The organism is Aeromonas sp. s2 (assembly GCF_040907935.1).
GTDB classification, from domain to species: domain Bacteria; phylum Pseudomonadota; class Gammaproteobacteria; order Enterobacterales; family Aeromonadaceae; genus Aeromonas; species Aeromonas dhakensis.
Genome location: NZ_JBFOCR010000023.1, coordinates 1 through 57,375, shown reverse-complemented (window position 1 = coordinate 57,375; position 57,375 = coordinate 1). Strand labels below are relative to the sequence as shown.

49 protein-coding genes, 1 tRNA gene and 1 pseudogene (1 of these 51 only partly in view) are annotated in these 57,375 nt (G+C 62.6%); 27 read left to right on the top strand and 24 right to left on the bottom strand.

Annotated features, from left to right (window positions below; genetic code table 11):
• A protein-coding gene (locus tag AB5Y81_RS18465) for an AAA family ATPase (RefSeq protein ID WP_005306480.1) crosses the window boundary here: on the top strand, window positions 1-480 show its 3' portion. Its footprint begins 168 nt before the window's first position; only the last 480 of its 648 coding nucleotides appear in the window; its start codon lies off the left edge, out of view; the stop codon is at window positions 478-480.
• A gap of 1 nt (window position 481) precedes the next feature.
• On the top strand, window positions 482-850 hold the full coding sequence (locus tag AB5Y81_RS18460) for a CopG family transcriptional regulator (RefSeq protein ID WP_368146763.1): 369 nt from the start codon (window positions 482-484) through the stop codon (window positions 848-850).
• 601 nt (window positions 851-1,451) lie between these two features.
• Here the strand turns inward: AB5Y81_RS18460 and AB5Y81_RS18455 are convergent.
• The 6 genes from AB5Y81_RS18455 to AB5Y81_RS18430 form a co-directional block, all read right to left on the bottom strand.
• Window positions 1,452-3,185: a methyl-accepting chemotaxis protein gene (locus AB5Y81_RS18455; RefSeq protein WP_279485163.1), complete on the bottom strand. Its 1,734-nt coding sequence runs from the start codon at window positions 3,183-3,185 to the stop codon at window positions 1,452-1,454.
• Between the two features lie 51 nt (window positions 3,186-3,236).
• Window positions 3,237-4,247: a galactose/methyl galactoside ABC transporter permease MglC gene (gene mglC / locus AB5Y81_RS18450; protein ID WP_005306488.1), complete on the bottom strand. Its 1,011-nt coding sequence runs from the start codon at window positions 4,245-4,247 to the stop codon at window positions 3,237-3,239.
• A gap of 16 nt (window positions 4,248-4,263) precedes the next feature.
• On the bottom strand, window positions 4,264-5,784 hold the full coding sequence (gene mglA, locus AB5Y81_RS18445; protein ID WP_017781206.1) for a galactose/methyl galactoside ABC transporter ATP-binding protein MglA: 1,521 nt from the start codon (window positions 5,782-5,784) through the stop codon (window positions 4,264-4,266).
• A gap of 52 nt (window positions 5,785-5,836) precedes the next feature.
• Window positions 5,837-6,823, bottom strand: coding sequence for a galactose/glucose ABC transporter substrate-binding protein MglB (mglB, locus tag AB5Y81_RS18440; RefSeq protein WP_005306494.1), 987 nt, complete (start codon window positions 6,821-6,823; stop codon window positions 5,837-5,839).
• A 234-nt stretch (window positions 6,824-7,057) separates the two neighbouring features.
• Window positions 7,058-10,135, bottom strand: a complete 3,078-nt coding sequence (locus tag AB5Y81_RS18435; protein WP_279485162.1) for a beta-galactosidase — start codon at window positions 10,133-10,135, stop codon at window positions 7,058-7,060.
• A 218-nt stretch (window positions 10,136-10,353) separates the two neighbouring features.
• Window positions 10,354-11,358, bottom strand: a complete 1,005-nt coding sequence (locus AB5Y81_RS18430) for a substrate-binding domain-containing protein (protein ID WP_010635799.1) — start codon at window positions 11,356-11,358, stop codon at window positions 10,354-10,356.
• 205 nt (window positions 11,359-11,563) lie between these two features.
• Between AB5Y81_RS18430 and galE the strand changes: the two genes are divergently transcribed.
• The 6 genes from galE (at window position 11,564) to bacA (ending at window position 18,049) form a co-directional block, all read left to right on the top strand.
• Window positions 11,564-12,577 carry a UDP-glucose 4-epimerase GalE gene (gene galE, locus AB5Y81_RS18425; protein ID WP_279485161.1) on the top strand — a complete coding sequence of 338 codons (1,014 nt, stop codon included), beginning with the start codon at window positions 11,564-11,566 and terminating at the stop codon, window positions 12,575-12,577.
• Between the two features lie 107 nt (window positions 12,578-12,684).
• Complete coding sequence (locus AB5Y81_RS18420) at window positions 12,685-13,731, top strand: UDP-glucose--hexose-1-phosphate uridylyltransferase (RefSeq protein ID WP_139398014.1); 1,047 nt, start codon at window positions 12,685-12,687, stop codon at window positions 13,729-13,731.
• On the top strand, window positions 13,728-14,876 hold the full coding sequence (galK, locus tag AB5Y81_RS18415; RefSeq protein ID WP_268009835.1) for a galactokinase: 1,149 nt from the start codon (window positions 13,728-13,730) through the stop codon (window positions 14,874-14,876). Before AB5Y81_RS18420 ends, galK begins: the two co-directional genes overlap by 4 nt.
• A gap of 64 nt (window positions 14,877-14,940) precedes the next feature.
• On the top strand, window positions 14,941-15,933 hold the full coding sequence (gene galM, locus AB5Y81_RS18410; protein ID WP_162518707.1) for a galactose-1-epimerase: 993 nt from the start codon (window positions 14,941-14,943) through the stop codon (window positions 15,931-15,933).
• Between the two features lie 98 nt (window positions 15,934-16,031).
• Window positions 16,032-17,042: an aldo/keto reductase gene (locus tag AB5Y81_RS18405; RefSeq protein ID WP_279485159.1), complete on the top strand. Its 1,011-nt coding sequence runs from the start codon at window positions 16,032-16,034 to the stop codon at window positions 17,040-17,042.
• Between the two features lie 191 nt (window positions 17,043-17,233).
• Window positions 17,234-18,049 (top strand): undecaprenyl-diphosphate phosphatase, encoded by an 816-nt coding sequence (bacA, locus tag AB5Y81_RS18400; protein WP_005306519.1) that lies wholly within the window; start codon window positions 17,234-17,236, stop codon window positions 18,047-18,049.
• Between the two features lie 59 nt (window positions 18,050-18,108).
• On the opposite strand, the gene AB5Y81_RS18395 is transcribed toward bacA, so the two are convergent.
• The 3 genes from AB5Y81_RS18395 to AB5Y81_RS18385 form a co-directional block, all read right to left on the bottom strand.
• Window positions 18,109-18,774 (bottom strand): ChrR family anti-sigma-E factor, encoded by a 666-nt coding sequence (locus AB5Y81_RS18395; RefSeq protein ID WP_206220914.1) that lies wholly within the window; start codon window positions 18,772-18,774, stop codon window positions 18,109-18,111.
• Window positions 18,767-19,336 carry a sigma-70 family RNA polymerase sigma factor gene (locus AB5Y81_RS18390; protein ID WP_206866053.1) on the bottom strand — a complete coding sequence of 190 codons (570 nt, stop codon included), beginning with the start codon at window positions 19,334-19,336 and terminating at the stop codon, window positions 18,767-18,769. Before AB5Y81_RS18390 ends, AB5Y81_RS18395 begins: the two co-directional genes overlap by 8 nt.
• 132 nt (window positions 19,337-19,468) lie before the next feature.
• Entirely contained in the window at window positions 19,469-20,035 is a 567-nt protein-coding gene (locus AB5Y81_RS18385) for an LON peptidase substrate-binding domain-containing protein (protein WP_043170600.1), read from the bottom strand.
• Between the two features lie 313 nt (window positions 20,036-20,348).
• On the opposite strand from AB5Y81_RS18385, the gene argS reads away from it, so the two are divergent.
• The 4 genes from argS (at window position 20,349) to hslU (ending at window position 25,078) form a co-directional block, all read left to right on the top strand.
• The gene (gene argS / locus AB5Y81_RS18380) at window positions 20,349-22,094 is read left to right on the top strand and encodes an arginine--tRNA ligase (protein WP_043170599.1); all 1,746 of its coding nucleotides are present in this window, start codon (window positions 20,349-20,351) and stop codon (window positions 22,092-22,094) included.
• A 3-nt stretch (window positions 22,095-22,097) separates the two neighbouring features.
• Entirely contained in the window at window positions 22,098-22,937 is an 840-nt protein-coding gene (locus AB5Y81_RS18375) for an SPOR domain-containing protein (RefSeq protein ID WP_279485156.1), read from the top strand.
• A gap of 186 nt (window positions 22,938-23,123) precedes the next feature.
• Complete coding sequence (hslV, locus tag AB5Y81_RS18370; protein ID WP_005306539.1) at window positions 23,124-23,657, top strand: ATP-dependent protease subunit HslV; 534 nt, start codon at window positions 23,124-23,126, stop codon at window positions 23,655-23,657.
• Between the two features lie 92 nt (window positions 23,658-23,749).
• Window positions 23,750-25,078: an HslU--HslV peptidase ATPase subunit gene (gene hslU, locus AB5Y81_RS18365; RefSeq protein WP_279485155.1), complete on the top strand. Its 1,329-nt coding sequence runs from the start codon at window positions 23,750-23,752 to the stop codon at window positions 25,076-25,078.
• Window positions 25,079-25,166: 88 nt separating this feature from the next.
• Here hslU and AB5Y81_RS18360 read toward each other — a convergent pair whose 3' ends face one another.
• Entirely contained in the window at window positions 25,167-26,591 is a 1,425-nt protein-coding gene (locus tag AB5Y81_RS18360) for an MFS transporter (RefSeq protein WP_279485154.1), read from the bottom strand.
• 168 nt (window positions 26,592-26,759) lie between these two features.
• Between AB5Y81_RS18360 and AB5Y81_RS18355 the strand changes: the two genes are divergently transcribed.
• From AB5Y81_RS18355 to mgtE, 6 genes are all read left to right on the top strand, one after another.
• Window positions 26,760-27,671, top strand: coding sequence for a LysR family transcriptional regulator (locus AB5Y81_RS18355; RefSeq protein WP_279485153.1), 912 nt, complete (start codon window positions 26,760-26,762; stop codon window positions 27,669-27,671).
• Between the two features lie 305 nt (window positions 27,672-27,976).
• Complete coding sequence (gene nirB, locus AB5Y81_RS18350; RefSeq protein WP_279485152.1) at window positions 27,977-30,523, top strand: nitrite reductase large subunit NirB; 2,547 nt, start codon at window positions 27,977-27,979, stop codon at window positions 30,521-30,523.
• Window positions 30,523-30,840 (top strand): nitrite reductase small subunit NirD, encoded by a 318-nt coding sequence (nirD, locus tag AB5Y81_RS18345; RefSeq protein WP_279485523.1) that lies wholly within the window; start codon window positions 30,523-30,525, stop codon window positions 30,838-30,840. The genes nirB and nirD overlap by 1 nt, the downstream gene beginning before the upstream one ends.
• A 137-nt stretch (window positions 30,841-30,977) precedes the next feature.
• Window positions 30,978-31,790 (top strand): nitrite transporter NirC, encoded by an 813-nt coding sequence (gene nirC / locus AB5Y81_RS18340; RefSeq protein ID WP_279485151.1) that lies wholly within the window; start codon window positions 30,978-30,980, stop codon window positions 31,788-31,790.
• 12 nt (window positions 31,791-31,802) lie between these two features.
• Window positions 31,803-33,209: a siroheme synthase CysG gene (gene cysG, locus AB5Y81_RS18335; RefSeq protein ID WP_279485150.1), complete on the top strand. Its 1,407-nt coding sequence runs from the start codon at window positions 31,803-31,805 to the stop codon at window positions 33,207-33,209.
• Window positions 33,210-33,341: 132 nt separating this feature from the next.
• A complete protein-coding gene (mgtE, locus tag AB5Y81_RS18330) occupies window positions 33,342-34,766 on the top strand; it encodes a magnesium transporter (protein WP_041203041.1) in 1,425 nt (474 codons plus the stop codon).
• Between the two features lie 57 nt (window positions 34,767-34,823).
• Here the strand turns inward: mgtE and AB5Y81_RS18325 are convergent, their stop codons facing one another.
• Complete coding sequence (locus AB5Y81_RS18325) at window positions 34,824-36,677, bottom strand: methyl-accepting chemotaxis protein (RefSeq protein ID WP_026139115.1); 1,854 nt, start codon at window positions 36,675-36,677, stop codon at window positions 34,824-34,826.
• Window positions 36,678-36,823: 146 nt separating this feature from the next.
• Between AB5Y81_RS18325 and rraA the strand changes: the two genes are divergently transcribed.
• On the top strand, window positions 36,824-37,309 hold the full coding sequence (gene rraA / locus AB5Y81_RS18320; RefSeq protein ID WP_005306574.1) for a ribonuclease E activity regulator RraA: 486 nt from the start codon (window positions 36,824-36,826) through the stop codon (window positions 37,307-37,309).
• 270 nt (window positions 37,310-37,579) lie between these two features.
• Here the strand turns inward: rraA and AB5Y81_RS18315 are convergent, their stop codons facing one another.
• From AB5Y81_RS18315 to AB5Y81_RS18305, 3 genes are all read right to left on the bottom strand, one after another.
• Window positions 37,580-38,254, bottom strand: a complete 675-nt coding sequence (locus tag AB5Y81_RS18315; RefSeq protein ID WP_010635778.1) for a 7-cyano-7-deazaguanine/7-aminomethyl-7-deazaguanine transporter — start codon at window positions 38,252-38,254, stop codon at window positions 37,580-37,582.
• 132 nt (window positions 38,255-38,386) lie between these two features.
• A complete protein-coding gene (locus tag AB5Y81_RS18310; RefSeq protein ID WP_279485149.1) occupies window positions 38,387-38,674 on the bottom strand; it encodes a DUF3630 family protein in 288 nt (95 codons plus the stop codon).
• Window positions 38,675-38,684: 10 nt separating this feature from the next.
• The gene (locus tag AB5Y81_RS18305; protein WP_279485148.1) at window positions 38,685-40,112 is read right to left on the bottom strand and encodes a protein adenylyltransferase SelO family protein; all 1,428 of its coding nucleotides are present in this window, start codon (window positions 40,110-40,112) and stop codon (window positions 38,685-38,687) included.
• 103 nt (window positions 40,113-40,215) lie between these two features.
• Between AB5Y81_RS18305 and AB5Y81_RS18300 the strand changes: the two genes are divergently transcribed.
• Window positions 40,216-40,515 carry a c-type cytochrome gene (locus tag AB5Y81_RS18300; RefSeq protein WP_005306588.1) on the top strand — a complete coding sequence of 100 codons (300 nt, stop codon included), beginning with the start codon at window positions 40,216-40,218 and terminating at the stop codon, window positions 40,513-40,515.
• A gap of 88 nt (window positions 40,516-40,603) precedes the next feature.
• Here the strand turns inward: AB5Y81_RS18300 and recQ are convergent.
• Window positions 40,604-42,586, bottom strand: a pseudogene (gene recQ / locus AB5Y81_RS18295) (ATP-dependent DNA helicase RecQ).
• Between the two features lie 133 nt (window positions 42,587-42,719).
• Here recQ and AB5Y81_RS18290 point away from each other — a divergent pair.
• Window positions 42,720-43,184, top strand: a complete 465-nt coding sequence (locus AB5Y81_RS18290) for a thioesterase family protein (protein ID WP_029306122.1) — start codon at window positions 42,720-42,722, stop codon at window positions 43,182-43,184.
• A gap of 124 nt (window positions 43,185-43,308) precedes the next feature.
• Window positions 43,309-43,836 (top strand): hypothetical protein, encoded by a 528-nt coding sequence (locus tag AB5Y81_RS18285; protein ID WP_005306599.1) that lies wholly within the window; start codon window positions 43,309-43,311, stop codon window positions 43,834-43,836.
• Window positions 43,837-44,190: 354 nt separating this feature from the next.
• Here AB5Y81_RS18285 and AB5Y81_RS18280 read toward each other — a convergent pair.
• The 9 genes from AB5Y81_RS18280 to AB5Y81_RS18240 all read right to left on the bottom strand — a co-directional run bounded on the left by AB5Y81_RS18280 (window position 44,191) and on the right by AB5Y81_RS18240 (window position 53,373).
• A tRNA-Pro gene (locus AB5Y81_RS18280) sits at window positions 44,191-44,267 on the bottom strand.
• A 155-nt stretch (window positions 44,268-44,422) separates the two neighbouring features.
• Window positions 44,423-45,127 carry an MOSC domain-containing protein gene (locus tag AB5Y81_RS18275; protein WP_139726340.1) on the bottom strand — a complete coding sequence of 235 codons (705 nt, stop codon included), beginning with the start codon at window positions 45,125-45,127 and terminating at the stop codon, window positions 44,423-44,425.
• A 49-nt stretch (window positions 45,128-45,176) separates the two neighbouring features.
• A complete protein-coding gene (locus AB5Y81_RS18270) occupies window positions 45,177-46,019 on the bottom strand; it encodes an ABC transporter permease subunit (RefSeq protein WP_279485522.1) in 843 nt (280 codons plus the stop codon).
• Complete coding sequence (locus tag AB5Y81_RS18265; RefSeq protein WP_010635771.1) at window positions 46,019-46,924, bottom strand: ABC transporter permease subunit; 906 nt, start codon at window positions 46,922-46,924, stop codon at window positions 46,019-46,021. Before AB5Y81_RS18265 ends, AB5Y81_RS18270 begins: the two co-directional genes overlap by 1 nt.
• The gene (gene potA, locus AB5Y81_RS18260) at window positions 46,921-48,075 is read right to left on the bottom strand and encodes a polyamine ABC transporter ATP-binding protein (RefSeq protein WP_005306611.1); all 1,155 of its coding nucleotides are present in this window, start codon (window positions 48,073-48,075) and stop codon (window positions 46,921-46,923) included. The genes AB5Y81_RS18265 and potA overlap by 4 nt, the downstream gene beginning before the upstream one ends.
• Window positions 48,076-48,150: 75 nt before the next feature.
• Window positions 48,151-49,236: a polyamine ABC transporter substrate-binding protein gene (locus AB5Y81_RS18255; RefSeq protein WP_017764857.1), complete on the bottom strand. Its 1,086-nt coding sequence runs from the start codon at window positions 49,234-49,236 to the stop codon at window positions 48,151-48,153.
• A 116-nt stretch (window positions 49,237-49,352) separates the two neighbouring features.
• Window positions 49,353-50,450 (bottom strand): polyamine ABC transporter substrate-binding protein, encoded by a 1,098-nt coding sequence (locus tag AB5Y81_RS18250; RefSeq protein WP_017779519.1) that lies wholly within the window; start codon window positions 50,448-50,450, stop codon window positions 49,353-49,355.
• 54 nt (window positions 50,451-50,504) lie between these two features.
• Window positions 50,505-51,866: an aspartate aminotransferase family protein gene (locus AB5Y81_RS18245; RefSeq protein WP_213344170.1), complete on the bottom strand. Its 1,362-nt coding sequence runs from the start codon at window positions 51,864-51,866 to the stop codon at window positions 50,505-50,507.
• Window positions 51,867-52,041: 175 nt separating this feature from the next.
• The gene (locus AB5Y81_RS18240; RefSeq protein WP_005306624.1) at window positions 52,042-53,373 is read right to left on the bottom strand and encodes a glutamine synthetase family protein; all 1,332 of its coding nucleotides are present in this window, start codon (window positions 53,371-53,373) and stop codon (window positions 52,042-52,044) included.
• 468 nt (window positions 53,374-53,841) lie between these two features.
• Between AB5Y81_RS18240 and AB5Y81_RS18235 the strand changes: the two genes are divergently transcribed.
• From AB5Y81_RS18235 to AB5Y81_RS18215, 5 genes are all read left to right on the top strand, one after another.
• Complete coding sequence (locus AB5Y81_RS18235) at window positions 53,842-54,228, top strand: TraR/DksA C4-type zinc finger protein (RefSeq protein WP_010635769.1); 387 nt, start codon at window positions 53,842-53,844, stop codon at window positions 54,226-54,228.
• A gap of 174 nt (window positions 54,229-54,402) precedes the next feature.
• A complete protein-coding gene (locus tag AB5Y81_RS18230; protein WP_279485147.1) occupies window positions 54,403-55,260 on the top strand; it encodes a hypothetical protein in 858 nt (285 codons plus the stop codon).
• 52 nt (window positions 55,261-55,312) lie between these two features.
• Entirely contained in the window at window positions 55,313-55,759 is a 447-nt protein-coding gene (locus tag AB5Y81_RS18225; RefSeq protein WP_216988882.1) for a DUF962 domain-containing protein, read from the top strand.
• Between the two features lie 21 nt (window positions 55,760-55,780).
• Window positions 55,781-56,260, top strand: a complete 480-nt coding sequence (locus tag AB5Y81_RS18220) for a CreA family protein (protein ID WP_042005633.1) — start codon at window positions 55,781-55,783, stop codon at window positions 56,258-56,260.
• 77 nt (window positions 56,261-56,337) lie between these two features.
• Window positions 56,338-57,327 carry a 2-hydroxyacid dehydrogenase gene (locus AB5Y81_RS18215; RefSeq protein WP_010635765.1) on the top strand — a complete coding sequence of 330 codons (990 nt, stop codon included), beginning with the start codon at window positions 56,338-56,340 and terminating at the stop codon, window positions 57,325-57,327.
• The last annotated feature ends 48 nt before the right edge of the window (window positions 57,328-57,375 follow it).

The window sequence follows — 57,375 nt, the reverse complement described above, 5'->3', positions numbered from 1 at the left end:
CTGCCCCAGATAAACTGCGTCCAGCTCTACGGCAACATCCGCAACGATCTGCTCAGCCTGAAGAACCGCTATGACTACCTGATCGTCGACTGTGGCGGCCAGGACAACCGGGCACTGCGTTCCACCATGGCCGTCGCCACCCATGCCCTGATCCCGCTGCGTCCCAAGCGCCGCGATCTCAAGACTCTGCCGCACATGGAAGACCTCATCACCACCTGCAAGATGGTCAACCCGACCTTGCGGGCTGCCGTGGTACTGACCCAATGCCCCGCCCTACCCAACCAGGCGAAGCGGATACTGGAAGCCAAGGAGGTCTGCTCCTCCTTCGGTGTCGACGTGCTCAATTCCATCACCTATGGCCGCAACGTCTACGACGACAGCGAGGAGAAGGGATTGTCGGTGATGGAGATAGAGCCGGATGGCAAGTCTGCCGAAGAGATCCGCGCCATCGCCAAGGAGTTTCTGGAGCTGGGGGTATGAGATGGGACTTGCCGACCTGAAGAAGAAACACAATCTGCATCACCAGAAGAAGTTCACCATAGACGAGTTCATCGAGGACGCGGATTTCTATGCCAAGGGCAAGCCCAAGGTCGTCAGCCTGGAGCTGACCCTGCATCGAGACGAGGCTCTGACCGCACTCGCCTTCATCGAGAGCGGTGAACATCTCAAACCCAGCTTCAAGAAAGCCACCTTCTCGCTCAGCACCACGGCCATCGATGAGCTTGGCAACCTGACCCAGCAAGACGGCATGAACAAATCTCTGCTGCTGCGGTTGTTTACCCACTACTTCTCCTCCCTGAGCCCGGAAGAACGCCAGACCATCTATGAGCGGCTGCAGGTACACAACTGACGCTATCTTCCTCCAGCCATGCTTCGTTGCCAGCAGGCTCTTATCTGCTCGCCTCCCCCTTTCTGAATCCCAGTTGAACAAGGTGTAAGACATTCGCCATATCGGATGTAGGTAAAGCGCCAAAAAAGATCCCGCGATAGTCGGAAGATAAGATCGTAAAACATGAACAAAAAACACCTATACCAATGAAATTAAAGGATAAATGTTGAAACAAGTTTCCTTCGTAACGAGATACGTAAAAACGTTTTTCACTCTACCGTTGTCCCGCTCCCTGAAATCCTTATAGTTACTCCTGCACGGACGCAATGAAGTCGGTCAGGAAGACTGGCTGCCAGGGTTGGGCAAATGGACTCACCACAGGATGTGGTAAAGGACACCTCCCAGGACGGAGAAAGTGCGACGGGAACGGATGACTCGTCAGGCCATGATGGCTAAAGGACACCCCAAAGGATTGGGAAGGGGAAACCTAAAGGAAGAGGTATAGTCAGGGATTGCAGGGAGCAACTTCGTTCAAGGATATGAGCGATAAGACTATCGGGGGCGACGCAAGTCGCCCCCATCTTTTTTGGCCATTTTTACCTCGACCTACCTTTCTACCGACTCATTCCAGCCGGAAGTGCCCCACAATCTCCCGCAACCTGTCATAGGTCTGCTGCATCGAGTCGGCACTGGCCACCGTCGCCTCGCCGTTGTGGGTCAGCTGGCGGATCACCTCGGCAATGGCGCTCATGTTGCGATTGATCTCCTCGGCTACCGCGCTCTGCTGCTCCGCAGCCGTGGCGATATGGCTGATGAGATCGTTGATCTCCACCACCTCGCCCGCCATCAGATCCAGTGACTCGTTGACCCGAGTGGTGTTCTCGGCGGCGCCCTGACAGCTCTGCTTGGTATTGCTCATGGCATTCACCACGGTCCGGGTCCCCTGCTGCAGGCTGGCCAGCATGGTCTGGATCTCCGCCGTACTCTGCTGGGTACGGGCGGCGAGTGAACGCACCTCGTCAGCCACCACGGCAAAACCACGCCCCTGCTCGCCGGCGCGGGCGGCCTCTATGGCAGCGTTGAGGGCCAGCAGGTTGGTCTGCTCGGCTATGCTGCCGATGACCCCGAGCACCGAGCCAATCTGCTGCACATCCTGCTGCATCGCCTCGATGGAGCGGGCAGTGGCTTCCACCTCATCCACCAGCGCCATCACGCTGGCCATGGCCTGATCGACCACCTGACGGGACTGGCTCGCCAGTTGCTGGCTCTGGCCGGTGAGTTGGGCCGTGCTGGCCGCGCTCTCCGAGACCGAGACCGCGGTGCGGCTCATCTCGTTGATGGCGGTCACCACCTGCTCGGTCTCCCGCACATGATCCGCCAGCAGGGACTGGGCAGCACCGGTCTGGCTGGCCAATCCGGCAATGCCGCTATTGAGCTGGCCGCTGGCCTGGCGTACCTCGTTCATCATCTCCTGCAGCCGCTCGATGAAGCGGTTGATACCGGCCGAGATCTGACCGAGGTCATCCTTGCTGGTCACCGCCACTCGGCGAGTCAGATCGCCGCTGCCGCGAGAGAGCTCCAGCACCAGGTCCCGCAGCGAGAGAATCGGGCGATAGGCCACATTGAGCGCCAGCACGGCGAGCACCATCACCACCACGGCCACCCCGAGCAATGCCATGATGATCTGGCCGTTGAGTGCCCGGGTCATGGCCTGGATGTAGTCGAGGTCAATGTAGCCGGTCAGGGTCCAGCTGTTGCCGCGAATATCCAGCGAATTGGGGCGAGCCTCGTTCTCCCCCTGCGGCTTGCTGCTGTAAAGCTCATTGCCCTGGCCATCGGCCAGCGAGAAGTAGCGCCCCTCGCCACTGACGCTGGCCAGCAGGTTCTTGAACTCGCTCATGTCGAGGTAATAAAGGTAGGCAGAGTCGGCACCGCGCGGCACCAGAATCGAGATAACGGGCTTGCCGTCCACCTGCTGCAGCGGGCTGACGGTGATCTGGTTGTTGGCGGCAGGGATAAGCTTGCGCAGCGCGTCAACCTTGGCCGTATCGTTGATGACACCGCTCACGTCGAACGCCATGTCGCCTATCACCTTGACGATGTTGTGAAAGCCGGTCTCTTCCAGCGTCTTCTTGACGTTGGTCACCCCGAAGTTGAGGTTGGCTGCCAGCAGGATTTTCTGATTGATGTCGCCGGCCAACTTCTCTTTGACCAGGGAGATCTGTTCGTTGATGTTCTTGGTCGCCTGAGTGCGGATGTAGGCGCTGATGAAATGATTGACGCTGAACCAGGCGGTACCGATGGTGACCAGGATGGCCAGCAGCAACAGGACGTAAATCTTGACCTTGAATGGCATGGGATCCCTCCAGAAGAGAGGGCCGGCACTGCCAGCCCTCCCTGCCAATCGTTATTTCTTCTTGGCGTACTTCATGGAGTCCAGTGCCACCGCCAGAATTATGATGCCGCCCTTGATGATGAACTGCCAGTAAGGGCTGACGCCGATATAGGTCAAACCATAGTTGATCAGGGTGAAGATGAGCACGCCGGTGATCACCCCTGCGACCGTACCCACACCACCCGCAAACGAAACCCCGCCCACCACGCAGGCGGCGATGGCATCGAGCTCGTACATGAAGCCCAGGTTGTTGGTGGCGCTGCCGATCCGGCCCGCTTCCAGCATGCCGCCGAAGGCGTAGAAGACCCCCGCCAGCGCATAGATCATCACCAGATTGACCGCCACGTTGACACCGGAGACCTTGGCCGCTTCCGGGTTGCCGCCGATGGCGAAGATGTTCTTGCCAAAGCGGGTCTTGTTCCACAGTACCCAGACGAACACGCTGGCGATGGCGGCGTAGAAGGTCAGATAGGATAGCTTGAAGCCACCCAGCTTGATGAACCCCTGCGCGAAACTGGAGAAACGGGGGTCAAAACCGGCCACCGGCGAAGCCCCTACCGAGTCAAAGTAGAGGGAGTTGATGCCGTAGACGATGATCATGGTGCCCAGGGTGGTAATGAACGGGGTGACGTTCAGATAGGCCACGATGAGGCCGTTGACCAGGCCAATCAGGGCCCCCACTGCGCACACCAGCAGGATCACCACCGGGATGGGCACCTCGCCCAGGCTTGGGAACACCTTGTTGACGTTGGTCAGCGCCTGCAGCATGGTCGCCGCGATAAGCGCCGCCAAGCCGACCTGACGACCGGCCGAGAGATCCGTCCCCTGGGTGATGATGATGCCAGCCACCCCGAGCGCGATAATGACCCGCACCGAAGACTGGGTCAGGATGTTGCTGAAGTTGGTGAGACTCAGGAAGGAGGGTTCCTTGATCACGATGATCATGAGCAGCACCAGCAGCACCACGTAGATGCCGTTCTCCTTGAGTGCCCGCATCAGATTGAAATTTTTAGCCGACTCCATAAATGTCTTCCTGTCTCTAGAGGTACAGAGATGCCAGGCGCAGTATCTCGCTCTGGTCAGTTTCTTTGGTATTGACGATCCCGGCGACCCGGCCATTGCTCATCACCATGATGCGATCCGTGATGCCGAGCAGTTCGGGCATTTCCGACGAGATGATGATGATGCCCTTGTCCTTCTTCGCCAGCTCCAGGATGAGCTGGTAGATCTCGAACTTGGCCCCCACGTCGATGCCGCGGGTGGGCTCGTCCAGCATCAGGATCTCCGGCTGGGTCAGCAGCCAGCGGCCGATGATCACCTTCTGCTGGTTGCCCCCCGAGAGGGAGCCGATCTGGGTCTGCTGGGTCGGCGTCTTGACCCGCATGGAGTCGATGACCCACTGGGTGTCGCTCTTCATCTTGTTGTCGCTGAGCAGTCCCATGGAGCCCTTGTAGTTGTCCATGTTGGCGATCAGGGAGTTGAAGGCGATGTCGAGGCGCGAATAGATGCCGGTGGAGCGCCGCTCCTCGGTCACCAGTGCAAAACCGTTGCGGATCGCCTCGTGGGCGTTGTGGTTGGCCACCTCTTTGCCGTGCAGCTTGATGGAACCCTCGCTGCGGTCACGAATGCCGAACAGGGTCTCGACGATGTCGGTCCGCTTGGCCCCCACCAACCCGGCCACCCCGAGGATCTCCCCCTTGTGCAGGTTGAAGGTGATGTCCTGGATGGAGGGCTGGTTCTTCGCCGTCAGGTGCTCGACCTCGAGGATCACCTCTTTCGGCTGGTTGGTCTTCTCCGGGAAGCGCTGGGTGAGCTCGCGACCGACCATCATGCCGATGATCTGATCCATGGTCATGCCCTTGAGCGGCTGGGTCGCCACCCACTGGCCATCCCGCAATATGGTGATCTCGTCACAGAGCTGGAAGATCTCTTCCATCTTGTGGGAGATGTAGACGATGCCGCACCCCTTCTCCTTGAGCTTGTTGATGATCTTGAAGAGGTGGCTCACCTCTTTCTCGGTCAGCGAGGAGGTGGGTTCGTCCATGATGACGATCTTGGCGTCATAGGAGAACGCCTTGGCGATCTCGATCATCTGCATCTGGGAGACGGAGAGGGTACCGACCTTGACCCGCGGGTCTATGTCGATGTCCAGCTCGTCGAAGATATGCTTGGTGTCCTGATACATCTTGCCATGGTCGACGAACAGCCCCTTGGTGGGATAGCGGCCGAGCCACATGTTGTCCATCACGGAGCGCTGCAATACCAGGTTCAGCTCCTGATGCACCATGGAGACACCGTTCTCCAGCGCCTCCTTGGAGGAGGTGAAGTTGATCTCCTGCCCCTTGAAGAAGATCTTGCCCTCATCCTTTTCGTAAATGCCGAACAAGCACTTGAGCAGCGTCGATTTCCCTGCCCCGTTCTCGCCCATCAACGCATGCACAGAATGAGGACGGACCCGTAAATTGACATTATCGAGTGCCTTGACGCCAGGAAAGCTCTTACTGACGCCAATCATCTCCAACAGCCATTCTGATTGTTGCTGTGTTGTCATATCAGCCATCACATCTGGTTGAAAAAAGGGCAAGGGATCTCCCTTGCCCTGGAGGAGGGAATTATTCGAATTTGGACAGGTTGTCTGCGTCTACGCCAACGTAGGGAACACGCACGACCTTGTTGACGATGTTCCAGCTGGTGCCTTCACCGGCCGGTTTGCCTTCAGCCAGGTTCTTGGTCAGCTCGTAGGTCGCCTTGGCCTGGTTGGCGGCATCGTTCAGCACGGTACCGGCCATGGCACCGCTTTTGACCAGCGCCAGCGCTTCAGGCAGAGCATCCACGCCGAACACCGGGATGGCGGTCTTGCCCTGGGCCTTCAGGGACTCCACGGCCCCCATCGCCATGCCGTCGTTGTTGGCGATGACCACTTCGATCTTGTTGGCGTTCGGGCCGGAGATCCAGGCGTCCATCTTGTCCTTGGCCATGGCGGTATCCCACATACCGGTATCCATGTGCAGCTGCTCGGTCTTGATGCCGCCATCGTTCAGGGTCTTGATGACGTAGGTGGTACGGGCTTCGGCATCCGGGTGACCCGGCTCGCCCTTGAGCAGCACGTACTGGATGACGCCGTCCTTGTTCAGATCCCAGGCCGGGTTGGCCTTCCAGTGCTTGGCGATCAGCTGACCCTGAATGATGCCAGACTCCTTGGAATCGGTACCCACGTAGTAGGCCTTGTCGTAGCTGGCCAGATCGGCGGCATTGGGCTCCTTGTTGTAGAACACCACGGGCACGTCCTCGCCACGGGCTTTCTCGATCACGACCGGGGCCGCTGCCGGGTCAACCAGGTTGATGGCCAGCGCCTTCACCCCCTTGGCCAGCAGCACGTCGACCTGGTCGTTCTGCTTGGACTGGTCATTCTGGGAGTCGTTCATCAGCAGCTCCACCCCCGGGTTGGCCGCCGCTTCCTTCTCGATTGCCTTGCGCACTACCGCCATGAAGTTGTCGTCGTACTTGTAGACGGTCACCCCGATGCGGGTTTCGGCATGGGCGGTGGCTCCTGCCATCAGGCTCATCAGTACGGCGGCAATGGTCGTGATCTTTTTCATTGTTATGCTCCGATCTCTCTATCTGTTTTTGTAGGGAATGCTGTACACCAAGTGAACTGGCGCCAGCCTAATGTAATCAGTTTGTTGTATGTCGTTCTGTGATCATGACAACAAAATGAAAACGTTTACACTCTGTTACATAGCAATAAATCAATTAAAAATCATATAGTTATACTTAACCGGTAACGTTTCGGCTCTGAACGGAGCTCTTTCTTGTTAAGCAATCGCTCAGGTTCAGCGTAGAACACAGTTCCAATAGTAGCTGCCTGGTTGCAGCCAATATTCCGGTCGTACACTCTGGCTCCAGGAGTCATCCCCCCCAATCCCCATATGAAAACCATCCAGACAGAGATGGAGCCCGCCTGCGGCCACCAGGTCGGTCTGGTGGCGAGCCTGGGCCAGCTGCTGCTGGCTGAAACGGCTCAGGCTGAAATGAAACAGTCCCTCGACCTCGATGGAGCCGAATCGCAGCAGACGGGTGTCACAGCGCAGCCCGTTGTCGGTCGGGAACACATACGCGGTGTGCAGCGCATCGAGCGACGACTGCCAGCGACCGAGGTCGGCAGCCAGCAGGCGATCCGGATAGTTCTCGTGCGAACCGCGCCCCAGCCAGCTCACCTCCTCCCCTGCCGCCAGCACCTCGTCGGCCAGCCAGAGCCGGGCGCCGATGCGCGGCAGAGAGGGCATCTCGGCTGCCACCTCCACCTCGATGGCGAGGTGCATGGCACCATCCTGATCGAAGGCGTGACGCCAGAGGGTCAGCAGCTTGAGCGCCTCGCCGACGAAGTAGCCGTGACGCACCGTCACAGTCCCTTGGTCAGGGCTCACTACCAGCTCGAGGCAGCGATGCTGCAACTCATTGAGCCCGGCCGCCTGCCAGCGGGCAATCCAGGCGTTGGGATCGGCGTGGTCCGCCTCGCTGGTGCCGATGTCGTTGTCGAGCGGCGCCCGATAGAAGTGATCGGCGATGGCCTCCTTCAGCTGCTCGCGCCCCAGCTTGTGCCAGCTGTAGATGCGGCCGCTGGTCTTGTCCAGCCGCCACTCGCTGTTGGCCGCCCGGATCTGCCAGCCATCCGCCAGCTCGATGAAGGTGGCCGGCGTGCGGGTAGCGGGCAGTGCAAGCGGTGCAGGCAGCATGCATTGCTGGCGCGCCACCTCGTGACCGGCCGCTGACCAGGGCGTGGCGGCGGGCTGCACGATGGCGAGATCCAGCCAGGCGAGCGCCCCCGGCGCAAAGGCCGGCAACTGCTCCAGCAGGGTCAGCGTCACGCAGCCCTGCGGTGCCAAGTTGAGTGGGCATTCACCCTGGCTCACCACCACGCCGTCTTCGCACAATCGCCACTGCAGCCGCTCGTTGTCCGTCTCGCGAAACAGGTATTCGCTGCGGATCTCGACCGTCAGCGGCTGGCGGTGTTGCAAGGTCAGCACGAAGGGCTGTTGGGCCCGTTTTGCCTCGAACAGCGACGGATGGGGCGTGCGATCGGGGAACAGCAGACCGTTGCAGCAGAACTGGCGATCATTCGGGGTATCGCCGAAATCACCGCCATAGGCCCAGAAGTGGCGGCCGTCATCGGTCAGCTTGTCCAATCCCTGATCGACCCAATCCCAGACGAAGCCACCCTGCAACCGAGGGTGATCGCGAAATGCCTGCCAGTAGTGGGCATAGCCCCCCAGGCTGTTGCCCATGGCGTGGGCGTATTCACACAGGATCAACGGGCGGGTCTCCTCCGGCAGGCCGATCCACTTGGCCAGCGCCCACTTGGGCACCGCCGGGAAGGGCTGCTCCTGATGGGTGCGGGCATACATGGGGCAGATGATGTCGGTGGCCGGCGTATCGGCACCACCCCCTTCGTATTGCACCGGGCGGCTCGGATCCGCCCCCTTGACCCAGCCATACATGGCATCGTGGGCCGGGCCGTAACCCGACTCGTTGCCAAGGGACCAAATGATGATGCTGGGGTGGTTGAAGTCGCGGGCCACCATGCGGGTCACCCGCTCCAGGAAGGCATTGCTCCAGGCGGGATCCCGCGCCAAGCGCCCCATGGGGGTCATCCCGTGGGTCTCCAGGTTCGCCTCGTCCACCACATAGAGGCCGAGCCGGTCGCACAGCCGATAAAGCTCGGGGTGATTGGGGTAGTGGGAACAGCGCACCGCGTTGAAGTTGTGCTGCTTCATCAACAGCAGATCCTGCTCGATAGCGGCGGGCGTCACCACGTGCCCCGTTGCGGGGTGATGCTCGTGCCGGTTGGCGCCACGGATCAGCAGCGGCTGGCCGTTGACCCGCAGCAGACCGCCACGGATCTCCACCGCCCGAAAGCCCACGTCACAGGCTTCGCTCTCGATGGGCTCCCCCCGCTCGTCCAGCAGGGTCAGGGTGAGGCGATAGAGGTGGGGGGTCTCTGCGCTCCACTTGCGCGGGGTCGCCACCTCGAGCCAGCCCTCGGCACGATCGTCATACTCCCCTTTCTCGTCAATGGCTTGCGTGCCGATCGGCTGGCACAGGGTCGCCACCCGCTCGCCGCCGTCATAGAGGTTGAGCTCCACCGACAGGCCGGTCCCATTGGCTACCTGCAATGCGATCTTGAGGCGGGCATCCCGGTAGCAGGCGTCGAGCTCGGGCGTTACCCGTATATCCATCAGATGACGAGCCGGTTTGTGCAGCAGGCTGACGGAGCGGAAGATGCCGCTCATGCGCCACATGTCCTGATCTTCCAGATAGGAGCCGTCGGACCAGTGCAGCACCAGCACTGCCAGCCGGTTGTCACCACGGCAGAGGAAAGAGGTCAGGTCAAATTCGGCAGGCAGCCGGCTGTCCTGGGAGTAACCGACCCAGCGACCGTTGCAGAAGAGGTGAAAAGCGCTATCCACCCCGTCGAAGATGATCCGGGTCTGACCGCTGGCAAGCCAGTCGGCTGGCACATTGAACTCGCGGGAATAGCAGCCGGTGGGATTCTCGGCCGGCACCCGCGGTGGATCGCACGGAAAGGGATACTTGATGTTGGTGTAGATGGGTACATCCGTCGCAGGCCGCAACCCTGGGTAGGCCGCAGCCAGCTGCCAGTTGCCCGGCACCTGGATGGGACAGGCATCGGCCAGATCCTGTGCCAGCCACTGCTCCGGCACCAACTCGGGCGCCGCGAAGAAGGAGAAACGCCACTCCCCATCCAGCAGGGTGCGCGAAGGCGAGGCGAGATCATCCCGCGCAGCTGCTTCACTGCGCCAGCTGAACAAGGGGGTATGGGCGGGCAACCGATTCACTGCGGTAATCGCCTGGGTCTGCCAGTCCTGACGGGCCACTATCTCCCTGAGCATTCGTCTCTCTCCCTGCATGAACGCCGAAAACGTATGCAGTGTAGGGGAGATTTGCCCGGTGATCGGCGATCCCGCTCACACAGATGTAAACGATTACACTGAATTTGTTAAGTAAAACAGGGTAAAAATGCGCTAAATGCAGGTAAAAGACCAAGGCTCCGGAGCGAGTGCCTCAAAAACGACGATCCGGAGCGATAAACGGAGGTAAATGAAAGGGATCAGCTTCGAACGGGCGCCACCGAGTGGCGGTTGATCAGGGTCGGGGTGTAAATGCGGCTCTGTACCACCTCGCTTTCGCCCGCTGCCAGCTGCAGGGCCAGCTTGGCCGCCTGGGCTGCCATCAGTTCGATGGGATAGCGCATGGTGGAGAGCTTGGGTCTCAGGTATCTGGCATAGATGATGTCATCGAAGCCCACCACAGAGACCTCCTCCGGCACCTTGAGGCCGTTGTCCGCCAGCACCGAGATGGCCCCCGCCGCCATGGCATCGTTGTAGGCCACCACGGCCGTGATGGGCAGCCCCTTGGCCAGCAGGTTGAGCATGGCCCGCTCGCCGCCCTCCTCGTTGGGCATGCCGCTCTCCACCAGCTCGGGGTCGGCGCGCACGCCCGCCTCGGCCAGCGCATCCTGATAGCCCTGCAGCCGCAGGATGGCATCCTCGATGGCGTGATCGGAGCTCAGGAAGGCGATGTGACGGTGGCCCAGCTCCAGCAGATGCCGGGTCGCCGTGGCGGCCCCCTGCCGGTTGTTGAGGGCGATGCAGCGCCCCTTGAGTGCCGGGATGTCGCGGTTGATCAACACCATGCCGGGCACCCGCAGCGCATAGTCGATCAGCTCCTCGTCGCTCAGCGCCTTGCTGTGCACCACCAGTGCCTCGCACCGCTTGCCGATCAGCAGCTCGATGGATTCGCGCTCCTGCCGAGCCGTGTGAAAACCATTACCCATCAGCAGGTGCAGCCCCTGTTCCACCGCCACCGCGGCGACCCCCTTGACCAGGGCGCCGAAGAAGGGATCCGCCACGTCGCCCACCAGCACGCCCATGGTGTCGCAGGTCTGGCTGACCAGCGCCCGTGCGTTGGCATTGGGGGTGTAGCCCAGTTCGGCCATGGCTTTCAACACCACCTCGCGGGAGGCGGCACTGGCCTTGGGTGAGTTGTTCATCACCCGTGAAACCGTTGCCACCGATACGTTGGCCAAACGGGCGACATCCTTGATGGTACTCATGTTGTTTTCACTTATTTCACGGTTCGGGACGAGGCCATTATACCGAGCAATGTCACTGATAACAGGGGGAAAAACCATATTGCTGAAATGATGACCACCAAAACAAGTGTAATCGTTTACACATATTTGTTAGCCAGTTCACAGTTTGCCCGCCAGCCCCTCGGCTAGACTCCTTCACAGGCTTTTTTTGAGCGTGGAGATGAGGATGAAAGTACTGGTCACCGGCGGCTGTGGTTACATCGGCAGCCACACCTGCCTGGCACTGCAGGCGGCCGGCATGGAGCCCGTGGTGGTTGACAACCTCTGCAACAGCAAGGCCAGCGTGCTGGCCCGCATCGCCGCCATCAGCGGGCGCGAGCCCCGCTTCTATCGGGGGGACATCCGTGACCCGCTCCTGCTGGATCGCATCTTCAGCGAGCAACGGATCGACGCAGTGATCCACTTCGCCGCCCTCAAGGCGGTCGGCGAGTCCACCCGCATCCCCCTCGACTACTACGAGAACAACCTGAGCGGCACCCTGGTATTGCTGCAGGCGATGAAGCGGGCCGGCGTCCACAACCTGGTGTTCAGCTCGTCGGCTACCGTCTATGGCGACCCGGCCAGCACGCCCATCCGGGAAGATTTCCCGCGCAGCGCCACCAATCCCTACGGCCGCTCCAAGCTGATCATCGAAGAGATCCTCGAGGATCTGCAGCGGGCCGAGCCGCACTGGAGCATGACCCTGCTGCGCTACTTCAACCCGGTCGGCGCCCACGAGTCGGGCACCATGGGGGAGGATCCCCAGGGGATCCCCAACAACCTCATGCCGTTTTTGACCCAGGTCGCCATCGGCCGGCGCGACCGCCTCTCCGTCTTTGGTAACGATTACCCCACCGTCGACGGCACCGGCGTGCGCGACTACATCCACGTGATGGATCTTGCCGAAGGGCACGTCAAGGCGTTGCAGCACTGCGCCAGCAAGGGCGGCGTGCACGTCTACAACCTGGGTACGGGCAAGGGCCAGAGCGTGCTGCAGATGGTGGCGGCGTTCGAGGCGGCCAGCGGTCGCCCCTTGCCCTACCGCATCGAGCCAAGACGCCCGGGCGACATCGCCGAATGCTGGGCCGATCCCGCCAGGGCCGAGCGCGAGCTGGGCTGGCGTACCCGGCGGGATCTGGCCGCCATGTGTGCCGACAGCTGGCGCTGGCAATCCGCCAACCCGCAGGGGTACGAGGCGTGATGTCCGTTTTGCCCCCTTCTCCCGTTGTGAGAGAGGGGCCACAGATGAGAGGCGCACTCGCCCTCATCCCCGCCCGCATTTTCTTTTATTGAGCTTGAGGAGTGATGATGTTCAACCCGGTTGATCACCCCCACCGTCGTTTCAACCCGCTGAGCGGCCAATACGTGCTGGTCTCCCCTCACAGGGCCAAGCGCCCCTGGCAGGGCCAGATCGAGAAGGTGAGCCAGGCGCCGAGCCAGGCCCATGACCCCGACTGCTTCCTCTGTGCCGGCAACAAGCGCGTCACCGGCGACCAGAATCCCGACTATCGGGACACCTTCGTCTTTACCAACGACTTCGCCGCCCTGATGCAGGACACCCCGGCCGCCAGTGGCGAGCAGGATCCCCTGCTCAAGCTGGAAGCCGCCCGCGGCACCAGCCGGGTCATCTGCTTCTCGCCGGATCACGGCAAGACTCTGCCCGAGCTGCCTCTGCCCGCCATCGAGCAGGTGATCACCACCTGGATGGAACAGGTGACCGAGCTGTCGGCCCAGTGGGAGTGGGTGCAGGTGTTTGAAAACAAGGGCGCCGTCATGGGCTGCTCCAACCCGCATCCCCACGGTCAGCTGTGGGGCAGCGACTTCCTGCCCAATGAAATTGCCCGCGAAGAGCAGCACCAGCGCGCCTGGCTGGCGGAGCACGGCCGCCCGCTGCTGGTCGACTACGTGGAGCGGGAGCTGCAGGATCGCACCCGCATCGTGGTGGAGACCGAACACTGGCTGGCGGTAGTGCCCTTCTGGGCGGCCTGGCCGTTCGAAACCCTGCTGCTGCCCAAGCGCCATGTCCCCTCTCTGCTCGACCTCACACCCGAGCTGCAGCAGGATCTGGCCATCGCGCTCAAGGAGCTCACCAGCCGTTACGACAACCTGTTCGAGTGCAGCTTTCCCTACTCCATGGGCTGGCACTTTGCGCCGCCCCGCTCCGACTGCCCAGAGGCGTGGCAACTGCATGCCCACTTCTATCCGCCCCTGCTGCGCTCCGCCACGGTGCGCAAATTCATGGTGGGCTTCGAGATGCTGGCAGAGACCCAGCGCGACCTGACCCCGGAGCAAGCCGCGGAGCGCCTGCGTACCCTTTCCCCCGTTCATTACAAAGCCAATGAGGTGACCCCATGACCCCGAGCCAGCGCGTCAGCGCCGTCTTTGCCGAGCAGTTTGAGCAACAACCCGACCTGCTGGTGCGGGCCCCCGGCCGCGTCAACCTCATCGGCGAGCACACCGACTACAACGACGGCTTCGTGCTGCCCTGCGCCATCGACTACGAGACCTGCGTCGCCATCGGCCTGCGCGATGACAGCCTGGTGCACGTGGTCGCCGCCGACTACGGCAACCAGCGCGACCTGTTCGATCTCGGCCAACCCATCAATCATCATGCCGACCAGCGCTGGAGCGACTACATCCGCGGGGTGGTGAAGTACTTGCAGGAGCGCGGCTATCCCCTGCGCGGCCTCAATCTGGTGGTCTCCGGCAACGTGCCGCAGGGGGCCGGCCTCTCCTCTTCCGCCTCGCTGGAGGTGGCCATCGGCCAGGCCTTCAAGGAGGCGCTGGGGCTCGCCATCACGCAGGCCGAGATTGCCCTCAACGGCCAGCAGGCGGAGAACCAGTTCGTCGGCTGCAACTGCGGCATCATGGACCAGATGATCTCCGCCAGCGGCAAACAGGATCACGCTCTGCTGCTCGACTGCCGCTCACTGGAAACCCGGCTCATCCCGATGCCCACCGATCTGGCGGTGCTGATCGTCAACTCCAACGTCCGTCGCGGCCTGGTAGACAGCGAATACAACACCCGCCGCCAGCAGTGCGAAGCAGCCGCCCGTCACTACGGAGTCAAGGCGCTGCGCGATCTGGATCTGGCCGCGCTGGAAGCGGGCAAGGCCGGGCTGGATGAGGTCTGTTACCGCCGTGCCCGTCACGTGGTGGGCGACAACAGCCGCACCCTGGCCGCCGCCGATGCGCTGGCGCAAGGGGATCTGGTGCGCCTCGGCGAGCTGATGGCCGACTCCCACGCTGCAATGCGCGATGACTTCGAAATTACCGTGCCCGCCATCGACGGTCTGGTGGAGATCATCAAGGCCAGGATCGGCACCGAGGGCGGCGTGCGGATGACCGGCGGCGGCTTCGGCGGCTGCGTGGTCGCTCTGCTGCGCCCAGAGAAGGTGGCCGAGGTGATCGCCGCGGTCGATGCCGAGTACCCGGCCCGCTTCGGGCTCAAGGCCGACAGCTACGTCTGCCGCGCCAGCGCGGGGGCGGGAAAACTATGAGCCCGTTGATGATGCAGGCCGACGGCCATGTCTGCCGGATCGGCAACGCCGGTGCAGGCAGACTATGAGCGACGCCATGATCCCGTTCGAGCTGGAAAACGAGGAGGGGCTGCGCCTGCGCGGCCTCGACTTCGGGGCCACCCTCACCTCCCTCACCCTGCCGGTGGCGGGTGGGTGCCGTGAAGTGCTGCTGGGCTGCGCCGATGAGGCCTACCCCGCTCAACAGGTGTGGCTGGGGGCGGTCGCGGGACGCTTTGCCAACCGCATCGGCAACGCCGAGCTGCTGCGCGACGGCCAGCGCTGGCCGCTGGATGCCAACCAGCCCCCCCACTGCCTGCACGGCGGACGGGCGGGGTTTCATCGCCAGCACTGGCAGATCAAGGAGCGGGAGGCGGACCGGGTCAGACTGACCCTGCTCTCCCGAGCGGGGGATCAGGGCTTTCCCGGCAACCTGCGGGTGACACTGGAGTACCGGCTGGAGCAGTGCGATCTGGTGGTGGATTTCGTCGCCAGCACGGATGCACCGACCCCGGTCAGCCTCACCAGCCACACCTACTTCAATCTCGACGACAACCCGAACGGCGGCGATGTACGCGGCCACCTCATCCGCCTCAACGCCGACCGTTTCCTGCCCACCGACCAAAGCGGCCTGCCGCTCGCGATCGCACCGGTGGAGGGGCCGTTCGATCTGCGCCACGAGCGCCTTATCGGACAAGATTGGCTGAGCCACCCCCAGCAGCAACAGGCCAAGGGGTATGACCACGCCTTTGTACTCAACGGGCCGAGCGCCGAGTGGGCGGCGCGGGTGGTCTCGGGGGATCGCCAGCTGGCGATGGAGGTCTACACCAACCAGCCTTCGCTGCAGTTCTACAGCGGCAACTGGCTGGCCAATACGCCGGCACGCGATGGCCAGCTCCATCGGGATCACGCCGGTTTCTGTCTGGAGGCCCAGCAGCTGCCGGACAGCCCCAACCGCCCCGAGCTGGGCGATCCCTGGTTGCTGCCGGGGCAGACCTATCGCCACCAGACCCGTTACCGCTTTATCGCCACCAGCTGACCCCGGCCCCCTCTTCTCCCACCCAGACATGCCGAGCGAAGAGGGACCGGGGTCACCCCTCGCCTCTGCTCGCAAACAAGTCCACGCAAGGAGTCGTTATGGATGATCACTACCTCGCCGCCCCCGACCGTTACCAGCGCCAGCCCTATCGACCCGCCGGTCGTCACGGCCTGCGCCTGCCCGGCATAGCTCTCGGCCTCTGGCACAACTTCGGCGCCGAGAGCGATCCCGCCACCGCGAAAGCCATGGTGCACCAGGCGTTCGATCTGGGTATCACCCACTTCGATCTGGCCAATAACTACGGGCCGCCGCCGGGGTCGGCCGAGCAAACCTTCGGCAAGCTGCTCAAGGGGAGCCTGGCCCCCTATCGGGACGAGCTCATCATCGCCAGCAAGGCGGGATACATCATGTGGGATGGCCCTTACGGTGACGGCGGCAGCGCCAAATACTTGTTTGCCAGCCTGCACCAGAGCCTGCGCCGGCTCGGTCTCGACTATGTGGACATCTTCTATCACCACAGGCCGGATCCGCGCACCCCGCTGGAGGAGACCTGCCAGGCGCTGGCGCTGATGGTGCGTCAGGGCAAGGCGCTCTACATCGGCCTCTCCAACTACCCGGCCCCGCTCGCCGCGCAGGCCGCCGCCCGGCTGGCGGAGCTGGGCACCCCCTGTCTGGTCAATCAGCTCAAATACTCCCTGTTTCAGCGCGACATCGAGGCTGAAACCCTGCCGGTCTGCCGCGAGCACGGCATGGGGGTGGTCGCCTTCTCCCCGCTGGCGGGCGGACTGCTGAGCGATCGCTACCTGGCGGGCATTCCGGCAGATTCGCGCGCCGCCAGTGCCAGCCCCTTTCTCAAGCCCGAGCAGATCACCGCCAACAAGCTGGCCACCATCCGGGCCCTGCATGCACTGGCGCAGCAGCGGGGCCAACCGCTGTCGCAACTGGCGCTGCAGTGGGTCCTGCGCGACTCTGTGGTGAGCTGCGCCCTGATCGGTGCCAGCAACCCGCAGCAGATTGTCAGCGCGGTGGAGGCCCAGTCCCAGCCCCCGCTGGATGCGGCGCTGCTGCAGCAGATCGAGGGGATCCTGGCCGGTCAGGGCCCCGCCTGATCGGAGCCGCTGAGCGTCGAACGCCATGTAGGTCCGAATGAAAACCAACAACCTCGCCGTCGATCCCGCCGGCGGGGCCTGACGCCAACACAATATTCACTGGTTGCACGCTCGATTTTCCTCCATCATTGGTCGCCCCGGCTCGGCTCGGGGCCGACTTCAACCGGACCAATAATCAAGAGATCTGAAACATGACAGAGTCTTACGCCCTGTTTGTCGCCTTCGTGCTGGGCATAGTGGAGGGCCTGACCGAGTTCCTCCCCGTCTCCTCCACCGGCCACATGATCATCGTCGGCCACCTGCTTGGCTTCGACGGCCCCAAGGCTGCCACCTTCGAAGTGGTGATCCAGATGGGCTCCATCCTGGCGGTGGTCGCCGTGTTCTGGCGCCGCCTGTTTGGCCTCATCGGCATCCACTTCGGCCAGAAGCCGGCGCAGGGACACGCCACCCTCTCGCTGGTGCACATCATCCTCGGCATGCTGCCCGCCGTCGTCATCGGCCTCGCCATCCACAGCTGGATCAAGGCCCATCTGTTCGGCCCGCAGACCGTGATGTACGCCCTGGTGGCCGGCGGCATCCTGCTGATCATCGCCGAGAAGTTCCGCCCCGCAGTGCGCTCCGAAACCCTGGACGACATCAGCTACAAGCAGGCGTTCGGCATCGGCCTGTTCCAGTGCCTGGCACTCTGGCCTGGCTTCTCCCGCTCCGGTGCCACCATCAGCGGCGGCATGCTGATGGGGATCAGCCGTCAGGCGGCGGCCGAGTTCTCCTTCATCCTGGCGGTGCCCATGATGGTGGCGGCAAGCGGACTGGATCTCTACAAGAGTCGCGACTTCCTCTCCATGGCCGACTTCCCCATGTTCGCGGTGGGGTTCGTCACCGCCTTCGTGGTGGCCATGATCGCCATCAAAACCTTCCTGGCGCTGATCCGTCGCCTCGACTTCATCCCGTTCGCCATCTACCGCTTCGTGGTGGCCTTCGCCGTCTACCTGGTGTTTGTAGCCTGATAGCCGCGACACCATGCAAAAAGGGACCCGAGGGTCCCTTTTTTTATTGCTTTGTCGGCTCAGTAGAGGCGATGGCTGATGCCGTTGAGCAGCCGCGACAGCCCCTTGGTGAACTGTACCGGCGCGTCCTGCACCGTGTAACAGAGGCAGCCGTCCGGGGTGTGCGGACTGTGGGCGTGGCTGGCATCGCGCCAGATGAAGTCCCCCGCCTGATAGCGGGTGTCGCCATCTTCGATGGTGCCGGCCAGCAGCAGGGTCAGCTCATAACCCTTGTGAGTGTGCTCAGGGATGCGGCCGCCCGCCTCTATGTGCAGCAGGCTGGCACGGGCCCCCTGCTCGTCAAGCGGCAGGCTCACCTGCCGGATGGCGCCGATGTGGCGCCAGCTGGGGGCGTGGTGACGGGCCAGCACCCGCGGCAGCCGGTACGACTGGCCCGCCACCTGCAGCTCGGGCCGGGCCGCAGCCGACTGACTCAACGCGGCCGCACTGGCCACCGGCTGTTGCAGTATGCCGGCCAGCATGGCATCGAACTCTGCCGGCAGTGGCTCGCACTCTTCGGCCGGGGCCAGGTATTGCCGAGCCAGCTCCTCTTCGCAGGCCCGCAGCCGGGCCGCACACTCGGGGCAGAGCTCGCAGTGTGCGGAGACGCCGACGGCCAGCGGCAGGGGCAGTTCGTCGGCGGCAAAGGCGCGCAACATGGCCTGAACGGGATGGGCTTTAATCATGGCCTTGCTCCACTTGTTCCTTCAATTTCTGTAACGCCAGTCTGAGGCGGGATTTGATGGTGCCGAGCGGCACGCCGAGCCGGTCCGCCAGCTCCTGCTGGGAGAGCTCCTGCAGGTAGATGCCGCGCACCACCTGCTGTTGCGGCTCCGGCAGGGTGCCGAGGTAGTGGGCCATCTGGCGGGTCAGCACGGCGTCTTCGCCGCCGCTCAGGTGCTCCTCTTCCGCCCTGTACTCCAGCATGGGCCACAGCTCCTCGGCGCAGAGATCTTCCTTGCTGGCGCGGCGCCGGCGCAGCATGTCGAAGCCCTGGTTGCGCATGACGGTGTAGATCCAGGTGGTGGCGGCTCCCTTGTCGGGGTGGTAGAGCCGGGCCTTCTGCCACACCAGCAGCATGGTCTCCTGTACCAGCTCCATGGCGTTGGCCTCGCTGCCGAGGTGGCGCAGCCCGTAGCTGCGGATGCGCGGGGCAAAGTGCTGGAACAGGGTGGCGAAGGCGGCCTTGTCGCCATGCTCGGCCACCCGCACCAGCAGGGATTTCAGATCGCCGGCGGGGTCATCCATAGGGGGCGATATCCTGTGCGGAGTCGATTGTGATTGGCCAGTATATGCCATTGCGCCATGCCTTGAAGAGGGTGATGAGTGCCAATACGTGCGCCACGGCAAAAGGATCACCTGCGCCGTATCAAAGAGTGCTCAGTGGCTGGCGACCAGCAATCCGCTCAGCAGGGAGAGTGCCGGCTGGTTGTCTTCCGCCGCCACCAGCCACTGTTTCTGCTCAACGGGGATGGGCAGCACTTCCAGCCAGCGCTGGGCCACCCAGCTGGCATCGTCCCAGTCGGGGTTGCGGTAGAGGGCCGCATACTCCGGGTAGTCGTTGAACACCTCCTGCAGCGCCCTGGCCAACGAGTGCTGGTCGGCATTGAGCCGGCCGGTGCGCCAGGGGGGCAGCACCTCCACCTCTCCGACCCGCAAGCCGTCCGACTCCTGCCACAGATCGGTGATCCTGACCCGCTCCATGCCGAGCACCGTGATGCCGAGCAGACCGTCCGGCAGCTGATCGAAGTCGACGATCCGTACCAGGGTGGCGATTGGGTACATGTTGCGCAGCGCATCGGGCTGGCGGGGATCCAGCATGCAGATAGCAAACCCCTGCTCTCCCGCCTCGGCGATCATGCGCTGATATCTGGGCTCGAAGATGCGCAGCGGCATGATGCCACCGGGCAGCAGGTGGGCCGAGAGGGGAAACAGCGCCAGTTTCATCGACAGATTCCTCGGTAAAAGGTACCTGTTGATACGACCGGGGCGGCAGGGCAGATCATTCAGAACGAGTTGGAATAAAAAACCCCTTAACAATCAGGGGAAAATAGCCTGGACAAGCCGCTTCAATATGCAGTAGAAATGGATAAGCACCGTAATTTCCGTCCAATATTCTGGGATCTGGTGCCAAATGCAGTGAAATATCCGCCCGACCGCGAGCGGCGGGTCATCCCTATAGTTTTCTCGGGCCGATGCGGGTAAAATTCACGCCCTTATATATCAGTCATTTTTCGACGCGCAACCTTGGTGGTCAGTTATGAAAGAGCATATTCATCATCTACTTGAACAAACGGTAGCCAATCTCAAGTCAGCGGGCATCCTGCCGGCGGACCTGGAAGCCCGCGTGCAAGTAGACCGATGCAAGGAGAAGGCTCACGGTGACCTGGCCACCAACCTGGCCATGCTGCTGGCCAAACCGGCCCGCAAGAATCCCCGTGAGCTGGCCGCTGCCATCATCGAGCACCTGCCCGCCTCCGATCTGATCGCCAAGGTCGAGATCGCCGGCCCCGGCTTCATCAACTTCTTCTTCGACCCGAGCTGGCTGGCCGGTCAGGTAGAGGCCATGGTGACCTCCGCCAACGCCAACGTGAAGCTGCCAACCCCGCAGACCGTGGTGGTGGACTACTCCGCCCCCAACGTGGCCAAAGAGATGGCGGTGCATCACATCCGCAGCACAGTCCTCGGTGACGTGGCTGCCCGCGCCCTCGAGTTCCTGGGCCACAAGGTGGTGCGTGCCAACCACATCGGCGACTGGGGTACCCAGTTCGGCATGCTGATCGCCTATCTGGAGAAGATGGCCAACGAGCACGCCTCCGACATGGAGCTGCGCGATCTGGAAGCCTTCTACACCCAGGCCAAGCGTCACTACGACGAAGACGAAGCCTTCGCCGAGCGCGCGCGCAACTACGTGGTCAAGCTGCAGGGTGGTGATGAGTACTGCCGCACCATGTGGAAGAAGCTGGTCGACATGACCATGGAGCAGAACCAGCGCAACTACGACCGCCTGAATGTCTCCCTGACCAACAAGGACATCATGGGCGAGTCCATGTACAACGACATGCTGCCGGAAATCGTCGCCGATCTGAAAGCGCGCGGCCTGGCGGTCGAGAGTGAAGGCGCCACCGTCGTCTTCCTGGACGAGTTCAAGAACAAGGATGGCGAGCCCATGGGCGTCATCATCCAGAAGAGCGATGGCGGCTTCCTCTATACCACCACCGACATCGCCTGTGCCAAGTATCGTTACGAGACCCTGGGCGCCGACCGGGTGATGTACTTTATCGACTCCCGTCAGCACCAGCACCTGATGCAGGCCTGGACCATCACCCGCAAGGCGGGCTATGTGCCGGAATCCGTGCCCCTCGAGCACCACGCCTTCGGCATGATGCTGGGCAAGGATGGCCGTCCCTACAAGACCCGCTCCGGCGGTACCGTCAAGCTGGTTGATCTGCTGAATGAGGCAGAAGAGCGCGCCGCCGCCCTGCTGGAGAGCCGCAACAGCGACCTCTCCGCCGAGGAGAAGGCCCAGGTGGTGCACGCCATCGCCATGGGTGCGGTCAAGTATGCGGATCTCTCCAAGAACCGCACTACCGACTACATCTTCGACTGGGATCTGATGCTCTCCTTTGAAGGCAACACCGCGCCCTACCTGCAGTACGCCTACACCCGTATCCAGTCCATCTTCCGCAAGGCCGGCGTCGATGCCGATACCCTGGGCGGCAAGGTGGTCCTGAGCGAGGAAGCGGAAGAGACCCTGGCCCAGAAGCTGATCCAGTTCTCCGACGCGGTCAACGGCGTGGCGGACAAGGGCATGCCGCACCTGCTCTGTACCTATCTGTACGAGCTGTCCGGCAACTTCATGACCTTCTACGAAGCCTGCCCGATCAACAAGGATGGCGTGGACGAGGCGACTCGTCAGAGCCGTCTGCTGCTGTGCGCCGCCACCGCCAAGGTCCTCAAGCTGGGCCTGGGCGTACTGGGCATCCACACCCTGGAGCGCATGTAATAGATGGCGACCCGGGATTATGTCGGCAGCCGCCCGCGACGTCGGGCGGGTGGTCGCAACACCAAGAAAGCGGCACCTCGCCGCTTTCCTGTTATCCCGGCCCTGCTGGCCGTAGTGTTGCTGGCGGGGTTCGGCGGTTTCCTCTACATGATCAGTGGCAAGGGCAACGACGCCCCCACCATTGAGGAGCAGGTGAAAGCCAACAAGCCCAAGGCCCAGAGCAACGGCCTGCCGCAGGAGAAGTGGAGCTACATCGAACGGCTGGAGAACAAGCAGGTCGACATCGTCGAGCCGCCGCCCCAGCCGGGCGTGCTGCCGCCCCCCCCGGCGGAAACCATGACCCTGCAGCCGGAGAAGCTGCCACAGCCGGTGCCGACCAATATTCCCCAACCCGGAACCCCCATCGGCCAGGTACAGCCCTACAAGCCGCAACCGGTACAACCGGCCAAGCCGGCGACCGGCGCGCCGGTCGCCAGTGCCCAGGAGCAGGTGATCGACCGCAAGGCCGAACGGGATCGGATGGAGCGGGAGCTGCGCGCCGAACTGGAGCGGGAACGGGCCGCGGCCGCCAAGGCCAAGGCGGCGACTCCGCCTGCAACGGCCGACAACGAACGCTACATGATGCAGTGCGCCGCCCTGCGTTCGCAGGATTCCGCGGAATCCCTCAAAGCGCGCATCGCCTTCACCGCCGGGCTCTCCTCCAGCCTGCAGGTGGTCAACGGGGCCGGTGGCGCCGTCTACAAGGTGATGGTGGGCCCCTTCAGCGGCAAGGCGGCGGCCGACGCGGCCAACCGCAAGCTGCAGGGCTCAGGCATCAGCGGCTGCATCCCCAAGAAGGGGTGATCGCAGCGTCCATATACAGGGCCGGGTGGCAACACCCGGCCCTGTTTCTTTTGGTGCCAGTCGCCACCACTCCCAGCCAACCCCGTTGGCCGCGCCAGCGCGCAGGCTTGAAAAGCCGGATTGCCATCCCCATCTCTCTTGCCATGCACAGTCAGGCCGTCATTCGGCTCAAGCGAGGTAAGTAAAGTGACTACCATAGTTTCAGTTCGCCGCAACGGTCAGGTCGTCATCGGTGGCGATGGCCAGGTTTCTCTTGGCAACACCGTCATGAAGGGCAACGCCCGCAAGGTTCATCGCCTCTACAACGGCAAGGTGCTGGCAGGTTTTGCCGGCGGCACCGCCGACGCCTTCACCCTGCTCGAGCGCTTTGAAGCCAAGCTGCAGGCTCATCAGGGCAACCTGGAGCGCGCCGCCGTGGCGCTGGCCAAGGACTGGCGCACCGATCGCGCCCTGCGCCGCCTCGAGGCGCTGCTGGCCGTCGCCGACGAGCACAAATCTTTCATCATCACCGGCAACGGTGACGTGGTACAGCCGGAGCACGATCTCATCGCCATCGGCAGCGGCGGCAACTTCGCCCAGTCCGCCGCCATCGCCCTGCTGGAGAACACCGAGCTGGATGCCAAGAGCATCGTCGAGAAGTCCCTCAAGATTGCGGGCGACATCTGTGTGTTCACCAACGGCAACCACACCATCGAAGTGCTGGATTATTCAGCCAAATAAGCCGGCGAAATAGGGCCGCCAAATAAGGCCGCCAGCCAAACCCCATTTTCCAAGGGGTGGGCCCTGCCCGCCCCGGACACAGGAACACCATCATGTCCGAGATGACCCCGAGAGAAATCGTCCACGAGCTGGACAGACACATCATTGGTCAAGCCGACGCCAAGCGTGCGGTGGCCGTGGCCCTGCGCAACCGCTGGCGCCGGATGCAGCTCTCCGAGGAGATGCGCCACGAGGTGACCCCGAAGAACATCCTGATGATCGGTCCGACCGGTGTCGGCAAGACCGAGATCGCCCGTCGTCTGGCCAAGCTGGCCAACGCCCCCTTCATCAAGGTCGAAGCGACCAAGTTCACCGAAGTGGGCTATGTGGGCAAGGAAGTGGACAGCATCATCCGCGATCTGACCGATGTCGCCATCAAGCTGGTGCGCGAGACCGAGATGGAGAAGATGAAATACCGCGCCGAAGAGGCCGCCGAAGAGCGCATCCTCGACGCCCTGCTGCCCAACCCGCGCAACAGCTGGGGCGAGGAAGAGAAAGCCGACAACTCCAACACCCGCCAGATCTTCCGCAAGAAACTGCGGGAAGGTCAGCTGGATGACAAGGAGATCGAGCTGGAGCTCTCCGCCTCCCCGATGGGCGTTGAGATCATGACCCCGCCGGGCATGGAAGAGATGGCCAACCAGCTGCAGGGGCTGTTCCAGAACCTGGGCCAGAACCAGAAGAAGAAGCGCAAGATCAAGGTCAAAGAGGCCATGAAGGCGCTGATCGAAGAGGAAGCGGCCCGCCTGGTCAACCCGGAAGAGCTGAAGCAGAAGGCCATCGCCTCCGTCGAGAACAACGGCATCGTCTTCCTCGACGAGATCGACAAGATCTGCAAGCGCGGCGAGAGCTCAGGCCCGGACGTTTCCCGTGAAGGGGTTCAGCGCGACCTGCTGCCGCTGGTCGAGGGCTGCACCGTCAACACCAAGCACGGCATGGTCAAGACCGATCACATCCTGTTCGTCGCCTCCGGCGCCTTCCAGATCGCCAAGCCGTCCGACCTCATCCCGGAGCTGCAGGGCCGTCTGCCGATCCGGGTCGAGCTGACCGCGCTGACCACCGAAGACTTCGAGCGGATCCTGATCGAGCCGAACGCCTCCCTGACCGATCAGTACAAGGCACTGATGGCCACCGAAGGGGTCAACATCGAGTTCACCCAGGACGGTATCCGCCGTCTGGCCGAAGCGGCCTGGCAGGTCAACGAGCGCACCGAGAACATCGGCGCCCGTCGTCTGCACACCGTGATGGAACGACTGATGGAAGACATCTCCTACGACGCCTCCGAGAAGTCCGGCGAGACCTTTGTCATCAACACCGACTACGTCAACGCCCACCTCGGCAAGCTGATTGAAGACGAGGATTTGAGCCGCTTTATCCTGTAACAGCTTGATCGGAGACGAGGATCCGAGCGGTTTACTATCCTGCTCAACCCCGTAGCAAGACGCCTCCCCTGTGGAGGCGTCTTCGTTTTCAGCGCTCTCCCAGCTCGCAGCCTTCCCGGGTCGCATTGCCCGGCACGTCGCGCTCACCTCTCCCCACCAGCCAGAGTGCGCTCATCAGCAGCAGAGCCGTCAGGGCGAAGGTGGCCCGCATGGCGAACGCCAGCTCGCTCGCACTGGCGACGGCCGGATTGCCGCCTCCCGCCAGAGCGGCAAACAGGGCCCCCAGTCCCGCCGCCCCCGTCAGCTGGCCCAGATTGCGCGACAGGGTCAGCAACCCGGCCACGGCACCACGGCTCTGTTCGTCGGCGGCGCCGATCACCAGGCTGTTGTTGGCGGTCTGGAACAGGGCGTAGCCAGCAGTCAGCAGCAACACGGGCAGCAGGTATCCCATTGGGCCACCGCCGCTGCCCAGGGTGGCCAGCAGCACCACCGCCGCGCTCATCACCAGCAAGCCCAGTCGCACCACTGTGATGGCGCCGACCCTGTCCACCAGCCAGCCGGCTGGCATCCCGCTCAGTGCCGCCAGCAGGGGTCCACCCGAGATAAGCAGCCCGCTGGTCAGCGGGCCGAGCCCGAATACCCCCTGCAGATAGAAGGGACCGATCAGCAGGGTCGCCACCATCACCCCGGCCACCAGCGCACTGGCCGCCAGAGCGCCGCGCAGCCGCCAGGTTCGCAGCAACGCCAGCGGCAACAGAGGGGCGGGGGAGCCCAGTTCGCTGCGCACCAGCCAGGCGGCGGCCAGCAGCGCCCCGCCCCCAAGCCAGAGGGCCGGGACGCCTGTCGTAGTGAGCGCCAGCCCGTAGCCCAGCAGCGTCACCAGCAGCCACCCCAGGCTGGCCAGGTTGAGTCGTGTCCCCTGCCCGCTCGCCCCGTCATCGGGTAGACCGGCACGGGCACAGAGCAGCGCCAACAGGCCGAGGGGTAGCAGCGCCAGGAAGGCAGCCTGCCAGCCCGCCACTTCCAGCAGCAGGCCGCCAAACGAGGGTCCCAGCGCCGTACCGCAGGCAGACAGGGTGCCGAGCAATCCCATGCTCCAGCCCCGTCTGGCCGGCGACACCAGCCGCCCCACCATGGCCAGCGAGAGCGTCAGCATGCAGGCCGCACTCGCCCCCTGCAGCGCCCGTGCGACGATCAGCCAGCCGATGGTCGGTGCCAGCGCGCAGAGCAGGGAGGCCAGCGCAAAGCCCCCCATGCCACAGAGCAGCAACCGACGCCGGCCGAACCTGTCACCCAGCCGGCCGGCCACCACTGTCAGGCAGGTGAGTCCCAGCAGGTAAGCCACCAGCACCCACTGCAAGATGGCGAAGGGCAGATGAAAGGCCGCCCCCAATGCCGGCAGCAAGATGCCGCCCATGCTGGCCGCCAGCATGGGCAACAGGGTGGCGAGGCCAAGCGCCAGCAGACCGAGACGAGACGCCGCCAGGAGCGGGAAATGGGTTGGTGTTGACATGAGCCGGGCTCCACATAGGGGTGATGACGACAAGGCTAGTGGGGCCAGTGAGCAGGCGGAAGACGCACCAGTTGCAGCTTATCAATGCAGCGGACGCCATATGAGGATGCCCGTTCTCGGGTATGATGAAGCTGACCCCTCTGCTCCCACTCCGATGAAGGCATGCACATGAGCACTCCCGACCTCAACCTGCTGATCACCCTGGATGCCCTGCTGGACGAAGGCAGCGTGGCGGGCGCCGCCAGACGACTGGGCTTGAGCCCCTCCGCCATGAGCCGGGCCCTGGCAAGATTGCGGGAGACCACAGGCGACCCGCTGCTGGTGCGGGCCGGCCGCGGCCTGGTGCCGACCCCTCGAGCCCAGTTGCTGCGCGAGCAGGTCGGTCGGCTGGTGCAGGAGGCAGAGAGCATGCTGAGCCCCCGACAGGAGGTCGACCCGGCGCGGCTGGAGCGCACCTTCACCCTGCGCGCCAGCGAGGGGCTGGTGGAACTGTTCGGCGCCGCCCTGCTGAGCCGGCTCGCCACCGAGGCGCCCGGAGTACGGCTCCACTTTCTGGCCAAGCCGGACAAGGAGAGCGGCCCCTTGCGCAGCGGCGAGCTGGATTTCGAGACCGGGGTCATCAGCGCCACCACGGCGCCCGAGCTGCGTACCCAGGCCCTGTTTCAGGACCACTTCGTCGCCGTAATGCGCCCCGGTCATCCACTGTGCGACGGCCCACTCACCGCCAGCCGCTACGCCGGGGCGCGCCACGTGCTGGTGTCCCGCCGCGGCCAACCCCACAGCCCGGTCGATGAGGCGCTGGCCAAGCAGGGGCTCTCGCGCACCGTCGCCACCCTGGTGCCCGGCTTTGCCACCGCGCTGGCGCTGGTGCGCGGCAGCGATCTGGTGGCCACTGTGCCTGAGCGTCACTGCGCCGCCCTGCTGGGGGAGCTGGTTGTTCGTCCCCTGCCCTTCGCGCTGCCAGCGATCCGGGTCGCCCTGCTCTGGCACCCCAGGCTGGACGCGGATCCGGCCCACCGCTGGCTGCGCACCCTCATCCGCGATATCTGCGCCCAGGAGCCTTACCGCCCCCTTCCCTGACGCCCCCCGGTTCTGCTGGCGACCCATGGCTGCCGCCATCCCATGAAGGAATTTTTCACGCTTTTTGACGGTACGGGCATTTCTTTGCAGGGTCAGCCAGGCAGCCCCTGCAGCGGTGGCTCCGCTCCCCACGCCATAACCAATTGCACCACTGGTATACCTATTTATGTATAGCTTTGAATTATCAGGAATTACCCCTGAGGAGATATATAAATAGACACTTGATTTGCATCAATCGCCCGCCCCTGCCGACTGGGTAGCCTAGCCTCAGAATGATGTTTTATTACTCCAAACTAGAGGCAATCATGAGCAAAGTCAGACTGGTCGTTGTGGGCAACGGCATGGTGGGGCACCGCTTCATCGAAGAGTTGATCGAGCGGGCCGACCCGGACCGCTACGAGATCACCGTCTTCGGTGCAGAGCCCCGCCACGCCTACGATCGCGTCCATCTCTCCTCCTACTTCTCCCACCACACCAGCGAAGATCTCTCCCTCGTCAAACCCGGTTTCTACGACAAGCACGGCATCCGCTTGCTGCTCGGCGAAGCGGTGAAAAAAATCGACAGAGCCAACCGCGAAGTGCACTCCAACAAGGGCACTGTGGTCGAATACGACAAGCTGGTGCTGGCCACCGGCTCCTACCCCTGGGTGCCGCCCATTCAGGGCAGTCAGCACCACGAATGCTTCGTCTATCGCACCATCGAGGATCTGAAAGCCATCCGCAACGCCGCCAAGAGCGGCAAGAGCGGGGTGGTGATCGGGGGCGGCCTGCTTGGCCTCGAAGCCGCCGGCGCCCTCAAGGCGCTGGGTCTCGAAACCCACGTGGTTGAGTTTGCCCCTGTGCTGATGGCCGAGCAGCTCGACGGTCAGGGCGGCCAGCTGCTGCGCCGCAAGATTGAATCCATGGGCGTGCAGGTGCACACCAGCAAGAGCACCAGCGAGATCCTGATGCATGGCGGCGAACAGGCGAAACACCGCCTCGCCTTCGCCGACGGCAGCCAGCTTGAAGTGGACGTGGTGGTCTTCTCCACCGGCATCCGCCCGCAAGACACCCTCGGTCGCTACGGCGATCTGGCCATCGCCGAGCGCGGCGGCATCGTCATCGACGATCACTGCCTCACCTCAGACCCCGACATCTACGCCATCGGCGAGTGCGCCGCCTGGCAGGGTCGCTTCTTCGGCCTGGTGGCACCGGGCTACAAGATGGCCCAGATCACCGTCGACCACCTGCTCGGTGGCGACAGCCGCTTCGAAGGGGCGGACATGAGCGCCAAGCTCAAGCTGCTCGGCGTCTCCGTCGGCTCTATCGGTGATGCCCATGGCCGCACCCCGGGCAGCCACAGCTATGTGTTCCAGGACGACCAGGCCGGCGTCTACAAGAAGATCGTGGTGAGCGAAGACAACAGCCGTCTGCTCGGCGCCGTGCTGGTGGGTGACGTGGATGACTACGGCAACCTGCTGCAGATGATGCTCAACGCCCTGCCGCTGCCGAGCCACCCGGACACCCTGATCCTGCCCGCCTACGCCGGGGCCAAACCGACCCTGGGGGTGGATGCCCTGCCGGAGAGCGCCCAGATCTGCTCCTGCTTCGACGTCTCCAAGGGCAACATCGCCCAGGCGGTGGCCGAGGGGCACACCACACTCGCCGCCATCAAGCAGCACACCAAGGCCGGCACCGGCTGCGGCGGCTGCGTGCCCCTCATCAGCCAGGTGCTCAACGCCGAGCTGGTGAAGCAGGGCATCGAGGTCAACAACCACCTCTGCGGCCACTTCCCCTACTCCCGTCAGGAGCTGTTCCACCTGGTCAAGGTGGAGAGGATCAAGAGCTTCGACGAGCTGCTGGCCAAGCACGGTCACGGCCATGGCTGCGAGGTGTGCAAACCGACGGTCGGCTCCATCCTCGCCTCCTGCTGGAACGACTACGTGCTGAGCCCGCTCAACACCCAGCTGCAGGACACCAACGACATCTTCCTCGGCAACATGCAAAAGGACGGTACCTACTCCGTCATCCCGCGCATGGCCGGTGGCGAGGTGACCCCGGAAGGGCTGCTGGCGGTGGCCGAAGTGGCTCGCGACTACAAGCTCTACACCAAGATCACCGGCGCCCAGCGCATCGGCCTGTTCGGGGCCCAGAAGGATGATCTGCCCGCCATCTGGCGCAAGCTGCTGGCGGCGGGCTTCGAGACCGGTCAGGCCTACGCCAAGGCGCTGCGCATGGCCAAGACCTGCGTCGGCAGCACCTGGTGCCGCTTCGGCGTGCAGGACAGCGTCGGCCTCGGGGTCTTCCTAGAGAACCGCTACAAGGGCATTCGCACCCCCCACAAGATGAAGTTCGGTGTCTCCGGCTGTACCCGCGAATGTGCGGAAGCACAGGGCAAGGATGTCGGCATCATCGCCACCGACGCGGGCTGGAACCTCTATGTGGGCGGCAACGGCGGCATGAAGCCGCGCCACGCCGATCTGCTGGCGTCTGACCTCGACCGCGAGACCCTCATCAAGCTGATCGACCGCTTTATGATGTTTTACGTCACCAGCGCCGACAAACTGCAGCGCACCTCGGTCTGGCTCGGCAACCTGGAAGGGGGCGTCGACTACCTGCGCGAAGTGATCGTCGACGACAAGCTGGGACTGGCCGAGCCCCTGGAGCGCGATATCCAGACCCTCATCGACAGCTACGAGTGCGAATGGTCGCGCACCCTCAACGAAGAGCAGGCGCTGCAGCGCTTCAGCCACTTCATCAACAGCGACAAGCGCGACCCGGACGTCCAGTTCGTCAGCGAGCGTGACCAGCACAGACCGGCGACCCCGGCCGAGCGCATCCCTGTCTACCAGATCGAGGTGGAAACCAAATGATGAAACTTGCCTGCCAACTCAACGACATCCTGCCGGGAACCGGCGTCTGTGCACTCATTGAAGGGCGCCAGGTCGCCCTGTTCCGCCCAAGTGCTGCGGCCGAGGTGTTCGCCATCGACAACCGGGATCCCTTCTTCGCCGCCAACGTGCTGTCGCGGGGCCTTATCTGCGAACACGACGGCGAGCTCTGGGTGGCCAGCCCGCTCAAGAAGCAGCGCTTTCGCCTGAGCGACGGTCACTGCTTCGATAACCCGGCAATGTCAGTGCAAAGCTATCCCGTTGAAGTGCGTGATCAGCAAGTCTGGGTCGCTGTCTGATGTCGACAACCCCCAGATCTATGTCGGTACAGAGCTATCCCGTCGAAGTGCGCGACCAGCAGGTCTGGGTCGCCGTCTAAAGCCGATTTAACTCTCTTTCGGGCTGCCAGAGGGCAGCCCTTTCAAGGACTCACAAGATGTACACGGAAACCATTAACAAGTGCGCCGCCAACGCGGCCCGCATCAACCGCTTCGAGCGCAGCGACAAGCTCGGCTTCTGGCTCAGCTCCGCCATGGCGGGGGCCTATGTGGGCCTTGGCATCATCCTCATCTTCACCCTCGGCAATCTGGTGGATCCCGCTATCCGGCCGCTGGTGATGGGGGCCACCTTCGGCATCGCCCTGACCCTGGTGATCATCGCCGGCTCCGAGCTCTACACCGGTCACACCATGTTCCTCACCTTCGGGGTGAAGACGGGCAAGATCACCATGGGTGACCTGCTGCGCATCCTGCCGCAGACCTGGGCCGGCAACCTGCTCGGCTCCATCGCGGTGGCGCTCATCTACTCCTACGGCGGCAGCCTGCTGCCGGATGCGGGCAGCCTGGCCCACAAGGTGGCGCTGGCCAAGACCCAAATGCCCGCGATGGTGCTGTTTATGAAGGGGATCCTCTGCAACTGGCTGGTCTGCCTCGCCATCTGGATGGCGCTGCGCACCGAGGGTGCCGCCCGCTTCATCGCCATCTGGTGGTGCCTGCTGGCCTTTATCGCCTCCGGCTACGAGCACTCCATCGCCAACATGACCCTGTTCGCCCTCTCCTGGTTCGGCGCCCATTCCGAGGCCTACACTCTGGGCGGCATCGGCCACAACCTGCTCTGGGTGACCCTGGGCAACACCGTCTCCGGCGCCCTCTTCATGGGCCTCGGCTACTGGTATGCCACCCCCAAGGCTGAGCGCCCGGTCGCGGTGAGCGAAACCACCAGCACCGCCAGCCAGACCCAAACCGCCTGATCAGGAGGCCCCATGGACTACTTGCCCATCTTCTGCAGACTCGACAACAAACCCGTGCTGCTGGTCGGCGGCGGCGAGGTGGCGGAGCGTAAGGCGCGCCTGCTGCTGGATGCCGGTGCCCAGCTCACAGTAGTAGCTCCCGAGCTAGACCCCGAGCTGGCGGAACTGGCTGCCAACGGCAGCATCGAGTGGCTGGACGCCGAGTTTGCACCGGCGCACCTGACGGGCAAGTGGCTGGTGGTGGCCGCCACCGATCGGCGCGAGGTGAACGCCCTGGTCTACCAGAGCGCCAATCAGGCGCGGATCTTTGCCAACGTGGTGGATGACCCGAAACGCTCCAGCTTCATCATGCCGTCCATCATCGACCGCTCGCCGCTGATGGTGGCCATCTCCTCCGGCGGCAAGGCCCCGGTGCTGGCCCGGCTGCTGCGAGAGAAACTCGAAGCCATGCTGCCGCAACATCTGGGGGCCGTCGCGGCCTTCGCCGGCAGCCTGCGGGATCGGGTCAAGACGCGCTTCGCCAGCATGGGGGAGCGGCGCCGCTTCTGGGAACGGCTGCTCGGGGCGGATCGGCTCGGGCAAGCGCTGGCTCGGGGGGATAGCGCCTCTGCCCACCAGCTGGCCGATACCCTGTTTGCCGAGGAGAGCAAGGCTCACGGCGAGGTGGTGCTGGTCGGTGCCGGCCCCGGCGATCCGGGCCTGCTCACCCTGCACGCCCTGCGCCAGATGCAGCAGGCGGATGTGGTGGTCTATGACCGGCTGGTCTCCGACGAGGTGATGGCGCTGGTGCGCCGCGACGCCAAGCGCATCTTCGTCGGCAAGCAGGCGGGCAACCACTGCGTGCCGCAGGAGGGGATCAACCAGCTCTTGCTGGACGAGGCGAAGAAGGGGCAACGGGTGGTGCGGCTGAAGGGGGGCGACCCCTTTATCTTCGGCCGTGGCGGCGAAGAGCTGGAGACGCTTGTTGGTACTGGCATTGGCTTTCAGGTGGTGCCGGGGATCACGGCGGCGAGCGGCTGCGCCGCCTACGCCGGCATTCCGCTGACCCACCGCGATCACGCCCAGAGCGTGCGCTTCGTCACCGCCCACGGCAAGGGTGGCGCCCGGGATCTCGACTGGCCATTGCTGGCCAAAGACAAACAGACCCTGGTGTTCTACATGGGGCTCTCATCCTGCGCCACCATCCGCGAGCAGCTGCTAGCCCACGGCAAGGGGGGCGACACCCCGGTGGCGCTGATCGAGCGCGGCACCCAGCCGAGCCAGCGGGTCATTCGCGGCACCCTTGACCAGTTGCCCGAGCTGGCCATCGGCGTCGAAAGCCCGGCCCTTATAATGGTGGGCTCGGTGGTAACCCTGGCTGACTCCCTCGCCTGGTTCGGGCAAGGGGCAACCATAGAGACGGCGCTGGCTTCGGCCTGATATCACCTCATATGCAAACGCCACCCTGGGGTGGCGTTTCTTTTCCTGCATTTACTGTCATAACCTCTTGTTTTGAGTCTGGTATCCTATGGGATGTGTCAGCCGGACCACCGAATTCAGGAATTCAGTTTCATGTCTCTCCCCGCCAAGAACAACGCCAAGCAGCGTGAACAGGACAGAGCCCGCATCCTCACCCTGCTGCTCGCCGACGACGCCCTCACCGACAGCCTGCTCGACCCGCAAGGGGAGCAGGACGCCGAACTGCGGAACCAGACCAGCGAGCTCACCCGACTGGTCAACAGCCTGCCCGCCGCCGATATCGCCGATGCGCTGGAGTCCCTGCCGCCGGACGAGCGCCACGTACTGTGGCAACAGGTGGATGCGGACAAGCACGGCCAGATCCTGGTGGAGGCCTCGGAGACGGTATGGGACAGCCTCATCAGCGGCATGAGCGACAAGGAGCTGCTGCATGCCCTGAGCACCCTCGACATCGACGATCAGATCTATCTGGGCCAGTACCTGCCCCGCAACCTGATGGGGCGGCTGCTCACCTCCATGGCTCCCATGGACAGGGATCGGGTGCGGGAGGTAATCCGCTACGGCAAGCACACGGTTGGCGCCATGATGGACTTCGACCTGGTGACTGTGCGTCCGGACGTGACCCTGGCTACCGTGCAACGCTACCTGCGCCTGCGCGGCCAGATCCCCGACAACACCGACAAGTTGTTCGTCATCGACCGTCGCAACCGGCTGCAGGGAGAACTGCCGCTCACGACCGTGTTGCTGCACAGACCCGAGACCCGGGTGAGCGACGTGATGGAGAAGGATCCGGTCACCTTCGATCCGGAAGACAACGATGAGGCGGCCGCCCGTACCTTCGAGCGGGACGACCTGGTCTCCGCCGCCGTGGTGGATGCCAGGGGCAAACTGATGGGCCGGCTCACCGTCGCCGAGGTGGTGGATCTGGTCTATGAGGAGAGCGATACCGACCTGCGCCGGATGGGGGGGATCAGCGAGGAGGAGGACGTGTTCGCGCCTGTCTCCAAGGCGGTCAAGACTCGCTGGGCCTGGCTCGCCATCAACCTCTGCACAGCCTTCGTGGCATCGCGGGTGATCGGCCTGTTCGAGCACACCATCTCCCAGCTGGTGGCGCTGGCGGCGCTGATGCCCATCGTCGCCGGCATCGGCGGCAACACCGGCAACCAGACCATCACCATGATAGTGCGGGCGCTGGCGCTGCAGCACATCCAGACCGGCAACGTCTCCTTCCTGCTGTGGCGCGAACTGGGGGTGGCCCTGATCAACGGCCTGGTGTGGGGCGGCACCATGGGGGTCGCCACCTACATCCTCTATCAGGATGCGGCGCTGGGCGCCGTGATGACGCTCGCCATGATGCTCAACCTGCTGGTGGCGGCGCTGATGGGGGTCATCATCCCCATGACCATGAGCCGGCTAGGCCGCGACCCGGCGGTGGGCGCCAGCGTGATGATCACCGCCATCACCGATACCGGCGGCTTCTTCATCTTCCTGGGGCTGGCCACCCTGTTCCTGCTTTAATCAGCTTGGCAATAAAAAGGGAGCCTTCATGGCTCCCTTGTTCATTCGGTGCGGCCGCTATACCCGGTATTTGGCCACCGCCTGGTTGAGCAGCTTGGCCTGCTCGGTCAGGCCATGACTCGATTTGGCGTTCTCCTCCGCCATCAGGCTCGACTCCTGGGCGATGTCGCGGATGTTGTTGACGTTGCGGTTCACCTCGTTGGCCACCAGGCTCTGCTGCTCGATGGCGGCGGCAATCTGGGTGCTCATGTCCATGATGTGGGTGACGTCCTGGGTGATCTGCTCCAGCAGTTCACCCGCCATGCTGGCCTGCTCCGAGCTGCTGTTGCCCTGCTCGCGGCAGGTCGCCATCATGCCCACTATGTTGCCGGTCTGCTTCTGCAGCGAGCTGATGATGCCGGCGATCTCCTGGGTCGACTTCTGGGTGCGGATGGCGAGGCTGCGCACCTCGTCCGCCACCACCGCAAAGCCGCGGCCCTGATCCCCCGCCCGCGCCGCCTCGATGGCCGCGTTCAGCGCCAGCAGGTTGGTCTGCTCGGCGATGCCGCGGATCACGTCCAGCACAGAGCCGATGGTTTCACTCTCCTGCTGCAGCTGGGCCACTTCGCGGGAGGAGTTTTCCAGGTTGTCGGCCAGGGAGCGGATCTGGCTGACGGTGTTCTCCACCGCACTGCGCCCCTCCATCGCCTTGTTGTTGGTGGTCTGGGCATTGTTGGCGGCCTGCTCGGTGTTGCGGGCGATCTCCTCTATGGTGGAGCCCATTTCAGTGGAGGCGGTCGCCACCATGTCGGTCTCCTGCAGCTGGCGGGCCGCCCCCTCACTGGTGCGGCGGACGTTGCCTGAGAGGTGATCCGCCGCCTCGGTCAGGGTGTGCACGCTCTGCTTCACGTCGCCGATGAGGTGGCGAAAACCTCCCAGCATGACGTCCAGGTTGCTCGCCAGCTGCGCCATCTCGTCCGCCCCCTGCAACTCGATCTTGAGGCGCAGGTCATTGTCCTGCCGGATGCGGTTGACGGTGTCGTTCACCCGCGAGATGGGGCGATCGATGCTGCGGCCCAGCAGCATGCTCATGATGCCCATCAGCACTATGATGACGCCGCCACAGACCAGCATCAGGGTGTTGAGGCGCGAGGTCTGCCGTACCAGCTCGTCGGCGATGTGCTTGTCGACCGCGGCGAACCCTTGCTCGGTCTGGTGCACCAGATCCCGCATCTGGCTGCGCAGCCCTTCCCCCTCATTCAGCCCCAGCACCTGCATTCCCTGCACCAGGGCGATGAAGTCCTGCTTGTACTGCTCGCTGGCCTGCTCCAGCTTGCCGCGTTCAGCCTCCGGCAAGGTTGCCAGCCGCTGCTGGAAATCCTTGTGCAGGGTCTGGAAGCGCTCCAGATACTGGATGTCGGAGCGCAGCATGAAGTCTTTCTCCGCCCGCCGCAGCTGCAGCATGGTGATGAGCAGTCCCTGCTCATCCAGCTGCTTGAGCCCCTCCTCCACCTCGTGCACCGCCGTCCGCAGGCGACCGTAGAGTCCATCTTCCGGCCCCAGCCCGATCTTCTGCTGTTGGACCACCAGCTCGTTGAAGGCCTTGCCATAGGCCTCCATCTGCTGATCCAGCATGGTCAGCTCGCCCTGCACGGCACTCAGGTTGTCCTCCTGGCTCAGGGTCTGGTTGAGCCGGTGAAAGTCAGCCAGCACTTCATTGAAGCGGGCAACGAAGGTCGGATCCTTGCGGATCAGGAAGTCTTTCTCCGCTCGTCGCAGGTTGAGCATGGCGATCTCGAGGCTGTCCACATTGCGCTGGGCCTCGGTCAGATGGCGACTCACCTGGTTGGAGTAGAAAAACAGGCTGCTCAATACCAGCATGGCCACGGCGACCAGCGCGGTATTCAGGATCAATTTATGACGGATGAGCACGATGAACCTCTCACAAACATGGGGTGGCATGCATTGAGCTTATGCAGAAAACGTTATCCTTGTTGTTGTTCAAGGAATATTCATTGAAATGCCAGTCCCACTCCTTATACTGGATCCCACCTGTTTCCAGCGGTGGATTTGACACAATGGAATACAACACTTCAGAACTGTGCGACATCTATCAGGACATGGTGGATGTGCTCGAACCCATGCTCTGCTCCTTCGGCGGCCGCGCCTCCTTCGGCGGCGTCATCACCACAGTCAAATGTTTCGAATCGAACGGCCTGATCCGTGAACTCGTCAAAGAGAACGGCGTTGGTCGGGTACTGCTGATCGATGGCGGCGGCTCCATGCGCCGTGCCCTGATCGACAGCGAGATCGCCACCACGGCGGCGGAGAACGAGTGGGAAGGGATCGTCTGTTACGGCTGCGTGCGCGAGGTCGACATTCTGGAAGATCTGGATATCGGCATTCAGGCGCTGGCGGCCATTCCGGTGGGGGCCGACAGCAAGGACGTAGGCGAGACCGATCTGCCGGTCAACTTCGGCGGCGTCACCTTCCTGCCGGACGACCATCTCTACGCCGATACCACAGGGGTGATCCTCTCCCCCGATGCGCTCGACATCGAGTAAGCAGAGCAGAGTGAGAATGGGAGCCAAGGCTCCCATTTTTTATGCCCGCGTGCTGCCGGACGCGGACAAAAAAAGAGGGCCAGTAAAAACTGGCCCCTTAACTGGAAGCAATGTGAGCAATGTCGTGCCTTCACAAGAAGTCCATCACGTTGGAACGAATGAAGTCTTTCCCGGAAAACAAGGTAACAATAATCATTCTCATTTAACTAAGCAACCCTTATTTGCCATAAATGCAAAAAAATTGACCACCCCGAGGGGTGGTCAATGTCGTCAGGCTTGCCGTGTGGCCGTTTGCAGGCCGCTCAAACCGGCCTCGCCCACCAGCTTGCGGCTGAGATAACGCAGTAGCACACCGTAGAGGGGCACAAACAATCCCAGGCTTATCAGCAGCTTGAACACGTAGTCCACGGTTGCGATCTCGACCCAGTGTTCGGCCATAAAGGGATCCGTGCTGCGCCAGAAGGCGATGGTGAAGAAGGTGATGGTATCCACCAGATTGCCGAACAGGGTGGAGGCGGCCGGTGCCACCCACCAGGCTTTCAGCAGCCGCAGCCGGTTGAACACCACCACGTCCATGAACTGGCCCACCAGATAGGCCATAAAGCTGGCCAGGGCGATGCGTGCCACGAACAGGTTGAACTCGGCCAGATTGCCAACGCCCTGGAAGCTGCCCTCGAAGAACAGCACCGACAGCGCATAGGAGATGGCCAGCGCCGGCAGCATCACGGTCTGGATGATCTTGCGCGCCAGACCGGCACCGAAGATCCGCACCGTCAGGTCGGTGGCCAGAAAGATGAACGGGAAGCTGAAGGCCCCCCAGGTGGTATGGAAGCCGAAGATGGTGATCGGCAGCTGCACCAGGTAGTTGCTGCTGGCGATGATCAGGATGTGGAACAACGAGAGGCGCACCAGCGCCGTCTGGTGCTGAGCAGGGGTCAGATTCATATTGTGACCTTTTTGGTTAATGGGGTTAGGGAACCCATACCGCCACCATTGGCGATAATTGAGGGGCGGGATTATACGCCCCCAAATTGATAGTTCAATCTTTATGCTGTGGGTTGAGGCTGCGGCGCCTGCTCAGCCCTGATGCTGGCGGGCCAGCCAGAGCAACGCCTCGGCATCGGCCGGCTGCTCCGCCGCCAGCCAGCAGCCGCTGTAGTGTTCGTACTCGAGCCGAAAGCGGCTCCCCTCGAATTCCAGCAGCCAGCAGTGACGATCGGCGCCACACTCACGCTCGAGCGCCACCAGCTCCCACTCCTGCAACAGGGCATCGGCCAGGGTTGGAAAGCTGTCCCAGTCGAGCGCGGGGTGCTCCAGCGTCACCACCCCGGCCTCCCTGTCTGTCTGCGTGATCCGCCAGTTCATCGGCTGCTCCTCAACTGCTGCAAGAGAGCTCGCCACCGCAATACCATGCTGGTTGCGGAGTAGCGAGATCCTCATATTCGGGTTGTTCATCATAGGGATGCTGCAGGGCCGCAAACAGCCGCTCGAACGGCGCCATATCACCCTGCTCGGCAGCCTCAATCACCCGCTGGGCCAGCGCGTTGCGCAGCACATACTTGGGATTGACCGCATCCATCTGCCCCTTGCGCACAACATCCTCGCTTCCCTCCCGGGCGAGTCGCGCCCGATAGGCCTCAAGCCACCCTTGCCAGGCGGCAGGCTCCGGCAGCAGAGCCAGCAGGCTGGCGGGCCAATCGCCCTGAACGGTCAGCGCCCCCAGCCGACGCAGGAACAGGTGGTAATCCACCTTGTGCGCCGCCAGCAGCCTGAACAGCTCGCGAAACAGCGCCGGATCCTCCTCTTCCCACACCGCCAGCCCCAGCTTGGCGCGCATCAGCTCGGAATAGTGCAGCATCAGCTGGTGCTCGTACTGAGCCAGGGCCGACGCCAGCGCGTCGCCATCGACGTGACCGGCCAGCGCCTGGGCCAACTTCTGCAGGTTCCAGTAGCCGACCGCCGGCTGCTGATCCAGCGCATAGCGACCACCCGGATCCGAGTGATTGCAGACAAAGTCCGGCACATAGGCATCGATGAAGCCATAGGGGCCGTAATCCAGGGTCAGCCCGAGCAGCGACATGTTGTCGGTGTTCATCACCCCGTGGCAGAAACCTGCCGCCTGCCACTTGGCGATGAGCCGCGCGGTGCGGCGCACCACTTCGGCAAACAGCTCGGCCCCGTTCGCAAGCTCCTGGAAATGATGACGCAGCGCATAGTCGATGAGGGCCGGGATCTTCTCCCCCTGCCCACTCCAGGCGAAATACTCGACATGACCGAAGCGCAGATGACTCGAGGCGGTGCGCAGCACGGTCGCCCCCGTCTCCACCTGTTCGCGGTAAACCGGCTCCTGACTGCCCACCAGCACCAGTGCCCTGGTAGTGGGGATGCCGAGGGCATGCAGCGCCTCGGAGGCGAGATACTCGCGAATGCTGGAACGCAGCACGGCACGGCCATCGCCGAAACGGGAGAAGGGGGTCTTGCCCGCCCCTTTCAAGTGCAGGTCCCAGCGGCTGCCATCCGGTGCCAGCTGCTCCCCCAGCAACAGGGCACGGCCATCACCGAGACGCGGGCTGTAGCCGCCGAACTGATGGCCCGCATAGACCTGGGCCACCGGCTGCATGCCGGGCAAAGGCTGGCCATAACCACAGCAGGCCAGCCAGTCGGCCTCGCTCACCGCCCCCAGCCCCAGCTCGCCGAGCAGCGCACGGTTGAGGTGCAGCAGGCCGGGGGCATGCAGTGGTTGGGGGGCGACGGGCTCACAGGCCCAGGGCAGTTCGGTGGCAAAAGTGTTGATCAGCTTCATGGTGGTGCGGTTCGTCCCTGCGTATGCTCGTGTCACTCTTTATACCGCCGTCGGCCAGCAGTGGCTAACGGGCGATGCGCTATTTCATTTCAAGGAGAAGAAGATGCAAAGATGGTTGGGCGCCCTGCCCCTGTTGCTGTTGTTGTGGGGGCCGGCCCAGGCGGCCGATGTCGAGGCAGGCAAGGCCAAGGCCGCCGTCTGCGCCGCCTGTCATGGGGCCGAAGGCAGGGCCCTTGTCCCCAACTATCCCCATCTGGCTGGGCAAAACGCCGCCTATCTGGTGAAACAGCTGAAGGCTTTCAAGGATGGCAGCCGCAAGGAACCCCTGATGGTGCCCTTCATGGCGCCGCTCACCGAGGCGGACATGGAGAACCTGGCAGCCTATTACGCCAGCCTGAAATAATTCACGGCGTCCGGCCAACGGGCGCGATTCCCCTGATGTGCCGCCCAGGCCTGAGTCTGCCGGGTCGGTGACGCCTTGCTAATCTCCCCTAGCGGCGGCAGTAGTCGATGATCAGGTCCATAAAGGCTTCGCCGAAGCGTTCCAGCTTGCGGTGACCGACGCCGTTGATCGCCAGCATCTCGTCTTCCGTCATCGGCATGAATCGCCGCTGACCCCATCTCCACCAGGGTCGATCCTACCGACGGCAGTAGTCGATGATCAGGTCCATAAAGGCTTCGCCGAAGCGCTCCAGCTTGCGGTGACCGACACCGTTGATCGCCAGCATCTCGTCTTCCGTCATCGGCATGAGCTGCGCCATCTCCACCAGGGTGGCGTCGTTGAACACCACGTAGGGTGGCACCTCTTCATCCTCGGCGATCTGCTTGCGCAGGGCGCGCAGCTCCTTGAACAGCCGCTTGTCATAATTGGCGTTGTCGAGCAGGCCGTTGCGCTTCTCCTTGCGACTGGAGATGGGCTGCAGGCGGGGTACCGCCAATTCCAGCTTCACCTCGCCGCGCAGCACGGGGCGGGCCGCCTCGGTCAGTTGCAGCACCAGGTTGCGGGTGATGTTCTGGGTCAGCAACCCCTTGTGGATCAGTTGTCGGATGACACTCATCCAGTACTCGTGGCTCTGATCCTTGCCGATGCCGTAGGTCGAGAGCTTGTCGTGGCCGTGATCCTTGATGCGCTGATTGAGCGAACCTCGCAGCACCTCCACCACATAACCTACCCCGAAGTTCTGACCCACCCGCCAGACGCAGGAGAGCGCCTTCTGGGCGTCTTCGGTGCCGTCATAGCTCTTGGGCGGATCGAGGCAGATGTCGCAGTTGCCGCACGGCTTGTCGTTGTATTCGCCGAAGTAGTTGAGCAGCACCTGACGGCGACAGGTCTGCGCCTCGGCGAAGGCCGCCATCACGTTGAGCTTGTACTGCTCCACCTGCAACTGCTGGGGGTTTTCGATGTTGTCGAGCAGCCGGCGCACCCGCCCGATGTCGGCGGGATCGTAGAGCAACAGCGCCTCGGCGGGGGTGCCGTCGCGCCCGGCCCGACCGGTCTCCTGATAGTAGGACTCGATGTTCTTCGGGATGTCGTAGTGCACCACGAAGCGCACGTTGGGCTTGTCGATGCCCATGCCAAACGCCACCGTCGCCACCACTATCTCGATGTCATCCTTGAGGAAGGCCTCCTGGGTCTGCTGGCGCAGCTCGAGGGGCAGGCCGGCATGATAGGGAGCTGCCTTGCAGCCGTGACGGGAGAGCCGCTCGGCCACCTCCTCCACCCGGTTGCGGCTGGAGCAGTAGACGATGCCGCAGTTGCCCTTTTGGCTCTGCACATAGCGCAGCAGCTGCTCGGCCGCCTTGAACTTCTCCACTAGGCTGTAGCGGATATTGGGCCGGTCGAAACTGGCGGTGTGGATAAAGGGATCGTTCAATTCCAACCGGTGCAGCATGTCGCTGCGGGTTGCCTCGTCAGCGGTGGCGGTCAACGCCACCACGGGCACCTGGGGAAACCACTGCTTGAGCCGGCCCAGTGCCGCATACTCCGGCCGAAAATCGTGCCCCCACTGGGAGACGCAGTGCGCCTCGTCGATGGCGAACAGGCCGAGCGGCAGCTCCGCCAGCCGGTCCATGAATTCGTGTTGCAGCAGGCGTTCGGGGGAGACGTAGACGATTTTTATCTCGCCGTGCCGCATGGCGGCAAAGTTCTGGATCATCTCCTCCCGGCTCAGGGCCGAGTTGATGTAGACCGCCGCCACCCCGTTGGCACGCAGGCTGTCCACCTGATCCTTCATCAACGAGATGAGGGGAGAGACCACCACCCCGAGCCCGGGTCGCAGCAGCGCCGGGATCTGGTAGCAGAGCGACTTGCCACCGCCGGTGGGTTTGAGCACCAGCGCATCGCGCCCCGCCACTATCTGCTCGATGATCTCGAGCTGACCCGGCCGAAACTGCTGATAGCCGAACACCGCCTGCAACAGGGCAAGGGGGTTCTCTGGCTGAGGGTCAGGCAGGGTTTCGGCAATGACGGTCATGGGCTCTCCTTTGGGGTCGCCATTCTAAAGCAGCCGCCGCCCACAATAAACCTGCCATTGCGACTGTTAAGGAAGTGTTGCAGACTGGCTGGAGTTTTTACTCGGCTATGCCGACAGGGATTGGACTCAAGGAATGAAACAGATGCTCAAGAAGATGGCGCTCAGTGGCATTGCCAACCTGTTCGCCGAGAGGATGCCCTTCAACAAGCTGATCGGCATGCAGGTCACCCACTACGACTTCGACAAGGTGGAGTTGCGCATCAAGATGGAGGAAAAGCTGATCGGCAATCCCTTCCACAACATACTGCACGGCGGCGTCACCGCCAGCCTGCTCGACGTGGCCGGCGGCATGATAGTCGCCGCCTCCTGCATCGACGAGCTGGAAGACTTCTCCCCTAGCTATCTCAAGGAGCGCTTCTCCCGCCTCGGCACCATCGATCTGCGGGTGGACTATCTGCGGCCGGGGCGCGGCAACGAGTTCATCGCCACCGCCCACATCATCCGGGCCGGCAGCAAGGTCGCGGTTGCCCGCATGGAACTGCACAACGAAGAGGGCACCCATATCGCCTTCGGTACCGGCACCTATCTGGTGGGCTGAACCCGCTCATTGCATAAAAACAGCGCTGCTAATCTGATTTTAATCATTAGAAACCTTACCCCCTCTGCCGCCACGGGGTTCATACTGAAAGTCGGGATTGTGTGCAGAGGGAGGATTGCAGGCGATGAGTGCGAAACTGGCCACCAAACCATCCAGAGCCTTGTTGAGGCAGCTCGAGTCCATGCTCGACGAGGTGCAGACACCCGAGTGTCGCCACTGGCTGGAACAGGAGCTTGAGGGATACTCTCTCTGTTCGCCCCTGCCTTGGTATCGCATCATAGCCTGTCGGCAACGCGGTCACTTCTTGGACCTGAAGACGGGAAAATACCTGACTTGTCATATCAACAGTCAAACGCTAAGCCAACGCGATCTGGCCCAGATTCAGTTCATCTATGCCCGTGAACCCGCCGCCCACTATTTGCTGCAACGCAATTCCGGTATTGAACCCTGGCCAGAACAGCTGCTGGAAGATTATCAGGAGCAGCTGATCCCTGGCCATCTGTGCCTGCAAGCCTGGCATGAGCCCGTGTCTTCATTACGCGAACAACTGATGGAGGGAATAGAACATTTCATTAGTGAGTACCCCAAGCACGCGGCTTTGCAACCTCAACACAGCTTCAAGGCATTGCGGCATCAGCACTGGCATATCTAACAGGCGCCTGGCGCGCAAGGAGGGCACCATAGACAGAACCCAACGAGAGATTGCCACAATCTAGAATGCCGGAGTCAGGATCAGACTCCACTCTGGGCCACCGAGCGGTGGCCCTTTTATTGTCAGGTTCCAACAAACGAGACAGCGAGACAGCGAGGCAGCGAGGCAGCGAGGCAGCGAGGCAGCGAGGCAGCGAGGCAGCGAGGCAGCGAGGCAGCGAGGCAGCGAGGCAGCGAGGCAGCGAGGCAGGAAAGCATCGCATACCATCGTACGACTGCCAGCGCTGGAGCCAGCCTCTGTTGAGGCGAAAGCCAAATGCGAAAAGGCCGCTCTATTGAGCGGCCTTTTCTAATGTGGTCGGTGTGAGAGGATTCGAACCTCCGACCCCTTCGTCCCGAACGAAGTGCGCTACCAAGCTGCGCTACACACCGATGTCTGCGGGACGGGAATTTACCGAAAGCCCCGACCCGACACAAGCCTTTTTTGCATTAAAAAGGAAAAAAAGTGCTGTTCGCTCAACTATTCAGCACTCTCCCCGCCGTTTTACCGAAATGCAGCCGGACAGTGACATTTCGCTAACCCAGCCTCAGGGCAGGCGAAGCGACTCAGGCCCCAGCAACCGGCGTTGCCAATCCGCAATCGTGCCGTGCTCCAGCCAGTCCGCCGCATGCTTGCGCCAGTTGGGCGAGAGGGCCGGATTTTCCAGCAGCAACAGCAGGTCCGCCTCGTTGCGTAGCTGATTGAACAGGATATCGGCAGTACGCTTTACCGTGAGCTCAGGGTAGGGTCTGTCTACCAGCTCCAGCCGCTCCTGCGGCATCACCATCCCCTCCTCCAGCACCCGCAGCAACCAGCCGCAGCGGCCGTTGAGCTGCATCACCTGCGACATCTGGCCATAGCCGAAACGCTGGTTGAGCTTGAAACAGGGTGATCTGGGCTGGCTTATCTGGATCAGCGCCTCGCCGAGTCGATAGACATCGCCGATGCAGGCCTGCGCCTCGGTCAACCCGACCCCGGAGAGGTTCTCGCCGAAGGCGGCGGGCTGCCAGGGGGTACGCGGGGCCGCCAAACCCAGCGCCATCTGCCAGTTATGCCACCAGGGGTAGTGATCGGCGGGATAGTAGTGCAGCGCCCGATCCGGGCCGCCATGGTGGCGCTGGTCGCACTGTTCGTCGCCCGCGAGACCGCTGACGCCACACCAGAGCGGTATGGGGGTGGCTTGTTTGTGGATGGCACTGACAAGGCCGGGAACCAGTTCGGCACCCTGGCCGCTAAAGATGGAGATCCGCATTCTCATCCTCCGGATTGACGAGAGAATGCGGATCTTATCATGTGAGGGGTCAGGCGACTGCCTGCATCTGGGTGGTCATGGCGATCTCGGCACGGCGGCGTTTCTCCGCCTTGGCCATTAGATACCAGCTGCCGAAGGTGAACAGCGACACCGACAACAGGATCAGGCTGGCCACCGAGTTGATCTCGGGTTTCACCCCGAGCCGCACCGCCGAGAAGACCTCCATCGGCAGGGTCGTGGAGCCCGGGCCGGAGACGAAGCTCGCCAGCACCAGGTCATCCAGCGACAGGGCAAACGACATCATGCCGCCCGCCGCCAGCGAAGGGGCGATCATCGGGATGGTGATCAGGAAGAACACCTTCCAGGGTTTGGCCCCCAGATCCATGGCCGCCTCCTCGATGGAGAGATCCAGCTCCCGCAGCCGCGCCGACACCACGATCGCCACATAGGCGGTACAGAAGGTGGTGTGGGCTATCCAGATGGTCACCATGCCCCGCTCGGCAGGCCAGCCCACCAGCTGGGCCATGGCCACGAACAGCAGCAGCAAGGAGAGACCGGTGATCACCTCGGGCATCACCAGCGGCGCCGTCACCATGCCGCCGAACAGGGTCCGACCGCGGAAGTGCGGGATCCGGGTCAGCACGAAGGCCGCCACCGTCCCCAGCGCCACCGCCGAGATGGCGGTGTAGAAAGCGATCTCCAGCGAACGCAACACGGAGCTGATCAACTGCTTGTTGTCGAGCAGGCCGAAGTACCACTTGAGCGACCAGCCCCCCCATACCGTCACCAGCTTGGAGGCGTTGAAGGAGTAGATCACCATGATGATCATGGGCAGGTAGATGAACAGCAGCCCCAGCCACAGCATCAGCTTGGCAAAACCGAAACGTCTCATCATGCCTTGCCCTCCAGCTCTTTGGCCTGGTTACGGTTGAACAGGATGATGGGGATGATCAACACCGCCAGCATCACCACCGCCAGCGCGGAGGCCACCGGCCAGTCGCGGTTGTTGAAGAACTCCTGCCACAGCACCTTACCTATCATCAGGGTCTCGGGGCCGCCCAGCAGCTCCGGAATCACGAACTCGCCCACCACCGGAATGAACACCAGCATGCAGCCGGCGATGATGCCGTTCTTGGAGAGCGGTACCGTGATCCGCCAGAACCGGGTCAGGTTGCGGGCGCCGAGGTCGGAGGCCGCCTCCAGCAGGCTCTGGTCATGCTTGACCAGGTTGGCGTAAAGCGGCAGCACCATGAACGGCAGGTAGGAGTAAACGATGCCGATGTAGACCGCCAGGTTGGTATTGAGGATCTGCAGCGGCTCGTCGATGAGGCCGATGCCCATCAGCAGGCTGTTGAGCAGGCCGTTGTTGCTGAGAATGCCCATCCAGGCGTAGACCCGGATCAGGATCGCGGTCCAGGTCGGCATCATGATGAGCAGCAGCAGTACGGTCTGGGTCTCCTTGTTGGCCCGCGCAATGGAGTAGGCCATGGGATAACCGATCAGCAAGCAGAGAATGGTGCTGACCAGGGCCATCTTGAGGGAGCCGAGATAGGCTGCGATGTAGAGCTCATCCTCCCGCAGCAGCAGGTAGTTGCCCATGTTGAGCAGTATGGTGAGCTGATTGTCCGCCCAGCTCACCACGTCGGTGTAGGGCGGGATTGCCACGTCCGCTTCGGCGAAGCTGATCTTCACGACGATGATGAAGGGCAGCAGGAAGAACAGGAACAGCCAGAAGAACGGGATGCCGATCACCAGCTGCCGCCCCCCCAACGACTTCAGTCGTTTCAATGCCATCATGATTGCAGCACCACGCCGCTGTCATCTTCCCAGTAGAGGAACACCTGGTCATCCCAGGTCGGCCGCTTGCCGTGGCGTTCGGCGTTGGCGATGAAAGCCTGAACGATTTTGCCCGAGGGCAACTGGATGTAGTAAACCGAGTGACCGCCCAGATAGGCGATGTCGTAGACCTCGCCCTTGGTCCAGTTGAAGTCCGGGTGCTCGATCTCCACCGGCTTTTGCAAGCTCATCAGCAGCTTTTCCGGCCGCAGGGCATAGGTCACCTTCTTGTTCTCGGCGCGGGAGCTGATGCCGTGGCCCACGTAGATGGGCTGCTCCAGATCGGCGCAGGCGATGGTGGCGTGGTCCTGCTCGTCCTCCACCAGCAGGCCGTCAAACAGGTTGACGTTGCCGATGAACTCGCACACCAGCCGGCTGGCCGGGGTTTCGTAGATATCCATCGGGCTGCCGATCTGCTCGATGCAGCCCAGGTGCATGATGGCGATCCGCTCGGCCATGGTCATGGCCTCTTCCTGGTCGTGGGTCACCATGACGCAGGTAACCCCGACCCGTTCGATGATCTCGACCAGCTCCAGCTGCATCTGGGAACGCAGCTTCTTGTCGAGCGCCCCCATGGGCTCATCCAGCAACAGCAGCTTGGGCCGCTTGGCCAGCGAGCGCGCCAGCGCCACCCGCTGACGCTGGCCGCCGGAGAGCTGATGGGGCTTGCGGCGGGCATACTGGGTCATCTGCACCAGCTTGAGCATCTCCTCCACCCTGGCGTCGATCTCCGCCTTGGGCAGGTTGTCCTGCTTGAGACCGAACGCGATGTTCTGGGCCACCGTCATGTGGGGAAACAGGGCGTAGGACTGAAACATCATGTTGATGGGACGCTCATAGGGCGGCATGTCGGTGATGTCGACGCCATCGAGGAACAGCCGTCCCTCGGTGGGGCGCTCGAACCCCGCCAGCATCCGCAGCAGGGTCGACTTGCCGGAGCCGGACCCGCCCAGCAGGGCAAAGATCTCGCCCTTGTGGATGTTGAGGGACACGTTGTCGACCGCCAGCGTTTCATCGAACTGCTTGCTTACCCTGTCTATCTTGACCAGCACTTCTTTGCGTTGCTGGCTGCCCTCGAGGGCTTTCTTGTAGGCACTGGAGGCTATCGCCATTACCAAACTCCCAAAGGTAATACCGGCCGGGGCCGATCCATAAAACAGTCTGGCGCCCCGGGACGGGCGCCAAGGTTAGGTTCCGGACTTGATCCTGGTCCAACTCCGGGTGATCAGACGCTGCACCGCACGGGGATGTGCCTGCTGCACATAGAGCCGTTCCAGCACCGCCTGGGGTGGATAGACGGATTCGTCTTCGCGCACGCGTTTCTCCATGAACTCTCCCGCCCTGCTGTTGGGGTTGGCATACCCCACGTAGTCGCTCACCTTGGCGATGACGTCAGGCTCGAGAATGTAGTTGATGAGGGCGTGCGCCTCTTTCACGTTGGTGGCATCGGCCGGGATCGCCATCATGTCGAACCAGAGGTTGCCCCCCTCCTTCGGAATGCTGTAGGCGATCTTGATCCCCTTGCCCGCCTCCTCGGCCCTCGCCGCCGCCTGCAGGATGTCGCCGGAGAAGCCGGCCGCCACGCAGATGTTGCCATTGGCGAGATCACCGATGTACTTGGAGGAGTGGAAGTAGGCCACGTAGGGGCGCACCTTGAGCAGCTGCTCTTCGGCACGCTTGAGGTCTGCCGGCTCATGGCTGTTGGGGTCGAGCCCCAGATAGTTGAGCGCCGCCGGGATCATCTCGTCCGCCGAATCGAGGAAGGCCACCCCGCAGTGGGAGAGCTTCTTCATGTTTTCCGGCTCGAAGATGGTCGCCCAGGAGTCGATCTTGTCGACCCCCAGCACCGCCTTGACCTTCTCGACGTTGTAACCGATGCCGTTGGTGCCCCACAGATAGGGCACGGCGTATTGATGGCCCGGATCCACCTTGTCGAGCTGCTTGAGCAGCACGGGATCCAGGTTGGCCAGATTGGGCAGCAGGGCGGGATCCAGCTTCTGGAAGGCCCCCGCCTTGATCTGCTTGGCCAGGAAATTGTTGGAGGGCACGACCAGATCGTAACCGGTACGGCCGGTCAGCAGCTTGCCTTCCAGCGTCTCGTTGGAGTCAAACACGTCATAGACGGTCTTGATCCCGGTCTTTTGCTGGAAGTCGCTGAGGGTGGTCTCGCCGATATAGTCGGACCAGTTGTAAAAATGAACCACAGGGGCTGCCTGGGTCAGATTTGCAAACCCCAGGGTCAGGGCCAGCGTAGCTATCTTGGTCATGTGCACTTACTCAGTCCTCTTTATGTGTGATTTGCCAGTGCGCATCCATACGCGCCGTCCAACCTGTCGGGTGGGTCACCACCCTCCCGGCCGAACTGCGGACCGGGAGGGGCACTCTTCACTTACTTGCCTGACTTGATCTTGGTCCAGCTACGAGTCATCAGACGCTGCACCTTGGCCGGCAGATCCGGGAAGGTGTAGATCTTCTTGAGGGTCTCGTCGCTCGGGTAGATGCCCGGATCGTTGCGGATCTTCTCGGACACCAGCGGCACGGAGGCCTTGTTCCCGCTCGGATAGCTGACGGCGTCGGAGATCTGGGCGATCACCTCGGGCTTCATCAGATAGTTCAGGAATACATGGGCCGCTTCCACGTTCTTGGCATCGGCCGGAATGGCCAGCATGTCGAAGAAGCTGCCTGCCCCCTCTTTCGGGATCACGTAGGTCAGATTGATGCCGTTCTTGGCCTCGATCGCCCGGGACTTGGACTGCTGCAAGTCACCGGAATAGCCGACCGCCACGCACAGGTTGCCGTTGGCCAGATCCGAAATGTACTTGGAGGAGTGGAAGTAGGCGGTGTAGGGACGGATGGAGAGGAACAGCTCCTCCGCCTTCTTCAGCTCGTCCGGCTTCTGGCTGTCCGGCTTGAAGCCCAGGTATTGCAGGGCGGCTGGCAGCATTTCAGTCGGCGAATCGAGGAAGGAGACACCGCACTCCTTCAACTTGGCCATGTTTTCCGGTTTGAACACCAGATCCCAGGAGTCCACCGGCGCCTTGTCACCCAGCACGGCTTTCACCTTCTCCGGGTTGTAGGCATAACCGATGGTGCCCCACAGGTAAGGAATGGAGTACTGGTTACCCGGGTCGCTCGGTTCGAGCGCCTTGAGCAACGAGGTATCCAGGTTTTGCCAGTTGGAGAGCTTGGACTTGTCCAGTTTCTGGAACACGCCCGCCTTGATCTGCTTGGCCAGGAAGGGGTTGGACGGCACCACGATGTCATAGCCCGAACTGCCCGCCAGCAACTTGGCTTCCAGCACCTCGTTGCTGTCGAACACGTCGTAGACCACCTTGATGCCCGTCTCTTTCTGGAAGTCTTCCAGGGTGTTTGGCGCGATATAGTCGCTCCAGTTGTAGACGTGCAACACCTTCTCTTCGGCCATCGCCGCGCCGCTCATCATGACCAGCGCCACCGAGGCTGCAATCATTCCCGTTTTGAAAGACATCGTCCTTGTCTCCTAAGCAAATTGTATGCGCAAGCCAACCTGCCCGGCGCCCGCCTATCCCCGCAGCTTTGCCGCCGTCAGATCCAGACTGAGCCTGGCCAGATTGACCAATTCATCCACCTGTTCCTCGGTGATCACCAAGGGGGGCGATATGATCATGGTATCGCCGACCGCCCTCATCACCAAGCCATTGTTAAAGCAGAACTCCCGACAGGTCATACCGGCCTGCAGCTCAGCCGGGAAGCGGCTGTTGGTCTGCTTGTCCTGCACTATTTCCAGCGCGGCCACCAGGCCTTTGCCACGGGTTTCGCCCACCAGCGGATGGTCCGCCAGCTCCGCCCAGCGACGCTGCAAATAGGGGCCGATACTATCATGAACTCGCTTAACTATGCTTTCGTTTTGCATAAGCGTAATGTTGGCAATGGCCACGGCGCAGGCCACCGGATGACCGGAGTAGGTGAAGCCGTGGTTGAATTCGCCCCCCTCTTCCACCAGCACCTTGGCGACCCTGTCCCCCACCATCACGGCCCCCATCGGCAGGTAGCCGGAGGTGATCCCCTTGGCCAGGCACATGAGGTCCGGCTTGATGCCAAAACCCTCGCTGGCGAACCAGTGACCGGTGCGGCCAAAGCCGCAGATCACCTCGTCGGCGATGAGCAGGATGCCGTACTTGTCGCAGATGCGCTGGATCTCGGGCCAGTAGCTGTCGGGCGGGATGATGACGCCGCCGGCGCCCTGGATCGGCTCGCCAATGAAGGCGGCCACCTGGTCCACCCCCAGCTCCAGAATCTTCTCCTCCAGCTGACGGGCACGGGCCAGCCCGAATTCGTGGGCGCTCATCCCCTGCCCCTCGCCGAAGTGATAGGGCTGATCGATGTGCACTATGCCGGGGATCGGCAACCCGCCCTGAGCGTGCATCCCCTTCATGCCACCCAGGCTGGCCCCTGCCACGGTGGAGCCGTGGTAGGCGTTGTGGCGGCTGATGATCACCTGCTTCTCCGGCTGCCCCTTGCTGGCCCAGTAGTGGCGCACCATGCGCAGCACGGTATCGTTGCACTCGGAACCCGAGCCGGTGAAGAAGACGTGGTTGAGGTGGGAGGGCGTCACCTCGGCCAGCAGGGTCGCCAGCTCGGCGGCAGGCGGGTGGCTGGTCTGGAAGAAGAGGTTGTAGTAGGGCAGTTGTTGCATCTGGTGGGTGGCGGCGTCCACCAGCTCCTGGCGACCGTAACCCAGGTTGACGCACCACAGACCCGCCATGCCGTCCAGAATGCGCTTGCCTTCGGAGTCTTCCAGATAGACCCCCTCGGCACGGGTGATGATGCGGCTGCCTTTCTTGTTCAGCGCCTGAAAATCTGTAAACGGATGCAGATGATGGCTGGCTTCCAGTTGCTGCCACTCACGGGTGGTGTGCTGCATTGCTTGCTCCTCGGTTCCTTCGATGTAAGCGATGTTTGTTCGTCAACGGATGAGGGAGGGGGGCTCCCCCACTCACGTATGGGAGAGCCTGACCTTGGCCCCGGCATTGTCGATATGAGCGGGAACGCCCTCGGGCGCTCCCGGCAGGCCGATGCGCGTCAGGCGCGCACCCGGGTCACACGTTCAGCAGCAGGAACTCCCGTTCCCAGCGGCTGATCACCCCGAAATAGGTTTCATACTCCTTGCGCTTCACCGCCACGAAGGCGCGGGTAAAGCGCTCGCCCAGCATCTCCTTGATGGGGTCGCACTGCTCCAGGTGGCTCAGTGCCTCCTCCAGCGAGCGGGGCAAGCTGTAGGGCAGCTCATAGGCGCTCGACTTCATCTCCGGCAGCGGCTCCAGCTTCTCCATCATGCCGAGGTAGCCGCAGGCCAGGGTGGCGGCCAGCGCCAGATAGGGGTTGGCATCGGCGCCGGCGAAGCGGTTCTCCACCCGGCGGGCGCTGGCCTCGGAGAAGGGCACCCGCAGCCCGCAGGTGCGGTTCTCCACCCCCCACTGCACGTTGCGCGGCGCGCTCTCGCCGAAGGTGAGACGGCGGTAGGAGTTGACGTTGGGGGCCAGCAGCGCGGTCACCGCCGGGGTGTATTTCTGCAGGCCGGCGATGAAGTGCATGAACAGCTCGGAGTTGCCGCCGTTCTCGGCCCCGAACAGGTTACGACCGTTCTCATCTTCCAGGCTCTGGTGAATGTGCATGGCGGAACCGGGCTCGTCGCTCATCGGCTTGGCCATGAAGGTGGCGTAAATCCCGTGACGGTGGGCCGCCTCGCGCATGGTGCGCTTGAACAGGAACACCTGGTCGGCCAGATCGATGGCATCCCCGTGCAGGAAGTTGATCTCCATCTGGGCGGCACCGGATTCGTGGATCAGGGTGTCCACCTCCAGCTCCTGCGCCTCGCAGTAGTCGTACATGTCCTCGAAGATGGGGTCGAATTCGTTCACCGCGTCGATGCTGAACGACTGGCGGGCCGTCTCCGGGCGACCGTTGCGGCCGGTGGGTGGCACCAGCGGATAGTCGGGATCTTCGTTGCGCTTGACCAGGTAGAACTCCAGCTCGGGGGCCACCACCGGCTTCCAGCCCTGCTTCTCGTAAAATGACAGGACCCGACGCAGCACGGAGCGCGGCGCTATGTCGATCAGCTTGCCATTGATGTCGAAACAGTCGTGGATCACCTGGGCGGTGGGCTCCAGTGCCCAGGGTACGAAACGAATGGTGTTGGGATCGGGATAGAGCTGCATGTCCCGCTCCAGCGGGTCGATCATGCTGTCGTCATCCGGATACTCGCCGGTCACCGTCTGGGTGAAGATGACCTCGGGCAGGCGCATGCCCCCTTCGCGCAGAAACTTGTTGGCTGGAATGATCTTGCCTCGGGCATTGCCGGTGAAATCCGGAAACAGGCACTCCACTTCCGTGATGCGATTGCTCTCCATCCAGCCCTTGATACTGTCCATGTTAAACCCCGACTCTACGGTTGCCATTGGCAAGGGTGTCTAATATATGGAACACCCTTGTTATCAAATTGTAATCAACACCACCATAAAAGCCCGCCATCAGGGGCAATGTCAAGCGGTGGTGTTTAAAAAACTATAAATAACGGCGCATATAATGACCATGGCGGGGACAAATACTAAACACCCTGTCATGGTAACGACCCACTGCAAAGCCGGTGCCAACGAGGCGTGTTACCCCCGTATGTTCTCAGTCAGACCCTGTCGGAATCGGGCCATTTTTTTGCAAGGGCGCACAATCCTTGTCCTCTTTGCTTTGCATGCCTGCATTTTTTTGGTACAAGGCCCGCCCTGATTTGCACTCTCCTGCATGGATTTGGTGCAAATACAGGACACAGGGCTTGGTCTGCAGGCAGACAGCCCCCATAAACAGGGATAATTGGGTTAGTAAACTGACTGGTAGTAAATCGTATGTGTGATTTCATGACTGAAGACCAACTGGCCTTTTACAAGGGACAGATCGAGCGCCAGATCCTCGAACTCGAAGATCGCCTCAACTCCCAGGCCAGCCAGGCCATCGCCACCGATACCAACGAGATGGCTGATGAAATTGACCGTGCCAGCATCGAGGAAGCCCGCCGTCTGGAGCTGAACCGCATCGAGCATGACAAGCTGCATCTGCGCAAGCTGCGTGGTGCGCTCAAGCGCATCAGCGAAGGGGATTTCGGTTACTGCGAATCCTGCGGTGACGAGATCTCCCTCAAGCGGCTGCAGGCGCGTCCCGAGTCCCGCTTCTGCGTCGAATGCCAGAGCACCAAGGAGTTCAACGATACCCACGTGTATCGTCGCGTCGCCTGACGCCTCGCTGCTCCGTCACTGGCGCTCGCCGGCGGGATGACGAGCAGGCCCTGTCTGCCTCGATGCAGGCGGGGTTCCCTGCCTCGCCGCTCTCCGCGCCACGGCGGCGCAGCAACAGAGTGACAAGTTCTGTTAGACTCCGGGCAAGCCCCGGAATCTACAGGAGAGCAGAGAGTGAAATGGTTCCTCAAACTGTGCTTGTGTCTGCCGTTGCTGGCACAAGCACAGACCCTCACGGTCAAGGTGCCCAGCCGACCGATCAACGACATCGACAAAGAGTATCAGCTCAAGCTGCTGGAACTGGCCCTCAACCATGCCGACCAGCCGTTCCGCATCCAGCAGGTCGAACTCAACCTCAACCAGTACAGCCTGCAGCAACAGCTGAGCAAGGGCAAAACCATCAATGTGTTCTGGATGGGAACCTCCAGTGCCCTCGAATCCTCCCTCATCGCCGTGCCGATCCCGTTGTTTCGCGGTCTGGAAGGGTTGCGGCTCTCCTTCATCCACGCCGATGCCCAGGAGAAGTTCAACCAGATCAACTCGCTGGCCGATCTCAAGAAGCTGAAGGCGGCGCAAGGGGTGGGCTGGGCCGACAACAAGATCCTGGAGAACGCGGGCATCCCCACCTATTCGGGGCGCTACAGCAACCTGTTTCGGCTGATCAACGACGGCGACAAGCTGGACTTCTTCCCGCGCAACCTGGTGGAGATCTTCGCCGAGCGCAGCGAGCTGGTGGCGCAATACCCCAACCTGGTCATCGATCAGCATCTGCTGATCCGCTACCCCTTCGCCGAGTTCTTCTTCGTCAGTCCCGAGGCGCCGAAACTGGCCAAAGCGATTCAGACCGGGCTTGAGCGGGCCTATGCCGACGGCAGCTTCATGAAGTTCTTCCGGGAGAACCCCAAGATCCGCGAGGCGCTGGCCAGTGCCAAGCTCGACCAGCGGGTCACCATCGCCCTGCCCAATCCCGACATGACCCCCTTGCTCAAGAGCATTCCGGCCCAATATTGGGAGTATCCCCCGCAGGGATGACGAATCGGCCACCTCAACCGGGGTGGCACCCACAGCGCGCCAGGGAGGTGCCATGAAGGGAATCGAGGAGTGGTTTGAGCTGTACGGCCAGAGCCACCAACACCCGGTCAATGTGACCATCCACAAGCTGGCGGTACCGGGTATCTATCTCTGCGCCCTGGCCCTGCTCTGGTGCCTGCCGGCCGGGCCGCTGCCACCGTCGCTCAACTGGGCTGCGCTGGCTGCCATTCCGGTGCTGGCCTTCTACCTGCGGCTGTCGTTTGCGCTGTTCGTGGGGATGGTGGTGCTGACCGCGCTGGGCTTGGTCGCTTGCCACAGCTGGCAGGGCCCGCTGCTGTGGCCGGCACTGGCCGGGTTCGTGCTGCTCTGGATAGCCCAGTTCGTCGGTCACAAGATCGAGGGCAAGCGCCCCTCCTTCCTTGCCGACCTGCAATTTCTGCTGATCGGCCCCGCCTGGGTGCTGGCCAGCCTCTATCGTCGTTTGGGCATTCCCTACTGAGGGAAGCCAACAGGAGAGACCATGAGATACCGTTACACCCTTGCTCGCGCCCTGCCGCTGCTGCTGGGCGCATTGATTGCCGGCCCGGCACTGGCCGACAAGGCCGACCCCGTCGGCGAGGTGAGCACCGCCTTCAAGCTGTTTGGCCCCAACCACAAGATCCTGGTGGAGGCGTTCGACGACCCGCGCATCGACGGCGTCGCCTGCTATCTGGCGCGCCCCAAGACCGGCGGCGTCAAGGGCGGACTCGGGCTGGCGGAAGACCCCTCCCATGCCTCCCTCTCGTGCCACCAGATTGGTCCCATCACCCTGCCTGCCAAGCTGAAGGCAGGGGAAGAGGTATTCGACGTCAGCACCTCGCTGGTGTTCAAGGAGCAGAAAGTGGTGCGCTTTTACGATCAAAAGCGCAACGCGCTGGTCTATCTGACTTACAGCACCAAGCTGGTGGATGGTTCTTACAAGAGTGCGGTCAGCGCCGTGCCCATCATGCCGTGGGGCTGAACCTCCACCATTTATCCCGTGATGACGACCCATATTTGTTGTAATTTAACTACATCATAATCTGCGGAGAGCGCACCATGAGAGTCGCCGTTTTCAGTACCAAGAGCTACGACAAAGAGCACTTCAATCAGGCCAACAGCCAGTACGGTTATGAACTTGAGTTCTTCGACGTGCGGCTGGAGGCCAAGACTGCCCGGCTGGCCCACGGCTTCCCCGTGGTGTGCCTGTTCGTCAACGACGATGCCGACCGCGAGGTGCTGACCGAGCTGGCCGCCAACGGCACCAAGGTGATCGCCCTGCGCTGCGCCGGCTACAACAACGTGGATCTGGCCGCCGCCAAGGAGCTGGGGCTGAAGGTGGTGCGAGTGCCCGCCTACTCCCCGGAAGCGGTCGCCGAGCACGCGGTGGGCCTGATGATGACCCTCAACCGTCGCATCCACAAAGCCTATCAGCGCACCCGTGACGCCAACTTCTCGCTGGAGGGGCTGGTCGGCTTCAACATGCACGGCCGCACCGCCGGCATCATAGGCACCGGCAAGATCGGCATTGCCACCCTGCGCATCCTCAAGGGCTTCGGCATGCGCCTGCTGGTGAGCGATCCCTATCCGAACCAGGCGGCCATCGATCTCGGTGCCGAGTACGTGGATCTCGATACCCTGTTCCGCCAGTCCGATGTCATCAGCCTGCACTGCCCGCTTTTCAAGGAGAACTACCACCTGCTGAACAAGGAGGCGTTTGCCAAGATGAAGGACGGGGTGATGATCATCAACACCAGCCGGGGTGGCCTGCTCGACTCCAACGCCGCCATAGAGGCGCTCAAGACCGCCCGTATCGGCGCGCTGGGGCTGGACGTCTACGAGGAAGAAGAAGATCTCTTCTTCGCCGACAAGTCCAACGAGGTGATCACCGATGACGTGTTCCGCCGCCTGTCGGCCTGCCACAACGTGCTGTTCACCGGCCACCAGGCCTTCCTGACCCGCGAGGCGCTGCACGCCATCGCCGACACCACCCTCAGCAACATCCGCGCCATCGACAGTCAGGGCCGTTCTGACAACGAGGTGGAATAAGGGGCCGACCCTGCCCCTTAGCGGTTCATTGCCGTGCGCCGGGTTGTG

Coding starts and splice junctions, on each gene's coding strand:
- AB5Y81_RS18460 (WP_368146763.1), top strand. CDS start 482: ATGGGACTTGCCGACCTGAAGAAGAAACACAATCTGCATCACCAGAAG.
- AB5Y81_RS18455 (WP_279485163.1), bottom strand. CDS start 3,185: ATGCCATTCAAGGTCAAGATTTACGTCCTGTTGCTGCTGGCCATCCTG.
- mglC (WP_005306488.1), bottom strand. CDS start 4,247: ATGGAGTCGGCTAAAAATTTCAATCTGATGCGGGCACTCAAGGAGAAC.
- mglA (WP_017781206.1), bottom strand. CDS start 5,784: ATGGCTGATATGACAACACAGCAACAATCAGAATGGCTGTTGGAGATG.
- mglB (WP_005306494.1), bottom strand. CDS start 6,823: ATGAAAAAGATCACGACCATTGCCGCCGTACTGATGAGCCTGATGGCA.
- AB5Y81_RS18435 (WP_279485162.1), bottom strand. CDS start 10,135: ATGCTCAGGGAGATAGTGGCCCGTCAGGACTGGCAGACCCAGGCGATT.
- AB5Y81_RS18430 (WP_010635799.1), bottom strand. CDS start 11,358: ATGAGTACCATCAAGGATGTCGCCCGTTTGGCCAACGTATCGGTGGCA.
- galE (WP_279485161.1), top strand. CDS start 11,564: ATGAAAGTACTGGTCACCGGCGGCTGTGGTTACATCGGCAGCCACACC.
- AB5Y81_RS18420 (WP_139398014.1), top strand. CDS start 12,685: ATGTTCAACCCGGTTGATCACCCCCACCGTCGTTTCAACCCGCTGAGC.
- galK (WP_268009835.1), top strand. CDS start 13,728: ATGACCCCGAGCCAGCGCGTCAGCGCCGTCTTTGCCGAGCAGTTTGAG.
- galM (WP_162518707.1), top strand. CDS start 14,941: ATGAGCGACGCCATGATCCCGTTCGAGCTGGAAAACGAGGAGGGGCTG.
- AB5Y81_RS18405 (WP_279485159.1), top strand. CDS start 16,032: ATGGATGATCACTACCTCGCCGCCCCCGACCGTTACCAGCGCCAGCCC.
- bacA (WP_005306519.1), top strand. CDS start 17,234: ATGACAGAGTCTTACGCCCTGTTTGTCGCCTTCGTGCTGGGCATAGTG.
- AB5Y81_RS18395 (WP_206220914.1), bottom strand. CDS start 18,774: ATGATTAAAGCCCATCCCGTTCAGGCCATGTTGCGCGCCTTTGCCGCC.
- AB5Y81_RS18390 (WP_206866053.1), bottom strand. CDS start 19,336: ATGGATGACCCCGCCGGCGATCTGAAATCCCTGCTGGTGCGGGTGGCC.
- AB5Y81_RS18385 (WP_043170600.1), bottom strand. CDS start 20,035: ATGAAACTGGCGCTGTTTCCCCTCTCGGCCCACCTGCTGCCCGGTGGC.
- argS (WP_043170599.1), top strand. CDS start 20,349: ATGAAAGAGCATATTCATCATCTACTTGAACAAACGGTAGCCAATCTC.
- AB5Y81_RS18375 (WP_279485156.1), top strand. CDS start 22,098: ATGGCGACCCGGGATTATGTCGGCAGCCGCCCGCGACGTCGGGCGGGT.
- hslU (WP_279485155.1), top strand. CDS start 23,750: ATGTCCGAGATGACCCCGAGAGAAATCGTCCACGAGCTGGACAGACAC.
- AB5Y81_RS18360 (WP_279485154.1), bottom strand. CDS start 26,591: ATGTCAACACCAACCCATTTCCCGCTCCTGGCGGCGTCTCGTCTCGGT.
- AB5Y81_RS18355 (WP_279485153.1), top strand. CDS start 26,760: ATGAGCACTCCCGACCTCAACCTGCTGATCACCCTGGATGCCCTGCTG.
- nirB (WP_279485152.1), top strand. CDS start 27,977: ATGAGCAAAGTCAGACTGGTCGTTGTGGGCAACGGCATGGTGGGGCAC.
- nirD (WP_279485523.1), top strand. CDS start 30,523: ATGAAACTTGCCTGCCAACTCAACGACATCCTGCCGGGAACCGGCGTC.
- nirC (WP_279485151.1), top strand. CDS start 30,978: ATGTACACGGAAACCATTAACAAGTGCGCCGCCAACGCGGCCCGCATC.
- cysG (WP_279485150.1), top strand. CDS start 31,803: ATGGACTACTTGCCCATCTTCTGCAGACTCGACAACAAACCCGTGCTG.
- mgtE (WP_041203041.1), top strand. CDS start 33,342: ATGTCTCTCCCCGCCAAGAACAACGCCAAGCAGCGTGAACAGGACAGA.
- rraA (WP_005306574.1), top strand. CDS start 36,824: ATGGAATACAACACTTCAGAACTGTGCGACATCTATCAGGACATGGTG.
- AB5Y81_RS18315 (WP_010635778.1), bottom strand. CDS start 38,254: ATGAATCTGACCCCTGCTCAGCACCAGACGGCGCTGGTGCGCCTCTCG.
- AB5Y81_RS18310 (WP_279485149.1), bottom strand. CDS start 38,674: ATGAACTGGCGGATCACGCAGACAGACAGGGAGGCCGGGGTGGTGACG.
- AB5Y81_RS18305 (WP_279485148.1), bottom strand. CDS start 40,112: ATGAAGCTGATCAACACTTTTGCCACCGAACTGCCCTGGGCCTGTGAG.
- AB5Y81_RS18300 (WP_005306588.1), top strand. CDS start 40,216: ATGCAAAGATGGTTGGGCGCCCTGCCCCTGTTGCTGTTGTTGTGGGGG.
- AB5Y81_RS18290 (WP_029306122.1), top strand. CDS start 42,720: ATGAAACAGATGCTCAAGAAGATGGCGCTCAGTGGCATTGCCAACCTG.
- AB5Y81_RS18285 (WP_005306599.1), top strand. CDS start 43,309: ATGAGTGCGAAACTGGCCACCAAACCATCCAGAGCCTTGTTGAGGCAG.
- AB5Y81_RS18275 (WP_139726340.1), bottom strand. CDS start 45,127: ATGCGGATCTCCATCTTTAGCGGCCAGGGTGCCGAACTGGTTCCCGGC.
- AB5Y81_RS18270 (WP_279485522.1), bottom strand. CDS start 46,019: ATGAGACGTTTCGGTTTTGCCAAGCTGATGCTGTGGCTGGGGCTGCTG.
- AB5Y81_RS18265 (WP_010635771.1), bottom strand. CDS start 46,924: ATGATGGCATTGAAACGACTGAAGTCGTTGGGGGGGCGGCAGCTGGTG.
- potA (WP_005306611.1), bottom strand. CDS start 48,075: ATGGCGATAGCCTCCAGTGCCTACAAGAAAGCCCTCGAGGGCAGCCAG.
- AB5Y81_RS18250 (WP_017779519.1), bottom strand. CDS start 50,450: ATGTCTTTCAAAACGGGAATGATTGCAGCCTCGGTGGCGCTGGTCATG.
- AB5Y81_RS18245 (WP_213344170.1), bottom strand. CDS start 51,866: ATGCAGCACACCACCCGTGAGTGGCAGCAACTGGAAGCCAGCCATCAT.
- AB5Y81_RS18240 (WP_005306624.1), bottom strand. CDS start 53,373: ATGGACAGTATCAAGGGCTGGATGGAGAGCAATCGCATCACGGAAGTG.
- AB5Y81_RS18235 (WP_010635769.1), top strand. CDS start 53,842: ATGTGTGATTTCATGACTGAAGACCAACTGGCCTTTTACAAGGGACAG.
- AB5Y81_RS18225 (WP_216988882.1), top strand. CDS start 55,313: ATGAAGGGAATCGAGGAGTGGTTTGAGCTGTACGGCCAGAGCCACCAA.
- AB5Y81_RS18220 (WP_042005633.1), top strand. CDS start 55,781: ATGAGATACCGTTACACCCTTGCTCGCGCCCTGCCGCTGCTGCTGGGC.
- AB5Y81_RS18215 (WP_010635765.1), top strand. CDS start 56,338: ATGAGAGTCGCCGTTTTCAGTACCAAGAGCTACGACAAAGAGCACTTC.